Below are 55,552 nucleotides of genomic sequence, written 5' to 3'. Positions count from 1 at the left end.
TCGGTGTCCGGGGCGAGGTCGCCCGGTCGGCTGCGGGGTTCGGCGAAGGCCGGAGTGTCCCGGTCGGGGCCACCCCCGGTCCGCAGTTGCGGCACGGTGGCGTCATCGTCCACCGCCGAGGCCACCTCCGGGCTGTCCTCCAACGGCGGTTGGCGATCGCGATCGGTCATGGTGCTGCCTCCTGTGTCCGACACGCTGATCCCCTCGCGTACCCCCTTGTGCCGCGCTCATGCCGCCCGGCCCGGCGGTCAGCTGCCGGGCTGCTGCTCGTTCGGGGCCGGCGGCTCCGCCGGGCGCAGCCACTGCCAGAGCAGCATGAGCAGGCCGAAGGCGAGCATCACCAGCCCGGCCCACAGGTTGATCCGGACACCCTCGGCCTTGTCGATCTCGGCCCGACTGTCGAAGACCCCGATCAGCGTCACGATGACCCCGTACGCGACGAAGAGGCCACCGATCACCCGGCGGATGTCGAACAGTCGGGCGGCGGCGGAGCGCCGCTGTTCCGCCTGGGTCTCGTCGATCAGCGGGTCCTTCGCCGGCTGGCCGTCGTTGCTCATCTGCCCAACCCCTTTCTAGAAGACCGGGATGTAGAAGAGGGCGGCCAGCGCGACGGCGATCACGCCGAGCAGCACCGGGGAGCGGTACCAGGCGGCGTCCCCGGCGAGGACGTCACCCTTCAGGTCGACGCCGCCCAAGCCGTACACCAGCCCGCGCAGCTCCTCGTCGCGCTTGGGGGCGGTGAGCGGGGTGAGGACCACGGCGACGACCGCCACCGTGACGAACGCGAGGCCGGCGCCCCAGAAGCTCTCCTCCAGGTCGGAGTTGAAGTGGATCACGCCGCCCTTGTAGAGCAGGTAGAGGCTGAGCGACGCCAGGGTGCCCAGCAGCAGCGACCAGAAGCCGGCCAGCGCGCTCATCCGCTTCCAGAACATGCCGATGATGAACGTGGCGAACAACGGGGCGTTGAACAGCGAGAAGAGAGCCTGGATGTAGTTCATGATGTTGCTGAACCCGGCCGCGATGAAGGCGGTGCCGATGCCGATCACCACGGCGGCGACCGTCGCCCATCGGCCGACCCGCAGGTAGTACTCGTCCGAACGGTCCCGACGGATGTACGCCTGCCAGATGTCGTAGGTGAAGACGGTGTTGAAGCCGCTCACGTTGGCCGCCATCCCCGCCATGAACGAGGCGAGCAGGCCGGTGACCGCGACCCCGAGCACGCCGTTGGGGAGCAGGTCGCGCATCAGCAGCGGGATGGCGTTGTTGTACTGCAGATCGCCGCTCTCGGCACCCAGACCCTTCACCGTCACCAGGGCCACCAGGCCGGGGATCACCGTGACCAGGGGGATGAACAGCTTCGGGTACGCGGCGATGATCGGCGTACGCCGGGCGGCGCTCATGTTCTTCGCCGAGAGGGCGCGCTGCACCTCGGCGAAGTTCGTCGTCCAGTAGCCGAACGACAGCACGAAGCCGAGGCCGAAGACGATGCCGATCCAGTGGGCGCCCAGGGGGTTCGCCGTGCTGCCGGTGTCCTGCCACGCGTGCAGCCCCGCCTCGCCGAGCTTGGAGTCGCCCACCGCGTCCATCAGGCCGTTCCAACCGCCGACCTTGACCAGGCCGATCACGGTGACCGGGATGAGACCGGCGAGGATGACGAAGAACTGGAGCACCTCGTTGTAGATCGCCCCGGACAGACCGCCGATCGTGATGTACGCCAGCACGATCGCCGCGCCGACCACGATCGCCGTCCAGAGCGGCCAGCCGAGCAGCGCCTGCATGACCAGGGCCAACGCGTAGAGGTTCACCCCGGCGATCAACACCTGGGCGACGGCGAAGCTGAGCGCGTTCAGCAGGTGGGTGGGGCGGTTGAACCGCAGCCGCAGGTACTCCGGGACGCTGCGGACCTTCGAGCCGTAGTAGAAGGGCATCATCACGATGCCCAGGAAGACCATCGCCGGCACGGCGCCGATCCAGTAGTAGTGGACCGTCATCACGCCGTACTGGGCGCCGTTCGCGGCCATCCCGATGATCTCCAGCGCGCCCAGGTTGGCCGAGACGAAGGCGAGACCGGTCACCCAGGCCGGGAGGGACCGACCGGAGAGGAAGAAGTCGACGCTGGTCCGGATCGCCCGGCGGGCGGCGAAGCCGACGCCGAGGACGGTCACGAAATAGAGGGCGAGAATCAGGTAGTCCAGCCCGTTCATGTTCAGTCGAAGACCGCCGCCGTCCATGCCGTCACCCCTCGTCCCGACCTCCACGCGATTGACCGCGCGCGCCCTATTACCCGGCGAGGGTGGTTTCATTCCCGTTGGAGGAATCCGGTGCTTTCCGCCCGGGTCGGGGCACTTCGACAACGCAGGGGCGCCTCGGCCGGTCGGCCGAGGCGCCCCTGTCAGTCGTGTGACTCAGCGGCCCAGTACGCGGTCCAGGAAGTCCCGGTAGTTGCGTACCGCCATCCGCAGTTGCTCGGTGTCGGCCGAGCCGGCGTCCTGCCACCCACCGAGCGTGGTCTTCTGCGCCGCCAACGCTGAGGAGAGGGCCTGGATGGCCTCCTCCACCAGCGACTGCGCCTCGCCGGCCGCCGCGTGCGGATCGTCGACGAAACGCAACTGCACGTCGCGCCAGCGGTCCCGGAAGCCCTGGGCGGTGTCGGTGTCCAGGAGTGTGGCCGCCGCGGTCGCGACCGTCGAGCCGGCGGGCCGCGACGTCCCGGCGGACTCCAGCGAGGTGCCGTTGTCCTCGGTGTGGGCCGGGTCGCCGTCCGCGTCGGGGTCGACCATCTCCGGCGTCGCGCTGCCGTAGCCGGCGCCGTCGGGCCGCTCGTCGTCGACGTCGGTGTGGCGGCGGTGCAGCTCGGCGGTGGGGTCGGCGCGCAGACCCTCCCGCTCGCCGTCCTCGGCACCGTCGCCGGGCCGGGCCGTCCGTTCCGCCCGGGGGTCCGGCTGGTCCTCGGGGCGCGGGCTGGCCAGCGCGGACGCGGCCACCGCGTCGGCCACCGTGGTGGCGCCGAACGTCGTCGGCAACGGCCCCGGCTCGTGGAAACCGCCCTCGTCGGTGGACCGGTCGTCGCGCCGGTGGCGCTGGTCCCGCTCGTCGCCGGCCAGGTCGTCCCCGGCGTCCCGTTCGCTGCCGGTCGTCCGCTCCGAGTCGGTCGTCGGATCGCGGTCGGTGCTCTGGTCGTCGAAGGTGCCCCGCTCGTCGAGGGCGTCCTCCGGGACGTCGGAGCGGCCGGCCCGATCACCGGCCGGGGGTACCGGCACGGGCGCGGAGCGGACCGCCTCCGGATGGTCGTTGCTCACCTGCTGCTCTTCCTGGCGCATCGGTGGCCTCCTCAGCGGCTCGTGGCGTCGTGGTCCGGGTGGTGGCGCTGTTCGGGCGTGCGGTGGCCGAGCGGTTCCTCGCCGAGCAGGTCGGCGAAGAGCGCCCGGTAGTGCACGACTGCCTGCCGAAGCTCCTCGGTGCTCGCCTCGCCCCGAGTGTTGCGCAGGTGGATGTCGTGCGCGTCCCGGTAGTTGGTCAGCGTGCGGGCGTGTTCGACGGAGAGGTGCGCGATCTGGTCGGAGAAGTCCCCGGTCGGGTAGCCCTGCTCCTCGATGAGCCGGGTGACCAGTTCGTCGGCGTCGCCCACCGTCTCGCCGGGCGAGTCGATGAAGCGGACCTGGAGTTCCTCCCAGGCGGCGCTGTAGCGGGCCCGGGATTCCGGGGTGAGCGGGGTGAGCGAAAGCTCGGCGTGCCGGCGTTCCCGGTCGCGCAGCTCGCGCTCCGCGGCGGACCGGCTGTCCTGCTCGGCCACCACCCGGTCGTACTCCGGTCCGAACCGGGAGCGCAGCGCGCGACGGCGGCTGAGCGACCGGGCGGCCACGGCCAGCGCCGCGACGACCACCAGCACGACGAGCACGATGACGATTACCTGAGTGGGCGACATGGGCTCCTCCTTCGTCGTCTGGTATTCCCTCCGGACACTGATCGCCAATCCCGATCCGGGAGACTTTCCTGACGAGCGACGCGACTCGCTGCGCGGCCGAAAACTGGACCTGTTCCAGAAAAATGGACGTTCGTCGTCCCCGGTCGGCCGAATTCCGGAGCGTCGATGTCGGCGCGACGGGCGGTAGTGCAACGGCCCCCGATTACGTATCCTGCCCAAGGCGCCCGCGCCGGTGCCCGGCTTCGACGCCGGGCAGACACCCGGCCGGCGCGTTGCCCGGCGGTGCCGGCGCCCCTCCTGCCACCCCCTGCACGGGCGAGGTCTGATGAGAACCCGCGACTGGCCGATCCGCTCGAAGCTGACCGCACTGGTCGTCGCGCCGGTGACCGCGCTGCTGGCCCTGTGGATCTTCGCTACGACGCTGACCTTCGGCCCCGCGCTGAACCTGCTCTCCGCGCGCACACTGCTGTACGACCTGGGTCGTCCCGGCGAGGCCGTGGTCACCGAGCTGCAACGCGAACGCCGGCTCTCGGTGGTGCAGCTCGCCGGGACCACCGAACTGCCGGCACTGACCGAGCAGCGTCAGCGCACCGACCGGGCGATCGCCGAGCTACGCCGCCGGATCGACGGTGAGGCGCTGCGCGACGCCGCCGACGACCTGTTGGAGGACCGGGTCGACCGGCTGGTCACCGCCCTGTCGGCGCTGCCGACCGGTCGCGGCTTCATCGACGGCCGATTGATGGACCGCACCGGCGTGATCGGCCTCTACAGCGGGATGGTCTCGGCGGCCTTCCAGGCGTTCTCCGCGATGGCGAACCTGACCGACCCCGGCCTCAACCGGCAGGCTCTGGCGCTCACCGCGCTGGGCCGATCCCGAGAGCTGCTCGGCCAGACCGATGCCATGCTGGCCGGAGTGCTGACCACCGGTCGGTTCGCCGCTGGTGAGCACGCCCAACTCGTCCAGATGATCGGCAACCAGCGGTGGCTCACCGAGAGCGCGGTCGCCGACCTGCCCGAGGCGGGGCGTACCGCGTACCAGCGGCTGAGCGAGAGCCCTGACTTCACCAGCGTGCGCGCCATGCAGGACGCGCTGATCGGGGCCAACAGATCAGGTCGACCGCCGGTGGACGCGGCGACCTGGCAGGCCGGGCACGACGCCGTGCAGCAGCAACTCCGCGACTTCGAGCTGGACGAGGCCGACAACCTCACCGACCGCTCCGTGCCGATGGCCGTCGGGATCCTGGCCCGGCTGGCCGCGGCCGGGGTGCTCGGGCTCGTCGCCGTGGTGGTCTCGGTGCTGGTGGCGTTGCGGGTCGGCCGTACCCTGGTCCGGCGGCTCAGCGGCGTCCGCACCGCCGCACTCGACCTGGCCGAGCACCGTCTGCCGGACGTGGTGACCCGGCTGCGTCGCGGTGAGCAGGTGGACGTCGCCCGAGAGGCGCCGCCGCTGGAGTACGGCCACGACGAGATCGGGGAGGTCGGGCGCGCCTTCACCGAGGTGCAGCGCACCGCCGTCCAAGCCGCGGTGGACGAGGTCACCCTGCGTCGCGGGCTCAACGAGGTCTTCCTCAACATCGCCCGTCGCAGCCAGAGCCTCGTCCATCGCCAGCTGCACCTACTGGACCGGATGGAGCGCCGCGCGGAGGACCCGGACGAGCTGTCCCAGCTGTTCCAGGTCGACCACCTGGCCACCCGGCTCCGTCGGCACGCCGAGGACCTGGTCATCCTCGCCGGTTCCGCGCCCGGCCGCGGTTGGCGCAACCCCGTCGCGATGGTCGACCTGATCCGCGGGGCGATCTCCGAGGTCGAGGCGTACGACCGGGTGGACATCGCCGCCGTACAGCCGGCCGGAGTTCTGGGCCGGGCGGTCGGCGACATCATCCACCTGCTCGCCGAGCTGGTCGAGAACGCCACCGCCTTCTCCCCGCCGGACACCCGCGTCACAATCGTCGGGGAACAGGTGGCCAACGGGTACGCCCTGGAGATCACCGACCAGGGGCTGGGCATGTCCGTCGCGGCGCTGGAGACCGCCAACACCAGGCTGGCCAGCTCGCCCGAGTTCGACCCCGCCCAGAGCGCACGACTCGGCTTGTTCGTGGTGGCCCGGCTCGCGGCCCGGCACAACGTACGGGTGCGGCTGCGGCCCTCCGGCGACGGCGGGGTGACCGCTGTGGTGCTGGTCCCCACCGACCTCGTCACCGCCGAACCCCCGGCCGGTCCCGACCCTGCCACGCTGGGTGCCGACCCGGCCGACTCCGGCCGTCGACTGGTCCGCCCGACGCGCCGGGACACCGTGCCCCGCGCCCGCACCCGCCCGCCGACGGCCCCGTCCACCGCGTCGGGCCCTACGGCTGTCGTGACCGCGCCGGGTTCGGCCACCGCACCTGCGGCGCCGGGTTCGGCCACTGTCGGCGCACCCGCGTCCGGAGTGTCGACCTCGGACACGTCGCCGCCGAACGGGCATGGCGACGCCGGGTCGGCCGAGACGGTCGACGACGAGCTCGACGGCCTGCCCCGCCGGGTGCGACGCCGTACGCCCACCGCGCGACCGCGGTCAACCGTCGCCGACACCCCGTCGCCCCGGTCCCCGGAGGAGGTCCGCCGGGTGATGGCCGCCCTCCAGGCCGGAACCGCGCGCGGACGCGCCACCGTGATCACCCCACCGGCACCTACCTCCGCACCGGCATCGCAGGCGGCACCGGCACCTACCTCGGCACCGGCACCGGCATCGCAGCCGGCACCGGCGGCACCGAGCCCGGCACCGGCACCGAACCCGGGACCGGCGCCGAACCCGGCAGCGGCGACGCCGCCGGCAGGAACGGCACCGACGGTGCCGGGCGGTCCGGCGATCCCGGCTGCTCCCGCGGGCCCGAAGACCACCCCCGACCCGACCGCTACTGAGAGGGACGCCTAGTGCGGCATTCGACGAAGCAGAGCGCCGGCCTCGACTGGCTGCTCGACGAACTGGTGCAACGGGTTCCGGCTGCCCGGCAGGCGGTGGTGCTCTCCGCCGACGGCCTGCTCCTCGGCTGTTCGGCCGACCTGGAGCGGGCCGACGCGGAGCACCTCTGCGCGCTCGCCGCCGGCTTCTCCAGCCTGGCGCGGGGCGCGAGCCGACACGTGGACGGCGGTCCGGTCCGACAGACCGTGGTGGAGATGGAGTCGGCGTACCTCTTCGTCACCGCCGCCGGTCAGGGCGCCTGCCTGGCGGTGGTGAGCGACGCCGACGCGGACATCGGGCTGGTCGCCTACGAGATGGCGATGCTCGTCATCCGGGTGGGGGAGAGCCTCTCCGCGCCGGCCCGGTCGTCGGCGGGAGCCGGTGATGCGGACTGAGCCGCCCGGGCCGCAGCACGAGTGGCTGGACGGTGACGCCGGTCCGGTAGTGCGCCCGTACACCCTCACCGGGGGACGGGTACGCTCCGCCGTCGACGGCTTCAACCTGGTCGCGTTCGTGCTGGCCGGATCGGACGTCGACGCGGCGAGTCACCCGCACCTGCTCCCGGAGCATCGACGGCTGGTCGCGCTGTCCCGCCGGCCGGTGTCGGTGGCCGAGCTGGCAGCCGAGCTGGACCTCGCGGTCGGTGTGGTCCGGGTCCTGCTCGGTGATCTCCTGGCCGAGGGCCTGGTAGCGGTGCACGAGCCGCCGGCCGCCGGCATCCTTCCCAACGACGACATTCTCAAGGCGGTGGTCAGTGGACTCCGTGCGCTATGACCATGTGGGCACCAGCACCACCATCCCGCTGGCACTGAAGATCCTCATCGCGGGAGGCTTCGGGGCCGGTAAGACGACGTTGGTGAGCGCCCTGAGCGAGGTCCGTCCGTTGCAGACCGAGGAGGTGCTGACCGGCGCCGGGATCGGCACCGACGACATCTCCGGGGTGGAGGGCAAGTCGACCACCACGGTGGCGATGGACTTCGGCCGGATCACCATCAACGACGACCTGCAGGTCTACCTGTTCGGCACCCCGGGTCAGGACCGGTTCTGGTTCCTGTGGGACGAGTTGGCCTTCGGCGCCCTCGGCGCGGTGGTGCTCGCCGACACCCGTCGACTGGCCGACTGTTTCCCCTCCATCGACTACTTCGAGCAGCGGGGTATCCCGTTCGTGGTGGGCGTGAACTGCTTCGACGACTCCCGGCGGTTCAACCTGGAGACCGTACGCCGAGCGCTCGACCTGGACCCGGACGTGCCGATGGTGCTCTGCGACGCCCGGGACCGGCAGTCCGGGAAGATGGTGTTGATCTCACTGGTGGAGCACGTGGCCCGGCAGAGGGGGGAGCCGGTGCCGGCGGCCTGAGAACCGGGCGGGAAAGCCGGTTAACGGCCGGGCTCTGCGGGCAGCCTCTGGTTGGATCAGCGGAGGATGCCAGCGGAGGAGTCGGACGTGAGTGGTCAGGTTGAGGTCGTCCACATCGGGGGTTACACCGCCCAGAGTGGCGGGCGGGGCAGCGGCATCGTCGCCGCTCGCCGTGACCCGGCGACCGGGGAGCTGACCCCGCTGGGCACGGTGGCGGTCACCGCGTCCCCCTCGTTCCTGGCGCGGCATCCCAGCCGACCGGTGCTCTACGCGGTCAACGAGTTGTCCGACGGCGAGATCAGCGCCTGGCGGGTCGGGTCGGAGGGCGGGCTGACTCCGCTCGGCAGTCGATCCACCGGTGGCGCCGAGCCGTGCCACCTGGCGGTGCTGCCCGACGGCGGCCATCTGCTGGCGGCGAACTACGGCGGCGGCAGCGTCGCGGTCTTCCCGCTGGACGCGGAGGGTGTGCCCGGCGAGCGCACCGACCTGGTGGTGCACGAGGGGCACGGCCCCGACCCGGACCGGCAGGACCACGCCCACGCTCACATGGTCTCCCCGGGTTCCGGCCGGGGGCCGATCTTCGCTGTCGACCTCGGCACGGACTCGGTCTACCGCTACGACCTGGACGACGCGAGCGGACGACTGGTGCCCCGCGCGCCGAGGATCCGTACGACGCCCGGCAGCGGGCCCCGGCACCTGGCCCGGCACCCGGACGGACGGCGTTGTTACCTCGTCGGTGAGCTGGACGCCTCGGTGACCGCGTACGAGCTGACCGAGGACGGCGCGTTGCACCAGCACGGTCGGGTCGAGGCGAGTGGACGGTCGGGTCATGTCCAGCCGTCCGAGGTCACGGTCTCCCCGGACGGTCGGTTCCTCTACGTCGGCAACCGTGGCGTGGGGACGGTTGCGGTCTTCGCCCTGGCCGGGGAGCTGCCCGAGTTGGTGGCCGAGGTGGATACCGGTGGTGAGTGGCCCCGGCACTTCGCGCTGATCGGGGAGCACCTCTACGTCGCCGACGAGCGGGCGGACATGGTGCGGGTCTTCCGGCGTGACGCCGACACCGGTGTCCCGGAGGCGGTCGGAGAGCCGGTGCCGGTGCCGAGCCCGACGTGTGTGCTGGCGTGAGCGACCGAGCCGGGACATGAGCGCGGCACGGGTTCGGCAACGCCACGAGGCTGTCGCATCACTCTCTGTTGCTAAAAAGTGGTCAACTGTTTCTCCTCCGTAACTTTAGTCCGAACGGATGTGGCAGAGACGGCACCTTGTACGCAAGATGGTCACCGTGTCAGCAGGCCGCCATCGCATGCGTTCGAAACTCCACTTAGCAGCCGCCGCCGCGACGGCGGGTGTGCTCGTCGTGACCACGGGCGCGTGGTTCGGCTATCAGGAGTTGATCAAACCGAGCTGCTCCGGGGAGATCCGACTCGCTGTGGCGGTCGCCTCCGAGCTCGCGCCCGCGGTGGACGCCGCCGCCTCCCAGTGGGTCAAGGACGGCGCGGCGGTGGGCCCGACCTGCATCCGGGTCGACGTCTCGGCGTCCGACCCGGTCGACGTGGCTGCCGTGGTGGCGGCGAAGCACGGTGCGGTCCTGGCCGGTGTGGGGCAGGCCAGCGGCACCGCCGTCAGCCCCGATGTGTGGGTCCCCGACTCCTCGACCTGGTTGCTGCGGTTGAAGAAGGACGCGACGGCGTTCGCTCCGACCAACGGCGCGTCCATCGCGCGCAGCCCCATCGTCGTCGCCATGCCCGAGCCGATCGCGACGCGACTGGGCTGGCCGGACAAGAAGTTCAACTGGACCGACCTGCTCAAGCAGGTCAACAACTCCAGCGCCCCGCTGCGGACCGGGATCGTCGAACCGACCCGTGACGCGGCCGGTCTGTCCGGGCTGCTCTCGCTGACCGCGGCGGCCAACGGCGCCGGCGGGGACGCCCAGCGCAACACGGTCGGCGCGCTCCGGGCACTGGCCACCGGGCGCTCGTCGTTGCGCAACGACCTGCTGGCCCGTTTCCCCACCGCCAACGACTCGACGTCCATCGCCAGCGGCCTCGGCGCGGCGGCCCTGTCCGAAGAGGACGTGATCGCCTACAACAGCAAGAAGCCGCCGGTGCCGCTCGCCGCGCTCTACATGGAGCCGGCGCCGATGCCGCTGGACTACCCGTACGCGGTGCTGCCCGGCATCGAGCCGAGCAAGGCATCGGCCGCCCGGGTGCTGTTCGAACTGCTCACCAGCCCCACCTTCCGCAACCGGTTGGCCGCGCAGTCGCTGCGCGCCCCGGACGGCAACTGGGGTGAGGGCTTCAAGGCGCCGCAGGGTGCCCCGAGCCCGTCCGGCGGCGCGCCGACCGCACCGGCGAACGGCGGCACCGCAGCCGGTGGGCTGGACCCGGCGGCCATCCAACGGGTCGTCTCCAGCTGGTCCATCGCCACCCAGTCCGGTCGGATGCTGGCCGTCATCGACGTCTCCGGCTCGATGAAGGACGAGGTCCCGAGCGCCAACAACCGCAGCCGGGAAGAGGTCACCGTCGACGCGGCCCGCCGCGGCCTCGGCCTCTTCGACGACTCCTGGTCGATCGGCCTGTGGACCTTCTCCACCAAGCTGGTCGGCAACCGGGACTACCGCGAGTTGGTCCCCATCGGCCCGCTCTCCGCGCAGCGGGCCCAGTTGGAGGGTGCGCTCGCCACCGTCAAGCCGTCCAGTGGTGACACCGGCCTCTACGACACGATGCTGGCCGCGTACCAGGCCGTGCAGGAGAACTGGCAGCCCGGCCGGGTCAACTCGATCGTGCTGTTCACCGACGGCAAGAACGAGGACGACAACGGCATCAACCAGCAGCAGTTGCTCGCCAAGCTCAAGCAGCTCGCCGACCCGGAGCGACCGGTGCAGGTCATCATGATCGGTATCGGCGAGGGCGTCAGCAAGGCCGAGCTGGAGTCGATCACGAAGGTGACCGGCGGCGACGTCTTCGTCACCAAGGACCCGAGCGAGATCGGCAGCATCTTCCTCAGCGCCATCGCACGTCGCCCACCAGCGCCGCGCTGATCCGACGCTCAGACGCCGGAGGGCCTGCCGTACCGTCGATCGGTGTGGCAGGCCCTTTTGGCCGCTGGGTTGAGGAAAAGTGACGGCAATACGTCGGAAGCAATCGGCCGTCATAGTTGTCAAGGCAGGATGTCGACTGTTCCGGCAGGGTCGGTCCGCCTCCGGTCCGAGCTGTCAGCCGGGGCCATCCTGAACAGAGTGGGAGGGCCGGTGAGCACGGCGACACTGTTGACCCCCGCCACGTCGGCGGAGCCGGACGGCCGTCCTGCCGGGCTGGTGGCCCGCGCCGACGAACGGTCCTACGTTCGGGTTCTGGTGGTCCTGGACACCACCATCCTCATCATCGCGTTGCTCATCGGATACGCCGCCCGCTTCGGTGACGACGAGCCGACCGGCTCGGAGATCCCGTACGTGTTGGTCGCGCCCGGGCTGGTGCTGGCCTGGCTGATCTCGCTCAAGGCGCTCGGCTGCTACGACGACCGGGTCATCGGCTACGGGGCGGACGAGTACCGGCGGGTCAGCTCCGCCAGTCTGCGGCTGGCCGGTGCGATCGCGATCATCGGCTACATCGCCGACGTCGGCGTCTCCCGGGGCTTCCTCGGAATCACCTTCGCGGTGGGCACCGTCGGGTTGGAGGTGGCCCGGTTCGCCGCCCGCAAGCGCCTGCACCGGGCCCGGTCGCTGGGTGCCGGCTGGTCCCGCAAGGTCCTGGTGGTCGGCGACACCGCCCACGTGCTGGAGTTGGTGCACACGCTGCGCCGTGAGCCGTACGCCGGCTATCAGGTGGTCGGCGCGTGCATCCCGGACGCGCTGCTGGCACCGGTGGCGCAGCGGCTGGGTGACGTGCCGGTGGTGGGATCCTTCCGGGGCATTCCGGAGGCCGCCACCGCGATCGGCGCGGACACGGTCGCGGTCACCGCGTCCGGCGAGCTGACCGCGACCCGGCTGCGTCGCCTCGGCTGGCAGTTGGAGGGGACCGGCGTCGACCTGGTCGTGGCACCCGCGCTGACCGACGTCGCCGGTCCGCGCATCCACACCCGCCCGGTTGCCGGGCTGCCGCTGATCCACGTCGAGGCCCCCGAGTTCCGTGGCGCGCGCAAGCTGGTGAAGGGCTTCGTGGACCGGTCGGTCTCGTCGCTGGCTCTGGCGCTGCTGCTCCCGCTGATCTCGTTCGTCGCCCTGGCCATCAAACTGGACAGCCGTGGTCCGGTGCTGTTCCGACAGGTCCGTGTCGGTCAGGGCGGGCGGGAGTTCGACGTGTTCAAGTTCCGCACCATGGTGGTGAACGCCGACGCCATGCTCGCCGAGCTGACCGCCCGTAACGAGACCGACGGGCTGATGTTCAAGATGCGTCAGGACCCTCGGGTCACCCGCGTCGGGCGGGTGCTGCGCAAGTGGTCGCTGGACGAGCTGCCCCAACTGGTCAACGTCCTGCTGGGTCAGATGAGCCTGGTCGGGCCCCGCCCGCCGCTGCCGTCCGAGGTGGCCCGCTACGACGGCGACGTGGCCCGACGGCTGTTGGTCAAGCCCGGCATGACCGGCCTCTGGCAGGTCAGCGGCCGGTCCGACCTGAGTTGGGAGGACGGCATCCGCCTCGACCTGTACTACGTGGAGAACTGGTCGCTCGCCGCCGACCTCACCATCCTGTGGAAGACCTTCGGTGCGGTCCTGAACGGTCGCGGCGCGTACTGACCTCGCCGGTCACGGTTGCGGGCCGAGCCAGTCCAGGCAGACGACCACCGCGTCGTCGACCAGGTCACCGGCCACGAACGCGCGCAGGTCACCGATCAGCGACCGTACGGCGTCCAGCGGCTCCATCGGGCCCGTCCGGCGCAGGAACCGGTCCAGTGCCGTCTCGCCGTAGCGCGTGTGCTGCCCGGTGGCCTCCAGCACCCCGTCGCCGACGACGAAGATCCGGTCGCCGACCTCCAGTGGGAACTTCTGTTCCTGGTAGTCGGTCGCCTCGAACATGCCGAGCGGGAACTGCGCCTCCAAGGGCTGTTCGATGACGTCCCCGCCGCGCAGGATGACCAGCCGTGGTGAGCCGGCGTCGACGACCGTCATCACCCCCGAGCGCAGGTCCAACTGCATCAGCAAGGCGGAGAGGTGCTGCTCGCCCCGGTACAGGTCGTAGAGGGCCTGGTCGGCGAGGGCGGCCTGGTCGGCAAGGTTCAGCCCGGCGCGGCGCGCGTTGCGCAGCGCGTGGGTGGCCAACGAGGTGAGCAGGGACGCGGCGACGCCCTCACCGCTGCCGTTGACCGTGGACAACCAGAGTTGCTGCCCGTCGTCGGACCAGTCGAAGCTGTCACCGCGTACCGCGTACGCCGGTTCCAACTGACCGGCCAGGCTGAACGACGGTCGGATCCGGCTGCGCCCGGGGAGCAGGTCCCACTGCATCTCGGCGGCCAGGGTGAGGCGCTGAGCGCGCCGCGCCGCCCGGTAGACGTCGGTGCCGGGGGAGACCGCCGCCAGCTCGTGGGCGAGCGCGGTGGCGATGTCGGTCAACGCGGCGACGACCTCCGCCTCGTCGGCGACGGGCGACAGGTAGAGGACGCCCCGGCGCTCCCCCCGCATGGTGACGGGGATCCAGGCGCTGCCGTCGGAGACGATCGGTGACTGGTGGTCGAAGGCCCGCCAGGCCGGGTGCCCCGGGCTGGTGATCGGGTCACCCTCGGTGAGCGGGAGAAGCTCGGCGAGCCGGTAGTCGACCTGGTACAGCTCGACGTCGGTGATGCCGTACGACCGGGCCAGCACCTCCCCGACACCACCCACGACACGGTCGGCCGGTGTCTCGTTCAGGGCACGTCGTGCCTCGTTGACCGGTTCGTTCATGCTGGCTCCCTCGCTAAAGCTCGACCACCTGTGGGTTCGGAGTAGTCTCGGGCCACCATGGCCGAACTGAACGGTCCGACGGACCCCGAGACGAGTATGGCTTCCGCGCTGGACGCGGCGGCCGCTTCCCTGCTGGGCATCTGGGAATCCGCCCGGGAGGGGACCGCCCACCGCGTCTCCGGTGCGCAGCTTCGGGCGGTGATGGTGGTGGAGCAGGTCGACGGGATCAACCTTCGTCGGCTCGCCACCCGGCTCGACATGCTGCTCAGCTCCGCCAGCCGCCTCTGTGACCGGTTGGTCGCCGCGGGCATGCTGGAGCGTGAGCCGGGCCGCTTCGACCGGCGGGAGATCTCGCTGCACCTCACCCCGGAGGCCCGCCGGCTCCTCGCCGAGCTGCGGGCCGACCGTCAGGCGCAGCTCGCCGCCGTGCTGGCCGGGATGGGCGCGGAGGGCCGCGACGCGCTGCTGCGCGGGATGCGGGAGTTCGACGAGGTCGCCCGTCGGCAGCAGGTGGACAGCACGCCGGCGGGCGAGTCGGTGCCGCAGGAGGACTGGCCGCGCGACCCGGACGGGCCCGGTGGGCCGGCGGATCGGAGCCGGCAGCCCCACACGCCGTGGACCGGCTCGTCAGGTGCCCCGGAACGGTCGGTCGGCGCCCCCCGCGAGTGGCCGACCGGCGGGCCCGTGGCGCGGACCGCCTGATCGAGCGGTGCCGACTCGTCGTCGCCGTCCACGGTGCCGCCGCCGGGGCGTGGTCGCCGATCACGAGGGCACCGACGCGCGGACGGCCAGCATCGCGATGTCGTCGTGGGCCTGGCCGTCGAGCCAGTCGTCGACCGCCTCCAGCACCAGGTCGATCAGCGCCGCGGGCGGCTGCCCGGCCGCCGACGCGAGCGCCGCACGCAGCCGGGCCTCGCCGAACATCTCCGCGTCGCGCGGGCCGCGCGCTTCGGTGACCCCATCGGTGTACGCGAGCAGCAGGTCCCCGGGATCGAGGTGCACCCGTGTCTCGGCGAACCGGGCGGCCGTCAGCGCCCCGACCGCCGTGCCACCCACCGGGACCGAGGTGACAGTGCCGTCCGTGGTGACCAGCAGGGGCGCGGGGTGGCCCCCGCCGGCGATCCGCACGTCCACCCCGGTGGGGCCCCGGTCCAGGGAGCCGAGCAACAGGGTGGTGAACTGGCTGCGCCGTGCCGCGTCCGGCGCGTCGAACAACGCCCGGTTGAGCAGGTGGATCAGCTCCAGGGGGCGTTGTTCGACGAGCCGCAGCGTCTGCAGGGACTGGCGGACCCGGCCGGTCAGCACGGCCGCGCTCACGCCCCGCCCGCACACGTCGCCGAGCGCGAACAGAGCGCCACGCGGGTGCGGGAACACCTCGTAGAAGTCGCCGCCGATGCGCAACGTGTCCCCGGCGGCGCGGTAGCCGCCGGCCACTGTCACGCCGGGCACGGCGGGTAGCTCGGGCGGGAGCAGGCTGGCCTGTAGCACCCGGGCCAGGTGGGCCTGCTCGCCGTGGAGATCCGCGGTTGCCAGCGCGGCACCCGCCCGGGCGGCGAACTCCCGGGCGAGCTCGATCTCGCGTTCGTCGAAGCCGGCCCGCCCGGTGCGCCGGACGAGCAGCAGGGCGCCGGCCGACCCGTCGGCGCCGGGCATCGGGCAGACCAGCACCGGGCCCGGGGCGCCGAAATCGGGCGGCAGCATCGTGGCCAGGTCGGTGAACGCGCCGCCCGGCCACGGCACCGGTTCGGTGAGGTCGCCGGCCAGCGCCTCGGCCAGCACGGGCACGGTGCTGGTCAGCGTCGTCGGCGCCGGCCCGCTGGTCGGGGTGGGCTCGCCGTCGGCGTGCCGGGTCCAGCGGCCGTGCGGCTCGGCCGAGGTGGCCGGTCGGGGCAGGACCACGGCGACATCGGCCAGGTACGGCACGGCGAGTGTGGTGGTGGCCCGGAGCACCTCGTCCCGGTGCAGGGACGTACCGAGTCGGTTCCCCGCCTCGGCGAGGAACGCGGTGCGGGCGCGTTCGGCTCGTAGCGCGTCGGAGCGGTCGTGCTCCTCGGTGACGTCCCGGACGTACCACACGAACCGGTGGCCGACGAGCCGCCGCCGGGCGCCGCGCAGACGTCGGCCGTGATGGTCGGCGTCGAAGCGGTCGGCGTCGGTGGTGACCGCGTGGGCCAGTGCGGCCACCGGGCATCGGGACAGCTCGGTGCCGACGGCGACCTCCGGGAGCAGCCGCACGGCCATCGCGTTGAGCAGGGTGACCCGGCCGGTCTCGTCCGTCGTCAGGACCGCCTCGGCGAGCCCGTCGAGCAGCTCACGGGCGAGTGGTGCGTCGGCGGGCAGCGGAGTGTGGCGGGGTTGCCGGGTCGTGGTCACCGCCGGACGCCGGCTCGCGACTGACGACTCCTGCGCATGCTGCTTCTCGACTCCTCACCCGGCATCGTTGCTGTGGGGCAAGGATAGCGATCCCCTCCGACAGGCACCCATGCCGCAGCGGCGGTCAACCGGAGCGGGCCAGCCAGCCGGCGGGCTGGGCGACGATCCGCCGGACGACCGAGCCGGCGGCGCCCACCGCGGCGGCCTCCGCGCCGAGCGTGGACGGCCGCACCGTGACCGGTGACCAGGCGGCGGTCAGCACCCGGTCGGCGATCTCGGCGAGCACCGGAGGGCACAACCAGGGCGCCAGGGCCGCGTAACCGCCACCCAGCACCACGGTGTCCAGGTCGAGCAGGTTGACGACGCCCGCCACCGCCACACCCAGCGCCGTGCCGGCCTCGTGCAGGGCCCGCAGAGCGTCGGCGTCGCCGGCCTCGGCCAGCTCGGCGAGCCGTGCCGTCGCGGTGTCCGCCGGGAGTTCCGCCCGGGCCAGCCCGGCAGCGGTCACGATCGCCTCCTGGCCCGCGTACTGCTCCAGGCAGCCCTGCCCGCCGCAGCGGCACGGGCGACCCTCGGGGTGGACCGGGAGGTGCCCGATCTCACCACTCCAACCGCGTACACCGCGGAACAGCGCCCCGTCCAGGACGATGCCCGCGCCGATGCCCACCTCTCCGGAGATGTGCAGGAAGCTGGACGGGCCGGGCGGCCGGGAGTGCAGCTCGCCGAGCGCGGCGAGATTGGCCTCGTTGTCCACCACCAGGACGGGTACGCCGGGAACCTGCTCGACCAGCGGGGGGTGCTCGGCGAGCAGCGCGGGCACCGGCACGTCGTGCCATCCGAGGTTCGGCGCGAGCCGGACCAGGCCGGCGTCGTCCACCAGGCCGGGCACCGCGAGCGCGGCTCCGACCAGTGTGAGGCCCTGGTCGGCGGCGTCGTCGCGGGCGGCCCCGGCCATCTCGACCAGCTCTGCCAGCGCGTCGGCGGGGGCCACCGGACGCAGGTCGGCCCGGTGCACGGTGCGGTGCCGGACCTCACCCGCGAGGTCCACCACGCAGACCGCCAGGTAGTCGACGTTGACCTCCAGGCCGAGCCCGGCCGGCCCCTGGTCGGCGAGGACCAGCCCGCGTGCCGGGCGACCGGCGCCGGAGCGGGGAGCCGGGTCGGATTCGCTGACCAGACGGCCGGCGAGCAGGTCCTCGACCACCGCGGACACGGTGGCTCTGGTGAGGCCGGTGGCGGTCGCCAGATCGGCGCGGGACGGGGGGCGTTCGGCCGCGGCGATGCGGCCGAGCACCAGAGCGAGGTTGAGCTCGCGCAGACTGCCCTGACGGACTGCGCCGGCCGGGGCGTGGGTGAGGCTCACCCCTTGACAGTGCCATAGGGCGGGCAAATAATTCAATGGCTGAACAAATAGCCGACAACACCACCCCGGAGGTTGCTCATGGCACCCCGTCCCACTCCCGCCGACAAGTTCTCCTTCGGGCTCTGGACCGTCGGGTGGCAGGCCCGCGACCCGTTCGGTGACGCCACGCGCCCCGAGCTCGACGCGGTCGAGGCAGTGCACCGGCTCGCCGAGCTGGGCGCGTACGGCATCACCTTCCACGACGACGACCTGATCCCGTTCGGGGCCGACGCCGGCACCCGGGACCAGCACATCGCCCGGTTCCGTAAGGCCCTCGACGAAACCGGCCTGGTGGTGCCGATGGTGACCACCAACCTCTTCACCCACCCCATCTTCAAGGACGGCGGCTTCACCAGCAACGACCGCGACGTCCGCCGCTACGCGCTGCGCAAGGTGCTGCGTCAGGTCGACCTGGCCGCCGAGCTGGGTGCGAGCACCTTCGTGATGTGGGGTGGCCGCGAGGGCTCCGAGTACGACCTCGCCAAGGACGTCCGCGCCGCCCTGGACCGCTACCGCGAGGCCGTCAACCTGCTCACCCAGTACTCCGTCGACAAGGGCTACAACCTGCGCTTCGCCCTGGAGCCCAAGCCCAACGAGCCGCGGGGCGACATCCTGCTGCCCACCATCGGGCACGCGCTCGGGTTCATCTCCCAGTTGGAGCACCCGGAGCTGGTCGGCCTCAACCCGGAGGTCGGGCACGAGCAGATGGCCGGGCTCAACTACGCGCACGGCATCGCCCAGGCGCTCTGGCAGGGCAAGCTGTTCCACCTCGACCTCAACGGCCAGCGTGGCATCAAGTACGACCAGGACCTGGTCTTCGGCCACGGCGACCTGATGAACGCGTTCGCCCTGGTGGACCTCCTGGAGAACGGCGGGCCCAACGGCGGGCCGGCCTACGACGGGCCCCGGCACTTCGACTACAAGCCCTCCCGCACCGAGGACATGGACGGTGTCTGGGCCTCCGCGGCGGCCAACATGAGCACCTACCTGCTGCTCAAGGAGCGCGCCGCGGCGTTCCGCGCCGACCCCGAGGTGGTCGAGGCGCTCGCCGCCAGCAAGGTCGGCGACCTGAACACGCCGACGCTCAACGACGGCGAGGGTTACGAGGAGTTCCTGGCGGACCGGTCCGCGTTCGAGGACGTCGACGTCGACGCGGTGGCCGCCCGGGGCTTCGCCTTCGTCCGGCTCAACCAGCTCGCCGTCGAGCACCTGCTCGGCGCCCGCTGAGGCCCCGCCATGCCGTTGGTCGCGGGCGTCGACTCGTCCACCCAGTCCTGCAAGGTGGTCATCCGGGACGCGGAGACCGGTGCCCTGCTCCGGCAGGGCCGCGCCGCACACCCGGATGGCACCGAGGTCGACCCGGAAGCCTGGTGGCAGGCGCTGCGTAGCGCCGCCGACCAGGCCGGCGGGTTGGCCGACGTGGCCGCGATCTCCGTCGCCGGCCAGCAACACGGCATGGTGTGCCTCGACGAGGACGGCCGGGTGGTGCGCCCGGCACTGCTGTGGAACGACACCCGGTCCGCCGACGCCGCCGCCGACCTCGTCGAAGAGGCCGGCGGCGGTGCGGCCGGGCGTCGGTTCTGGGCGGAGGCCACCGGCAGTGTGCCGGTGGCCAGCTTCACCCTCACGAAGCTGCGCTGGCTGGCCCGGCACGAGCCGGAGCAGGCCGCCCGGGTGGCCGCCGTGTGCCTGCCACACGACTGGCTGACCTGGCGGTTGGCCGGCGCGCCGGGATTGGGCGCGCTGCGCACCGACCGGGGGGATGCCAGCGGCACCAGCTACTGGTCGCCGGCCACCGGCGAATACCGGCTGGACCTCTTGGAGCAGGGCTTCGGGCGGCGACTGATCGTTCCGGAGGTGCTCGGCCCGGCGGAGTCGGCGGGGAAGCTCGCCGACGATCTGGGTGGGCCGGGCGGCGCGTTGCTCGGCGCGGGCACCGGTGACAACGCCGCCGCCGCGCTCGGCGTCGGCGCGGGCCCGGGTGACGTGATCGTCTCCATCGGCACCTCCGGCACGGTGTTCAGCGTCGCCGACGTGCCGGCCGGCGACGAGAGCGGCGCGGTGGCGGGCTTCGCCGACGCGTCCGGTCGTTTCCTTCCGCTGGTCGCCACGCTCAACGCGGCCCGGGTGCTGGACGCGGCCGCCGCGATGCTCGGCGTCAGCCTGGACGAGCTGGCCGACCTGGCGCTCTCCGCACCGGCCGGGGCGGGCGGGCTGGTCATGGTGCCCTATCTGGAAGGGGAGCGGACCCCCAACCGTCCGCTCGCCACCGGAGCGGTGCACGGCCTGACCCTGCGCACGTCGACCCCAGCGCACCTGGCCCGGGCCGCCGTGGAGGGGATGCTCTGCGCGCTCGCCGACGGTCTGGACGCGCTGACCGCACAGGGCGCCACCGCCCGCCGGGTCATCCTGGTCGGCGGCGGGGCCCGGTCCGCCGCGGTGCGTCGGATCGCGCCGCAGGTCTTCGGCTGCCCGGTCGTCGTCCCGCCGACGGGGGAGTACGTCGCCGACGGGGCCGCCCGCCAGGCCGCCTGGGTCGCCCTGGGTGGTCCCACGCCACCGGTCTGGGCGGTCGAGGGCACCGAGGAGTACGCGGCCGAGCCCGTCCCCGCCGTGCGTGAGCAGTACGCGGCGGCTCGCGGACTGGTTCTCGACCGGCGCTGACCGTCGGATCGACGCGGGTGGGTGCCGGGGACAGCTGACCGGCACCCACCCGCGTGACGACGTCCTCAGCCGCGTCTGGTTGGCTGCCGTTCATGACGGTGACCAGTGGCGGGTCCGGCCGACGCCCGCACGGCCGGGGCGGTGGCCCGGCGCACCGGTTGTACAGCGTCGTGGTGTTCGTGCTGCTGGCCTCACTGGACAACGTGGCGATCGGGCTGGTCCCGCCGCTGTACGGCCCGATCTCCGACGCGTTCGACGTGTCCGGGCGACTGCTCGGTCTGGTCACCGCCGTCAGCTTCCTGGTCAGCGCGGTGGCTGCGGTCGGCTGGGCGTACGTCGGCGACCGGACCAACCGCAAGCCCCTGCTCATGGTGGGCACGCTGCTGTGGGCGGCGGGCACCGGCGGCAGTGCCCTCGCCGGCGGCTACCTGACGTTCTTCACAGGGCAGTTGGTCGCCGCGGTCGGCCTCGGTGCGGTCGGCTCGGTCGGCTTCTCGGTGGTCACCGACCTGATCTCACCGACCCGGCGCGGTTTGGTGATGAGCTTCTGGGGGCTCTCCCAGGGGGTCGGAACCCTGGCGGGCACCCTCGTCGGAGGGCTGCTCGGTGCCACCGACTGGCGGCGGCCGTTCCTGATCCTGACCGGTGTCGGCCTGGTCGCCACCGTGGCGTACCTGTTCACGTACGACATCCGGCGCGGCCAGAGCGAGCCGGAGTTGGCCGACCGGCTGGACGCCGGCGCCGAGTACGACTACCGGATCAGTCGCGCCGACCTGCCGCGCATCCTGGCCCGACGTACCAACCGGTGGTTGATCCTGCAGGGCCTCACCGCGCAGGCCGCCTTCGGGTCCCTGGTGTGGTTGCCGGTGCTCTTCGCCGAACGGGCCGAGGCGCAGGGTTACTCGACGTCCACGGCGGTGGTGGTGGGCAGCGTCTTCGCCACGCTGTTCCAACTCGGCGGGGTGCTCTCCATCGTCGGTGGGCTGGTCGGTGACGCGCTGCAGCGGCGTACACCGAGAGGCCGGGCCCTGGTCGCCGCGATCGGCATCCTCGCCGCGTTGCCGTTCTACCTGGTGTTGTTCTTCGTCCCGGTGACGATCGACGTGCCGGACGGCGCGGGCGGCGGCGCGGTCGTCGGCGCGGTGCTGGCCAGCGTGTTCTCCGAGCCGTCGGTGGGGCTGAGCCTGCTCACCGCGATCGTGGCGCTCGCGCTGACCTCGGCCAACTCGCCGAACTGGTTCGCGCTGATCGCCGACGTCAACCCACCGGAGCACCGGGGCACGGTCTACAGCCTGGGCAACCTCATCAACGGGGTCGGTCGCGCGGCTGGCAACGGGCTGGTCGGGGTGGCGTTCCAGGCCCTGCGGACGGCCTTCCCGCCGCCGTTGAACTTCGCCGTCGGGCTGGCCGCGTTCCAGCTCTTCTTCATTCCCACCGGTGTCATGTACTGGCTCGCGTCGCGAACCTCGCCAACCGACATCGAGAACGTGCACGACCTCCTACACACCCGAGCCGACCGCCTCTGACCCCCGCGTCCGTGCCCCGCCTTGTGACTCGTTTACGACATCAGCTCCACAGCGCAACCGACCGACCCCGCCCCGGGCGAGCGACGCTCCCAGGGCGGGTCGGTCGGTGGCGGGGTCAGGCGGAGCGCAGCCAGACCGTGACGTCGGTGGGGACCGCGCCGTCGTCGTCGAGCGGGGCGCTGGTGGCCAGCACCTCGGCACCGGCCGGGACCGGCACCGCGGCCTCGCCGAAGTTGGTCAACACGGTCAGCTCACCGTTGCGGAAGGTCAGCACCTCGTCGCCGGAGGACAACCATTCGAGGGTGCCGCGACCCAGCCCATGAGCGCGGCGCAGCCGTAGCGCCGTGCGGTACAGCTCGTACGTCGAGCCGGGCACGTCGCGCTGGCGGTCCAGCGCGTACTCCGCCCAGAGCGACGGTTGCGGCAGCCAGCTCGCGTCGGTGGGCCCGAAGCCGTACGACGGGGCGTCCGCCTCCCACGGGATCGGCACCCGGCAGCCGTCCCGGCCGCGCTGGGTGTGCCCGGTACGTGCCCAGGTCGGGTCCTGGCGGGCCTCGTCCGGCAGGGTGGTGTGCTCGGGTAGCCCCAGCTCCTCGCCCTGGTAGAGGTACGCCGAGCCGGGCAGGGCGAGCATGAGCAGGGTGGCCGCCCGGGCCCGGCGCAGGCCGAGCGCGGCGTCCGGCTGCGGGTCGCCGATGCCGATGCCGTTGGGCCGGCCACCACTGATCGGCAGGCCGAGGCGGGACGCGTGCCGCACCACGTCGTGGTTGGACAGCACCCAGGTGGTCGGTGCGCCGACCGAGTCGGTCGCCTCCAACGAGCGGGTGATCACCGCGTACTGGGCGGGTGCGGTCCACGCGGCGAGCAGGTACTCGAAGTTGAACGCCTGGTGCATCTCGTCCGGCCGGACGTAGCGGGCCAGCCGCTCGGCCGGCTCCACCCACGCCTCGGCGACCAGCACGCGCTCGCCGGGGTAGCTGTCCAGGACCTGCCGCCACTGCCGGTAGATCTCGTGCACGCCCTCCTGGTCCCACATCGGTGGGCGCGGCTTGTCGATCTCGTTGCCGGAGAGGATCTCCTGCGGTTCCTGCCAGTCGGCCAGGTCGGCCTGCTTGACCAGCCCGTGCGCCACGTCGACCCGGAAGCCGTCCACCCCGCGGTCCAACCAGAACCGGAGCACGTCCAGGAACTCCGCGTGCACCTCCGGGTTGTCCCAGTTGAGGTCCGGCTGGCCGGTGTCGAACAGGTGCAGGTACCACTGACCGGGCCGCCCGTCCGGGTCGACGGTGCGGGTCCAGGCGGGGCCGCCGAAGACGCTCTGCCAGTCGTTCGGCGGCTGCTCACCAGCCGGGCCGACGCCGTCGCGGAAGATGTACCGGGACCGTTCCGGGCTGCCGGGCGGGGTGGGCAGGGCCTCCTGGAACCAGCGGTGTGCCGAGGAGGTGTGGTTCGGCACCAGGTCCACGATCACCCGCAGGCCGCGGGACCGGGCCTCGGCGATCAGCTTGTCCGCGTCGGCGAGGCTTCCGAACAGCGGGTCGACGTCGCGGTAGTCGGCCACGTCGTAGCCGGCGTCGGCCTGCGGCGACGGATAGAACGGGGAGAGCCACACCGCGTCCACGCCCAGCTCGACCAGGTGGTCGAGGCGGGCGGTGATGCCGGGAAGGTCACCGATGCCGTCGCCGTCCGAGTCGGCGAACGAGCGGGGGTAGATCTGGTAGATGGTCGCCTCGGTCCACCAGCCGGTGGCCGGGTGGCCGGAGGGGCTCTGCTGCGTCGGATCGGTGTTCAGGGTCTTCTCCCGTGTCGCGCTGTGGTCAGGTTTTCAGTGTGCCCGGGGTGGTGCGGTCGACTCCCGAACCACCAGGCGAGTGGGCAGGATCACCGATGTGTCGCAGTCGGCGCTCTGCTGGCCCGGGATGGGGCCCGGGGGTCGGGTTTCGAGGGGGTCGAGCAGCATCCGGGCGGCCAGTCGGCCCTGCTCGGCGGCGGGCTGGGCGATGGTGCTGAGCCCGAGCATGCCGGCCAGGTCATGGTCGTCGATGCCGATGACACTGACGTCGTGTGGCACCCGCAACCCGGCGTCGCGCAGCGCGGTCATCGCGCCCATCGCCATCTCGTCGCAGGCGGCGACGATCGCGGTGGGTGGGTCGCCGCGGGCCAGCAACTCGACGGTGGCCCGGGTGCCGCCGTCGATGGTGAAGGTGGACTCGACGTCGAGGCGCGGATCGGGCCGCAGACCCGCGGCCCGCAACTCCGCCTGGTAGCCCCGGCGGCGGTCGAGGTGGGTGGTGAACGCCAACTCGTCGTCCGGGTCGCCGGAGATGTGCGCGATCCGGTGGTGGCCGAGGTCGATCAGGTGTCGGGTGGCGGCCCGGGCCGCGGCGACGTCGTCGATGCGTACGCAGGGCCAGTTGGGCACCCTGCTGCCCGAGCTGATCGTCACCCCGGGCAGTTCCAGCGCGGCCAGCGCGGTCAGGTCGGCCGGCCGCAACGGGGTGGCGACCAGCATGATGGCGTCCACCCGTTTGTGCAGGTTGGCGGTGCGCAGGACCCGCTGGCGGACCTGCTCCCGACCACCCAGGTTGTAGAGCAGCAGGTCGTAGCCGGACTGGTGGAGGTATTCCTCGACGGCCTCCACGATGGTGCTGAAGAACCAGCGGGTGATTCGGGGGACCACCACCGCCACGGTGCCGGTCCGGCCACCCGCGAGCCGGGACGCGCTCGGCGAGACCTCGTAGTCGAGCTGCTCGGCGGCGGCGAGCACCCGCCGTCGGGTGGCGGCCGAGACCGTCGGCAACCCCCGCAGGGCCCGCGAGACGGTGGCCGTGGACACGCCGGCCAACCGGGCCACATCATCAATCCTCGTCACGGTTTCCCCCGCTCGTGCCCGTTTGCCCGCCGCCGCCCGAGGGGCCAGGCGGCGGCGGGCAAACGGGTCAGCCCTTGACGCTGCCGGCGAGCAGACCTCGCACGAAGAAGCGCTGTAGGGACAGGAAGACGATGAGGGGTACGACGATGGAGACGAACGCGCCGGCGGTGAGCCGCTGCCACTCGTTGCCCCGGGTGCCGGCCATCTCGGCGAGGCGGACGGTGAGCGGGGCGGTCTCGTTGCCGCCACCGGCGAAGATCAGCGCCACCAGCAGGTCGTTCCAGACCCAGAGGAACTGGAAGATGCCGAACGCCGCCAGCGCCGGGGTGATCAGCGGCAGCACGATGGTCCGGAAGATCTTCGGGTGGGTGGCGCCGTCGACGCGGGCCGCCTCCATCAGGTCTCCGGGCAGTTGCGAGACGAAGTTGTGCAGCAGGAATACGGCGAACGGGAGCGCGAAGCAGGTGTGCGCGAACCACACCTGGGCGAACTTCTGTTCGTCGACCAGGTCCCAGGCCGGCATCACGGTGATTCCGCCGACGGTGACGCCGGTGGAGAAGAACTTCAGCAGCGGCACCAGGGCCATCTGCAACGGGACGATCTGCAACGCGAAGATCGCGATGTAGAGCCAGTCCCGGCCGCGGAAGTTGATCCACGCCAGCGCGTACGCGGCCAGGGCCGCGAAGGCGAGCGGGAAGAGCACCGACGGGATGGTGATGGCCAGCGAGTTGATGAAGTAGCTGGCGAGCTGCCCCGAGGACGACGACCGTCCGAACAGGACCTGCTCGTAGTTCTCCAACGTGAACTGCGGGTTGGTGAACGCGGTCCACCAGCCGGTGGTCTTGATCTCGTCCTCGGGTCGGATGGACGAGATGAACAGACCGAAGGTCGGGACGGTCCAGACCACCGCGATGACGATCGAGACGAGCGTCGCGGTGCGACTGTTCAGCCGCTTGCGGACTCGGCCGGCCGTGGTGGGCGGGGTCCCGGCGGTCTTCTGTGAGCCGGCGGCGACGGTGGGCGTTGCGGTGGTCATCTCAGCCCTCCCGCTGCTGACGGAGGTTGCGGATCTGGTAGATCACGACCGGGATGACCAGGATGAACAGGAAGACCGCGAGTGCGGAACCCTGCCCGTTCTGGCCGTACCGGAACGCCTGGTTGTACATCTCGCTGGCGATCACGCTGGTGTCGTAGTTGCCGTTGGTCGAGGTCCGGACGATGTCGAAGACCTTGAGCGTGGCGATCGTGAGGGTCACCACCACGACGATCAGCGCCGGCCGGATGCTCGGCATGGTGATCTGCCAGAACATCTGCCACGGGCTGACCCCGTCGAGGCGGGCGGCCTCCACGATGTCGCCGGGGATCGCCTTGATCGCGGCGGAGAGCACCACCATGGCGAAGCCGGCCTGGATCCAGACCATGATGACGATCAGCAGCAGCGTGTTCAGCGGTGATTCCAGCAGCCACTGCTTCGGCTCACCACCGAGGCTGACCACGATCTGGTTGAGCAGACCGATCTGGTCGCCCTCGCCCCGGTAGGCGTAGACGAATTTCCAGATGATGCTGGCGCCGACGAAGGAGATGGCCATCGGCAGGAAGATCAGTGACTTGGCCACCGCCTCGAACCGGGCCTTGTCCACCATCACGGCGTAGAGCAGGCCGAACCCGGTCGCGACCAGCGGGACCAGGAGCACCCAGACCAGGGTGTTGATCAAGACTCGGACGATCGAGTCGTCGGAGAACATCCAGCCGTAGTTGCGCAGCCCCACCCAGTTGGTGCTGCTCCCGTCCATCAGGGAGAGCAGCATCGTGCGGATGGCCGGCACGACCAGGCCGATGAGGAGCAACAACAGCGTCGGCAGCAGGAAGAACAGGGCGAAGAGGCCCTCCCGCGGCTTGGTCCGGCGGGGGAGCGGAGCCCCACTCGCCGAGGCGGCGACGAGCTGCGCCTCCCGTCTCCGGGCGAACCAGGCCGGCACCACGTCGAGCAGCAGGAGCAGACCGCCCACCACCACCACGAAGGCGACCAGCCCGTACATCAGCATGAGGAGCTTCGGCTGCTCATCGGCGAAGTCGAACCCCATCAACCCTCCCTCTCGGGTCAACCTCGGCCGGTGGCCCGGCCCGCGAACGCGGGCCGGGCCACCGCCGGGATCACTTAGGCCAGCTGCTCTCGATGCCCTGGAGCACCGGACCGGTCTGCTTGCCGTTCAGCCAGTCGACCATGCCCTTCCAGAACGTTCCCGCGCCGACGGCGGCCGGCATGAGGTCCGATCCGTCGAAGCGGAAGGTGCCGGTCTTGTCCTGCAGGATCTGGACGGAGAGCTTGTCGATCGGGCTGGCCACGTTGGCGATGTCCAGCTTGTTGTTCGCCGTGACCCAGTTGCCGAGCTTCGCCCGGCTGTTCACGTACTCCGCGGAGGCGAGGTAGGTCTGCACCGCCTGGACCTCGGGACGGTCGGCGTACGCGACGACGAACTCGCCCGCGCCCAGCACCGGCTTGCCCTTGGCCGGGTCGATGGCCGGGAAGTAGAAGGCGAACGCGTCGCCGTCCGCGGCCACCTTGGTGCCCTCGGGGAACTGGTTGGCGTAGAACGACGCCTGCCGGTGCATCGCGCACTTGCCGTTGGTCACCGGCACGCCGGCCTCCTGGAAGGAGGTGGTGGTGATGCTCTTGACGCCGCCGAAGCCGCCGTTGACGTACTTCTCGTTCTTGAGGATGCTGCCGGCGCGGTCGACCGCGTCGACGATCTTCGGGTCGTTGAACGGGATGCCGTGCGTGGTCCACTGGTCGTAGACCTCGGGGCCCTGCGTCCGCAGGATGACGTCCTCGATCCAGTCGGTGGCCGGCCAGCCGGTGGCGTCACCGGACTCGACGCCCACGCACCACGGCTTCATGCCGCTGGCGGCGATCGTGTCGCTCAGGGCGATGAGCTGGTCCCAGGTGGTCGGAACCTCCCAGCCCTTCTCCTTGAACGTCTTCGGCGAGTACCAGACGAAGGACTTCACGTTGGCGCCGAGCGGCACGCCGTAGAGCGTCCCGTTCACGGTGCCGTACTTCAGCCAGTCGGCCGGCATGTTCTGCTCGGCGAGGGCCTTGGTGTCGGCGCTCAGGGACTTCAGCTTGCCGGCGTCCGCGAACCGCTTCACGAGGCCGGGCTGCGGCACGAAGGCGATGTCGGGGGCGTTGCCACCGTCGACCCGGACGGGGAGCTGCGCTTCGAACTCGCCGCTGCCCTCGTACGCGATCTCGATGCCGGTGCAGTCGGTGAACTGCGACCAGGAACGCTCCAGCAGGTCGGCCTCGGCGTCACGGATGGACGCGTAGATCGAGACCTTCTTGCCGTCGTGACCCTCGTACTTCTCGTATGCCGCGCACTCCGCGGAGCCCGCGTTGCTGCTCTTCTTGTCGTCGCCGGTGCCGCAGGCGGTGGCGCTGAACGCCAGCCCGAGTACGCCGGCGATCACGAAGGCCTGGCGTGGTCTGGTAAAGACCGCCATGCCGTCCTCCTTCCTAGCCGGCGCGGTCGTGCTGGTGACCCGTCGCCGGTCCGATTGGGCGTGCACACATGTAAGCGCTTGCATCCGGCGCGGTCCACCCCCTGTCAGACACGAGCGAGTAACAATCCGGAAACCTGCGGGCTGCCTGGTGGGCGCAGTTGCGGCCGGAATCCCGACCTCTTTCGAAGATTGACGATATCTGTCAGGCTAGGGCCACCTCATCGAAGGTTTTCGACATAGGAGGAGCTGTATGCGAAAGCGGTGGATCGGCCTGCTGGTGACGGGTCTGCTCGTCGGGGGCGTGTTGACGCCGGCGAGCCCGGCGCTGGCCGCACCGACCTTCAAGGTGCCCTTCCCGTGCGGTCAGTCCTGGTCCGGTCAGACCCGGACGGGCCACAGCCCGGCGAACGCCATCGACTTCAACCGCACCGACGACCTCGGCGACCCGGTCGTGGCCAGCGCCCCCGGCACCGTCGACCGGGTGACCGACCTGGGCGGCACCAGCTACGGCAAATATGTCCGAATCAACCACGGGGGCGGTTACAGCACGTACTACGCCCACCTGAACGGCTTCAACGTCTCGGTCGGCCAGACCGTCGGGTACGGCAAGGTGCTCGGCTGGGTCGGGAGCACCGGTGGCTCGACCGGCCCGCACCTGCACTACGAGCAGCGCCTCAACGGCGGCGACATCCAGGCGCGCTTCAACGGCACCCTCGCCCTCTACTGGGGCACCAAGACCTACACCAGCGACAACGGGTGCTCCTCGGGCAGCGGCAACGGCACCGTCGACACCAGCGGCACCGCGCTGACCGTCCGCTCCGGCCCCGGCACCGGGTACGCCTCGGTGGGCACCGTCGCCGACGGCACCCGGGTGACGATCGCCTGCCAGACCAGTGGCACCACGGTCACCGGCACGTACGGCACCAGCTCGATCTGGGACCGGATCGGCTCCGGCAGGTACATCGCCGACGCCTACGTGTACACCGGGTACGACGGCTACATCCCGGGGGTACCCCGCTGCTGACCGCGACCGGACGACGGTCTCCGGCGGGCGGACCGCCCGTCGGAGACCCCCGGATCAGGAGTTGAGTCGCCAGATCGACAGGTTCAGCGCGGCGGCGAAGGTGACCCAGGCCCAGTACGGCAGCAGCAGCGCGGCCGCGACCCGGGACACCCGGGCGAACAGCACCACGGTGAGGCCGATCGCCGACCACATCACCACGATCTCGGCGAACGCCAGCCCGTACTGCCCCACACCGAAGAACAGCGGGGTCCAGGCGGCGTTGAGCACCAGTTGGGCGGTCCACGCCCAGAGCGCCGGGGAGAAGCCGACCCGCCGCCACACCAGCCAACCGGCCACCGCGATCAGGGCGTACAGCAGCGACCAGACCGGGCCGAACAGCCACGAGGGCGGCGCCCAGCCGGGCTGCCGCAGGCTCGCGTACTCGTCGGTGGTGCCCTGCACGCCCAGCCCGCCGAGGGCGGCCGCGACGAAGACGGCCGCCGCGAAGCCGACGAGGGCCCACCACTGTCGCCGACCGGAGGTCGTCGGAGCGTCCTGAGATGTCTCCATAATCAAGATGTTTCCGTGTGGCGCCAGCTCAAACCGCCCGGAAAAGAAGGCGCCGGGATCGCCGCAATCGGTGCTCCTGTCGGGAGGACGGAGCTCCGGTCGCGGCGACCCCGGCGGGTCCCGGTGTTATGACGTGCGCGCGTCAATTGAAGATGCTGACACCACCCGGGCCGACCAACAGCCCGACAACGATGAGGACGATGCCCCACAGGATCTGCCGGCGGAACAGCGCGAGGATGCCGGCGACCACGAGTACGACTGCGAGAATCCAGAGAATCAGCTCCATGACCTCTGACTACCCGACTGGCCGATCGGGGAAACCTGGTCCGTGTCGAGTTGATCGCCGACGTGGAAGACGCTGTACGCCTGCTTGATCACCGGGTGCGCGACGTTGCGCACGCGTACCCCACCGGGGGTCGTGCCGCGCTCGGTCCCGGCGTGCGCGTGCCCGTGCAGCGCCAGGGCCGTGGGGGCCGAGTCGATCGCCTGCCCCAACTGGTACGACCCCAGGAACGGGTAGATCTCCAGCGGCTCGCCGGCCAACGTGTCCGGTACCGGTGAGTAGTGCGTGAGGGCGACGAGCATGTCGCACTCCAGCGAACGGAGCGCCGCACCGAGGCTCTCGGCGCTCTCGTTGGTGGTCCGGACGAACGCCTTCATCTCCGGCTCGCCGAAGTCGCTCGCGCACCGCCCGGCGAACCCGCCACCGAAGCCCTTCACACCGGCGATGCCGAGCCGGCCGCCCGCGCAGTCCAGCACGACGCCGTTGCCCTCCAGGACGGTGATGCCCGCGTCCTCCAGCACCTTGACCACCTGTGGCACCTGGTCACACTGGTGGTCGTGGTTGCCGAGCACGGTCACGACCGGCACGGCCAGGCCACCGAACTCCTCCGCCACGCAGCGCGCCTCGGCCTCGGTGCCGTGCCGGGTCAGGTCACCGGCCAGCAGCAACACGTCGGCGCAGTCCGGTAGCTCCTCCAGCGCGGGGCGGAACCGACCGACCACGTCCTCGTCCAGATGTACGTCGCCCACGGCGGCGATCCGGATCACCATGGAACCTCCCTCAGGGCAGTTGCTCGATCTCCGTGGGCGCCTGGGCGCGGATCACTCCGATGTCGCTGGTGACCGGCACGTCCGGGAAGCGCTCGGACACCCGGCGCAGGATCTCCTCCCGCCGGTGCGGGCTCTCCACCTCGCCGTAGAGCACGATGGCGCGTTCCCGCCGGACGACGGTGATCCCCTGCTCGGCGACGGAGGGGTCCTCGGCGAGGAGCCGTTGGATCTCCGCTTCGACGTACTCGTCGGGCGGCCCGGCGTCGATGTCGCGTTGGTGGGTCACGATGTCCCCTCTCCGGTCGGGCTGCCGGTGGCCGGCACCACCTCCAGCCGATCCAGCAGCACCAGGAACGCCTCCGCGTACGGCGAGTGCTGCGTCTCCTTGCGTACCCGTTCCCAGTCGATCTGTTCCCGCAGCGATCGGGCCAACGGCAGGCCGCGGGCGAAGTCGCAGTAGTGCTGGGAGAAGCTGAGCAGCTTGTGCACCATCAGCTGGGTGGCGGACAGCACCGGCATGTGGATCGCGTCCACCGGCCGGACGACCGTCTCGGCGAACGTCTCCTCCGTCACCGGCGTCTCGATCGGGCGGTGGATCAGGTCCACCATCCGGTCGTCGTCGAAGACCTTCACCAGCCAGTCCTCCGGCGGGCGCTCGGCCACGAACCCGGCGGTGACCAACGCCTCCAGGGCCTGCTCCACGTCGGCCTCCCGGATCAGGAAGTCGACGTCGTGGTCGCTGGAGTGGCCTCCGTGGGCGTAGACGGCGAAGCTGCCGCCCAGGGCGAACGGGATCTCGGACTGCTTGAGCACGGCGGCGACCTTCTTCAGGGTGTGCACCAGACTCTCGTCCCCGCGCTCAGCCATCTGGTTCTCCCGTCTTCGTATCGGTGGACCGGCGGTTGGATTTCGAACTCCGGTACCCGGCATTCCGGTCGGCCACACCTGCTGCCGTCGCGGTCGGGCGTCAACAGGGATGAACCTCCACAAACCACGCGGAGCAGGTGCGTGGGTCGGATAACCTGTGGAAGGTGGCCAGATCAACGGGGATGCGTCGACGCAAGGCCCGGTTGCGCACCGTCGCCCTGATCGGCATCGACGGCTCCGGCAAGACCACCCAGGCGCACCGGCTGGCCGACGCTTTGACCGCGGCCGGCCGCCCGGCGAAGTACCGCCGCAACGCCAGCGGCCGGCGTTGGCTCGCCCGTCTCGCCCACCGGCTCGGACGCCCCGACGCCCAGCGGCTCGTCGGGCGGGACGGCGTCCTGGCGGTGGAGTCCGTGCTGCGCTGGCTCGCCATCGCCGTAGCTCTGATCAGTTGCCTGCTCACCGGTCGGACAGCGGTGATGGACCGCTACTCGGCCTGTCAGTACGCGAGCATCCGCGCGAACGGCGGGCAACGCTGGGAGCGGCTGGCGCGGGCCGGTTACCGGCTCTTCCCGACGCCGCAGGTGACCTTCCTGCTCTCCGTGGACCCGGCGGAGGCGTACCGGCGGATCGAGGAACGCGGCACCGACCACGAGACGATGGGCTGGCTCACCGCCGCCGACACCGCCTACCGGACGCTCCCCGAATACCCCACCTTCGTGTTGGTGGACGCGGGCCGCCCGGCCGAGGAGGTGAGCGAGCAGATCCAGGCGCACCTGGAGACCTGGCTGCCGTCGTCCTCCACCGAGCCCCGGGACGCGGGCCCGTTGGCGGCTCAGGCCCGCCCGTAGACCGGCACGGTGGCGCCGCTCGTCGGAGCGGAGTCCGCCGAGGCGAGGAAGCGGATCACCGGGGCGATCTCCGCCGGGGTCACCCAGCGCGAGTGGTCGGCATCCGGCTGGGCGGCCCGGTTGGCCGGGGTGTCGATGACGCTGGGCAGCACGGTGTTGCAGCGCACCCCACGGTGCCGGTACTCCACCGCCACCGTGTTGGCGAAGGCCAGCACCGCCGCCTTGGCCGTCGCGTAGCCGGCCGCGCCGGCGAACGGGGCGACCGCCGCCCGCGCCGACACGCAGACCACCGCGCCGTCACCGGCCGACATCAGGTGGGGTAGGGCGGCCTGGGTGACCAGGTAGGTCGGCCGCAGGTTGACGGCGAGCATCCGCTCGAAGTCCTCGACCGGCGTCTCGTGCACCAGGCCACCGCTGGCGTACCCGCCGACCAGGTTGACCACGGCCCGCAGTGGCGCCGCCGGTTCGCCGGCGGCGACCTCGACCGCTTGCGCGACGTCCGCCGGATCGCTCAGGTCCGCGACGAGTCGGACCACGTCCGCCGCCGGCTCCGATCCGGGCCGGGCTTTCCGCTGGGGTACGACCACCCGCCAGCCCGCCTCGACGAACGCGGAGACGACCGCCCCTCCGAGCCCGCCGCTCCCGCCGGTAATCAGAACACTCCGCCCCACCATGCCCCCCACGCTAAACCCCCCTCCCCGCCCCCCGCCCCCCTCCCCGCCCGCGCCCCGCCTCCCGCCCCGTTGATCATGACGTTGTCGCCATGACACGCCGACCTGAGTGGTGACAACGTCATGATCGCGGTCTGCCGTGAGCAGAGTGGTTGGGATCTTGGGCGGTCGGGGGCGCAGGATCGGCGGATGCGGATTCTGATTCTCGGTGGGACGCGGTTCCTCGGTCGGGCGGTGGCGCAGCTCGCCGTCGCGCAGGGGCACGACGTGACGTGCGCCGCTCGTGGTGTCTCCGGCGCCGTCCCGGACGGGGTCCGGTTCGTACCGGTCGACCGGGACGACCCCGACGCGCTGGTGCCGCTCGCCGGCGACGGCTTCGACGCCGTGGTCGACGTGACCCGACAGGTCAGCCATGCCCGGCACGCGCTCGCCGCGCTCGCCGATAAGGTCAGCCACTGGTCGTTCGTCTCGACGATCTCGGTGTACGCCGACAACACCACACCTGGTCAGACCGCTGTCGACGCACCGGTGCTGGCGGCGGCCCCGCCGGACGTGGACGGGCCGGAGGGCCCGGACCACACCTGGTACGGCGAGTGCAAGGTGAGCATCGAGCAGGCGGTTCGGGAGCGGGTCGGCGTGGACCGGTCGTTCATCTGCCGGGCGGGGCTGATCGTCGGTGTCGAGGACCCGAGCGACCGCTTCCCGTACTGGGTGCGGCGGCTGGCGGCCGGTGGCGAGGTCCTCGCGCCCGGGCGTCCCACCGACCGGGTGCAGTTCGTGGACGTCGCCGACCTGGCGGGCTGGTTGCTGCACGCCGCCGGCACCCGCCTCGGTGGCACGTACGACGGCGTCGGGTCAGCGATGACCCGGGCCGACTTCCTGGCCGGGGTGGCCGCCGGGCTGGACGTGGCCGACCCCGCCCTGACCTGGGTGGATCAGGACTTCCTGGCCGCCCACGACGTGCGCGAGTGGTCCGGGGAGCGGGCACTGCCGCTCTGGGTGCGACTGCCGGAGTCCGGTGGCCTGATGGCCCGCGACGCCCGACCGGCTCTGGCCGCCGGGTTGGCGGTCCGTCCGTTGTCCGACACCGTTCGGGCGACCGCGTCCTGGATGGCAGCACACCCGGCCGCCGTACGGCAGGGTGGTCTCGACCCGGCGGAGGAGGCGGCGGTCCTGCGGGAGTGGCAGGCTGTGCGGGACCGGTGATCCCGGCAGTCGAACACTTTCCCCCACCCGGACAGTCGTAGTTGACGCTCACGCCTGGTGAAAGTAAGTTTCATCCGTGGCGAAGAGTCCGAAGATTTCTGCGAGTCAGGAGCCCGGTGGGCTGATCGTCCACATCAGCGGGCTGTTGCCGTCGTTGTCGCCCGCCGAGCAGCGGGTCGCCCGGCTGGTCGTGTCCGACCCGGCCGCCGCCGCCCGGCGGACCATCACCGACCTCGCCACCGCCGCGGAGACATCCGAGGCGACAGTAATCCGGTTCTGCCGTTCGGTGGGCATGGACGGTTACCCCCAACTGCGCATCCGCCTCGCCGCCGAGGCGGCCCGCCGGATCGAGCCGCCGGACGCCCGGGTGGTCGGCGGTGACATCCCGCCCGGCGCCGACCTCGCCCAGATCATCGCCACCATCGCGTTCAACGACGCCCGTGCCGTGGAGGAGACCGCCGAGCAACTCGATCCCGCCGTCTGCGAGCAGGTGGTCGAGGCGATCAGCGGCGCCGGTCGGATCGACATCTACGGTGCCGGCGCCAGTGGATTCGTCGCCTCGGACTTCCAGCAGAAACTGCACCGGATCGGCCGGATCGCCTTCTACTTCCCGGACGTGCACACCGCGCTGACCTCGGCGGCCCTGCTCGGCCGGGGAGACGTGGCCATCGGCATCTCGCACACCGGCACCACCTCCGACGTGATCGAGGTGCTGGAGCAGGCCCGTACCCGGGGTGCCGTCACGGTGGGGCTGACCAACTTCCCCCGTTCGCCGATCACCGAGGTGGCGGACTTCGTGTTGACCACGGCGGCCCGCGAGACCACCTACCGCTCCGGCGCGACAGCCAGCCGGCTGGCCCAGCTCACCGTGGTCGACTGTCTCTTCGTCGGGGTGGCGGCCCGCAACCGCGCCCGGGCCCGGAAGGCACTCGAGGCGACCGCCGAGGCGGTCCAGTCGCACCGGGTGGGTGCCAACCGGAGGCGGGCATGACGGCCGGCGCGGTGGAGCCGGACAAGGACATGCCAGCGCCACCCGCCCGCCCGACGATCCGGGTGGGTGCCCCCACCGAGCGGCGCAACCCGCTCAGCGTCGACCTCGACCTGATGTCGACCCGGGACGTCCTCACCGTGATCAACGACGCGGACCGGCGGGTGCCGGCGGCGGTCGCCGCGGTGCTCGACGAGATCGCCGCCGCCGTCGACCTGGCGGTCGCGGCACTGCGCGGCGGCCACCGGGTGCACTACTTCGGCGCCGGCACCTCCGGCCGCCTCGGTGTGCTCGACGCGGCCGAACTCGCCCCCACCTTCAACTCGCCCCGGCACTGGTTCTGCGCCCACCTCGCCGGCGGCCCGGACGCCATGTGGCGGGCCGTGGAGGACGCCGAGGACGACGAGCGGGGCGGTGCGGTCGAGGCGGCCAGTTGTGTACGCGCCGGTGACCTGGCGGTCGGTCTGGCGGCCAGCGGACGCACCCCGTACGTCCTCGGGGCGCTCGCCGCGGCCCGCGCCAAGGGTGCTTCGACGGTGCTGCTGTGCGCCAATCCGGAGGCCGAGGCCGCCCGGTCGGTCGACGTGTTCATCGGGGTGGACACCGGACCCGAGGTGGTCACCGGTTCGACCCGGATGAAGGCGGGCACGGCGCAGAAGTTGGTGCTCAACGCGTTCTCCACAGCCGTCATGGTGCGACTGGGGCGGGTCTACTCGAACCTCATGATCGATATGGTCGCCACCAACGCGAAGCTCCGTGGGCGAATGATCTCGATTCTGGTCGAGGCGACCGGCTGCTCCGAGCAGGTGTCCCAGCAGGCCCTCGTCGACGCCGACGGTGATCTGAAGACGGCGCTCGTCTCCCTGGTCTCCGGGGCCGAGGTCGACGCCGCCCGGGCCGCGCTGGCCCGATCCGCCCACCAGGTACGCGGCGCCCTCGCCCTGCTCGCCCGCTGACGCCGCCCTCAGGGGGCGGGAAGCGAAAGCGCCGGCGGATTGTTCATCTGGCCGGGGGGTAATAACACTCCCGATGGATGAACCGACCGGTCCGCCGCTGCGTATCTGCCAGTGACCAGGATCGCAGCGTGGTGGTGACCCGGGTCGCTGTGCCCCCGCGACTGGCGGTGTTGCCATGGTGCGGTAACCAGTCCTGTGGTGCCCGGCGGAGAGCCGCCCGGTGGGGTCCTGACAGCAAACATGGACCGTGCTCTCAGCTACTACTCAGGCATTCGTGACACTTTCGACTCACGAGACGGAATCCCCGACACGTCTCATCTGTTGTGTAGGTGTCAGCACCGCTGGGCACAGCAGAAGTTACCAGGGGTTGACGGACGTGGGGAATGGCAAGGAACCGGGCAACCGGCGCGAGCGAGGGGACCGTGGGCAACGTGGACAAGAACATCGGCATGCGAACCGACGAGGTTGCCGAGGAGCGCGACCTGGTCGGCGTCTACCTGCACGAGATCTCCCGGACGCCACTGCTGGACGCCGCCAAGGAGGTCGATCTCTCCAAGGCGATCGAGGCCGGCCTCTACGCCGAGCACCTGCTCGGTGAGGATGCCGTCCCCGCCGGTGTCGACCGGGCCGACCTGGAGTGGCTGGTCGTCGAGGGGGAGCGCGCGAAGGACCTCTTCATCCGCGCCAACCTCCGACTGGTCGTCTCGATCGCCCGCCGTTACGTGCGTTCGGGCATGCCCATGCTGGACCTGATCCAGGAGGGCAACACCGGCCTGGTCCGGGCGGTCGAGAAGTTCGACTACGAGCGTGGCTACAAGTTCTCCACCTACGCGACGTGGTGGATCCGCCAGGCGATCAGCCGGGCGATCGCCCAGCAGGAACGCACCGTCCGTCTGCCGGTGCACCTGGTGGAGGACGTCAACCGGATGCGCAACGTGGCCCGGCAGCTGACCCGTGAGTTGGGCAGTGACCCGGAGCCGGAGCAGATCGCGGCAGCGCTCGGCGTCACCGTCGAGCGGGTCAACGAGTTGCGCCGCTGGTCGCAGGACACCGTCTCGCTGGACACCCCGGTGGGCGACGACGGCGACACCAACCTCGGTGACCTGGTCGCCGACAGTGACGCGCCGTCGCCGGAGGACATCGTCCTCAGCGGTCTGGAGCGGCAGCGCATCGAGGGGTTGCTCAACCACCTCGACGACCGGTCCGCCGGCATCATGCGGGCCCGCTACGGGCTGGAGGACGGTCGGGAGCACTCGCTCACCGAGGTCGCCTCCCGGTTCTCGCTGTCCCGTGAGCGGATTCGACAGCTGGAGATCCAGGCGCTCGGCCGGCTGCGTGAGCTGGCCCGGGCGGAAGGGCTGCAGGCAGCCTGACCTGGTAGTAATTGACGGCGAACGGCCGGCGTCCGATAGGGGGACGCCGGCCGTTCACCGTCTTCGACCGTCTAGCGGACCCGGCCGTACCCCTGGATGGGCATCATGTTCATGCCCCGCTTGAGCACGTTGCGGCCGGCGCTCGGGGCGTCGATCACCTGACCGTCGCCCACGTACAGGGCGACGTGCCCGAGACCGCTGTAGAACACCAGGTCACCCGGGCGTAGGTCACCTCGGCCGATGTGGGCGACCGCACTCCACTGCATCCGCGTGTTGTGCGGTAGCGACCGCCCGGCCGCCCGCCAGGCCGCCGAGGTGAGCCCGGAACAGTCGTAGCCGTTCGGCCCGTCGCCCGCCCACACGTACGGCTTGCCCAACGCGCCGAACGCGTAGCGCACCGCAGCGCCGGCGTCACCGGCCACCGCCGGCACATTCTTGGCCTCGGTTGCCGCGGCCTTGGGCTCGGGTCGTTCGGTGGCCGCCCCGTACGCCTGCCGGCGCAGCTCGTACAGCCTGCTCAGATCCTGCTCGATCTGCTTCTTGGCCGCGGTGAGCTGACGGGCCTGCGCAGCCTGCCTGGTCAGCGTGGCGTCCAGCCGGGCCTTCTCGTCCAGCAGCCGTCGCTGGTCGGCCGTGTAACCGGAGATGCGCTCCTGCCGCTGACGGGTCAGCTGGTCGAGCGTGCCGAGGCGGTCCAGCAGCGCCGTGGCGCCCTCGGAACCCAGCAGGGCGTCGGCGGTCCGCAGGCCGCCGCTCTTGTACGCGGTGCTGGCCAGCTCGGCTACGTCGGCCTGGCTCTGCTTGGCCTGCTGTTCCAGCGGGCCGATGCGGGCCTGTAATCGGGCCACCGCGGCTTCGTTGGTCTTGATCTCCTCACGCAACTTGTTGTACGACTCGACGACCCGCTCCAGCTCGGTCGAGGACGTCTCGATCCGGCGGGTCAGGTCGGCGGGGGACGGCTCGGCGCGGGCCACCGCCGTCGGGGCGATCAGCGCGGCCGACATGCCGGCCAGCGCGATGGTACGCAGCAGGTTTCTCAGGGATGACAAGAGCGAAAGGCCCCTCTCCCACGGCCGCCGGGGCTGCTGACGCCCTCGGCGACACCGGCCGGGGCCATCCGGGCGGACGGCACTGGGCCGGACCGGCTCGCCCAACCTAACCCGGGACGGCTGTCGCTCGCAGTTGAAGCAGGGGCGAATGTTGGCGATGTGGCCGGTCGTATCCCTGCGTCGGGTGGCGTCATCGTGACTGATGACGCGTGGAAAGAGAGGCGAACCGTCCTTTCGGCGAAGTATTGACGGATACACGACTTTCGTCGTTCCGGGCGTATGCCGCCGGATATCTGCTCGCCATAACCGATAAAACCTGAAATGGATGCTGTTTCTCGGCGATGTCGCCGCTTGGGGGAGCGGGTCGAGAGTCGACAAATACACAGGTCAGCTGGCGGTGCCGCAACACAATGAACGGAGCCGGGAATCCCGTCGACAGGTAGCGATGCCTGCCCGGATCCACCCCGGCCAACCGTCCCCCGCGGGAGGAACCGTGGAACGTGAAGGCGCAGGAACGCGGCCGCCGCGAACGGCGCCGGGCACCCGGTCGACCCTGCTGTACGCGCGGCCCGGCATCATCGTGACCGTCGACCGGTTCACCGCCGGCCGAACCAGCTACCAGGTGGCCGACCTGACCCACCTGCGTACCACCCGAGGCCCGCACGACCGGATCGCCGTCCGGGCCGTCGTCGTCACCGCCGGCATGCTCGGCGGTGTCGGGCTGCTGCTCGGCTTCACCGGTGGTCTGCACCGCCTGACCGCCGGGGCGTACCTCATCCTCGGCGCGGTGTTCCTGCTTCCGGCGGCCCTGGCGATGGTCGGGGATCGCTGGCGGCCACCGCCCTACGAGCTGTGGGGGTGGTACCGGGGAACCGAGGTGCTGTTGTTCAGCGCTGACGACGAGCGGCAGTTCGGCCAGGTCACGCGGGCGCTGCTGCGGGCTCGGGAGGTCAACCGGTACGGCGGGTGGGTCGACCCGCTCGCCTCGGCCGAACCGTGGCGGCCGAACCGTTGACCCCGACGGCGGTGGGCCGGCGCGGAACCGGTGTCGGCCCACCGGCGGCTCAGCGGGCGACCGGCTCCGGCGTCCGCTGCTCCTGCGGCGCAGCCACCCAGGCGCTGACCCGGCGCTCGGCGTAGAACGAGACGAACGGCACGGTGCCCGCCAACATCACCAGCAGCATCCGCTTCAGCGGCCAGTCGGCTCGACGGCTCAGGTCGAACGCGGCGACCAGGTAGATCATGTAGAGGAAGCCGTGCGCCGGCCCCACCGTCTCCACCACCACCGGGTTGTCGAACACGTACTTCAGTGGCATGCCGATCACGACCAGCAGGATCAGCACCACGCCCACGATCCAGGCGATCACGCGGTACCGGGTAAGGGCAGCGCCCACCTTCGTCCGTCCTTCCGAACCCGGCTCAGCCGGGATAGTCACCGGGCCGGGCGCCCGGATTGGCGTTCAACCATGACAGGTAGTGGTTGTAGGCGGCCAGATCGGTGTCCTCGACGGCGTCGCCGCCGACGGGCGTCCGGGCGACCCGCACCGGCCGGCGCACCGTCGGTCGGGAACCGGCGACCTCCGGTGCGATCTCGGAGTCCGTGTCCGCGTTCACCGGCGGCGCGTCGGCGTCCACCGCCCGACGGCGGGCCAGCTTCACCTCGCGCCACCAGACGTAGACCACGAAACCGGCGAAGATCGGCCACTCGACCGCGTACCCCCAGCTCAGGCTGTTGCCGGCGGCGGCCCGGCTGACCTGCCACCAGCCCAGCCCGAGGAAGCCCACGGTCAGCACGACCATGGCCACGTGGCGCGCGATCCACGCCGGGGTCCAGAGCCGCCTCATGGCATCGAGGGTACCGGGGGCGGCGTCGGTCTCCGACACCGTGTCGTAGTTGCCGCGTCGCCGCCGTGGTTTGGCCGCACCACGCTTGGGCAATCGTCTAGACGCCAGCCCAAACGAGATCAAGGGGGGCGATCATGACCGGATCGGTACGCGAGGACGGCTACGCGTCCGGCGGCAACACCGAGATGAGCCCGGAGCAGCGGGTGCCCGAGTGGGGCGGCGACGACCTCGCCGACCCGGCCGGCGCCACGAGTCCGGACGGCGATCTACCCGGCGTCGACCCGACGGAGTTGACCGACGAGGATCTGATCCGCGAGATGCACAGCCTGCACCGCACCCGCCTCGACACCCTGCGCCACGCGGCGGACTCGGCGCTCGCCAACCACCTGCGTCGGACCGCGGAACTCGAGACCGAATACCTGGCCCGCCACCCAGGCCGGGAGGTCGACCCCGGCCGCCTGCGGGACGCCTGATGCCGGCCCGCGCCGTACGCGGCGTGTCCGCACCGCCCGAGGTGGTCTTCAACACAGCCACCGACCCGGATCGCGCCTCGGCGTGGCTGCCGGAGGCGCTGCGCGGCGACGGAAGCCCCGCCGCCGAGATCGACGGCGAGGAGCTGCGCGCCCGCTGGGGCGGCGGCGACGACTGGTCCGCCGAGCTCCGGGTGGAACCGGCCGACGCCGGTGGCGCCCGGATCCAGCTCGACCTGGCCGACGGGTCGGGGGAGCCCGGCCCGGACCAGTTGGCCGACGAGGCACTCACCAACCTGGCCCGCGAGGTCGCCGACAACCTCCAGGCCGGCTGAGCGGGCCCACGCGGGACGCCGGTCCCGCACGACCATGACAGGGGAGGAGAACGGGTGAGCGACACTGGCCTGCGAGAGAAGGCGACGCGGCTGCGGCGGGCGTACGCGCCGCACGAACACCGGCCGCTCGGCGGCTACCTGGCGGCGATGGGCGTCTACGCCGGGGTGACCGGGGCGCTCGCCGGTCTGGTCAAGGTGACCGGTCGGCCGGTGCCGGATCGTCCCGCCCCGTCCGACGTGGTGCTGCTCTCCATCGCCACCCACAAACTGAGCCGGCTGCTGTCCAAGGACGCGGTGACGAGCCCTCTGCGGGCGCCGTTCACCCGGTACGACCGTCCGATCGGCAGCGGTGAGGTGATGGAACAGGTCCGCGACTCGGGCAGCCCCACCCGGCACGCCATCGGCGAGTTGCTGAGCTGCCCGTTCTGCCTGGCGGTCTGGGTGGCCACCGGGCTGACCGGTGGCCTGGTGCTCGCGCCCCGGCTGACCCGGCTGGTGGCCACAGCGCTGACCGCGGTCGCCGCCTCCGATTTCCTCCAGATGGCGTACGCGACGGCGCAGCAGGCCGCCGAAGGCGGGCATGACGACGACTGACGAGCAGTGACGGAAGGGGCCGGCACCGCCGGCCCCTTCCGTCTGTCGTACGTCTCAGCGCTGCATACCGGACCAGCCGTGCGGCGACTCCGGCTCCCGCTCGTCCTCGTCCGCGCCGGTGATGATGTCCCGGTCCACCGCCGTCCTGTCGTGCTCGTTGGCGAAGTCCGGCTCGGGGGTGGTGTCCCTGCCCTTCGGCGGCTGACCCAGCGCCGGCACCTTCTCGTCGTGGTCCTCGTTGTCGGTCATGTCGGTGTCCCTTCTACGGAGCTGGCGAAGTCGCTCACGCAACGGACCGGGTGCGGTCGCTCACCCTACGGAGCCGCCCAGTAGGTCGCTGGCCTCGTCCACCGAGTACTCGCCCTCGGGCAGCGCGTCGACTCGGGCGAGCAGGTCCGCCGGAAGCCCGGCGGCCACCGCGTGGCGGTAGATCTCGCCCTGGTCGACCCGCTCCTGCGCTCGGAAGACGTCGTCGAGCAGGTTGTCGAGGGCCCGGGTGTCCGGCTCGCCGGCCACTGATGCGTCGTCGGTCACCTCGATCAGCTACCCGGGCCGGAATCGGTCAAACGTCGCGCCAACGAGGGCCGCCTGCGCCGGCACCAAGGACCTCATGCGCCTCCTTTGCTCTGCACCCACCCATGCACCGGTGACGGACCGTGACTGTCGCATCGACGGGTGCAAAGCAAAGGAGGTGGCTGATACTGCGCCGCCGCCGCCGCCGCCGCCGCCGCCGCCGCCGCCGTCGCCGTCGCGCCGCCGCCGCCGTCGCGTCCCGCCGCCACGTCGCGCCGCCGTCGGGGTCGTGCGAGGGACGTCTGGGGTGTGGCGGGCCGTCGGAGCCGCCTCGGAGCCGGGGCTCGGGGTACAGACAGCGCCGCCCCCGGCCTTGTGGGCCGGGGGCGGCGCTGGTGTCGGTGTGCAGGTCGCCTCTCGGCGAGTGGCACTGCGCGGCTCCAGCCGGACGGTATTCCGCGAAGGCTGTTTAGGTGAGGCCCGGGGACACTGGACACACCGACACCCCAGTCAACCAGCCGACCCCGGCTCGTGTTCCGGACCCTGCGGTGTCGGCCGTCACACCGTCAGACCGTCGTCGGCAGGGTGGCCCGTCGTGCCCGCACGGCGGAGGCCAGGTGTTCGAGCACCTCGGCGGTGTCGTCCCAGCCGAGGCAGGCGTCGGTGACCGAACGGCCGTACTCCAACTCCCGGGTCGGGTCGAGCTCCTGTCGGCCGGGCAGCAGGAACGACTCCAGCATCACGCCGGTGATCCCGCGCTGCCCGGCGGCCATCTGGGCGGCCACGTCCGCGGCGACCTTCGGCTGGTTGCGGTGATCCTTGCCGCTGTTGGCGTGACTCGCGTCGATCACCAGGCGCTCCGGCAGCCCGGCCGCGCGGAGCAGGTCGATCGCGCCGGCGACGGACTCCGCGTCGTAGTTGGGTCGGCCGCCCCCGCCGCGCAGCACCAGGTGCCCGTCCGTGTTCCCTCGGGTGTGCATGATCGCCGGAGTGCCGGAGAAGTCGATACCGGGGAAGACGTGCGGCACCCCGGCGGCGCGGATCGCGTCCACGGCCGTGCCGATGCTGCCGTCGGGGCGGTTCTTCATGCCGATCGGCATGGACAGGCCGGAGGCGAGCTGCCTGTGCACCTGGCTCTCCACGGTGCGGGCGCCGATCGCGCCCCAGGCCACCGTGTCCGCGATGTACTGCGGCGTGATCGGGTCGAGGAACTCGCAACCCACCGGCAGGCCGAGGCGCAGCACGTCGAGCAGCAGCGACCGGGCCAGCCGCAGGCCGGTGTTGACGTCCCCGCTGCCGTCCAGACCGGGGTCGTTGATGAGGCCCTTCCAGCCGACCGTGGAACGGGGCTTCTCGAAGTAGACCCGCATCACGATCAGCAGGTCGTCGGAGAGCCGGTCGGCGGTGCCGCGCAGCCGCTCGGCGTATTCCAGGGCGGCGGCCGGATCGTGCACCGAGCAGGGGCCGACCACCACGAGCAGGCGGTCGTCGGCACGGTCCAGCACCCGGCCCACCGCCCGACGGCCGTCCAACACGGCCGAGGCGAGCGGTGCGTCCAGGGGTAACTCGTGGTGCAGCAGGGCGGGCGTGGTCAACGGCACGACGCGGTCGATCCGTTGATCGCTGACCCGATCGGTCTCCGGGGTCGTCACGGTGGGAATCCTTCCGCCGACCGCGCCCGGGGCCGGTGCCCGGGGAAGCCGGCTGCTCGTACGCAAAAGGGCAGGAACGAAAGCTCCTGCCCAGCCGGCTCGGTCCGTGGTGACGTCAGATCATGGTGAAGTCACCGGCGTGCGAGCCGGCTGCCTAAACCATCGATACGAACGCGTCACGTCGCCCAGCGTACCCGACCGGATGCGGAAGCCCGCTTCCTCGTCCCAAGATGCGGAGTGAACATCGCGTGTCACGGTCGACGGCGGGGTAACAGGGGTGCCATGACTGACGAGCAGAGCGATCACGACCGCGTGGAGTCCCGCGCCCACCACCTCCTGCCCGAGGAGGAGGCCGTGGGCAGCGACGACCCGGAGGCGCAGGCGGAGGCCATCCTCGCCGAGTCGGACATCCGCGAGGAGGACCAGAACGCGGCACCGGACACGGTGCTGGAACGTCGTACCTCGGATCAGACGGTGGTCGCGGCCGAACCTCCGGACTGAGCGTTCGCCCCGCGGGCCCGGCGTGACCCCCGGTAGGTGTGCTCGCGCAGCCAGGCCAACGGGCCGGCCACCCGAAGGTCGGGTGGCAGGTTGCGCACCGGGTCGAACGCGAGGGCGGCGTCCTCCTCGGCGTCGAGTTCCGCGCCGAAGCTGATCTGCCCCACCGGCCGCCACGGCCCCACGGCGGACGCGACAGCGAGCACCAGGCGCGGCGTGTCCGCCCGGGTCGCGGCGGCCACCGTGCCCAGGCTGCGTCCGAGGCCGACCGAGTCGGGGTCGGCCAGCGCGGCCAGCCAGATCCGCCGTCGGCCCACGCGATAACCCATGATCGAGGTGTACGTCCCGGTGAAGTCACGCCGGGGCAGCGGCAGGTTACGCAGCACCGGGGCCGCGCCGCTGGAACTGACCAGCAGGTCGAAGGGGTGGTCGCCGTCGCGGTGCAGGCGCATCGCGAGGCCCAGCACGTCCGGCCAACTGCCGGGCGTCGGCGTGCCCTTGGACAGCCGGACGGTGGCCCGGTAGCGGCCGGGATCGTCCAGCAGGCGGGCCCCGGTCGGTGGTCCGGGCGTACCCCAGATCATCATCTCGCCGGTGAAGGAGCGACCGGCCGGATGCAGCAACCGGCCGCGGCGCCGGCCCAGCGCGGCGCTGGCGCGTTCGACGGTGGTGGCGAGTCGGGACGGCGGGGTGACGGTCATCGTCCTCCGGTACCCCGAGCGGCGGTCCTGATGCGGGCGGTCGGCTCGCCGACGGACCGCACGTCACCTTTCCGCCCCCGAGATCGGATAGCGTCGGGGCATGCCCGACAGCGGTTACCCCTGGCCCATCGAGACGTCCCGACTGGACAACGGCCTGCGCGTGGTGGTGAGTGAGGACCGCACCGCGCCGGCCGTGGCGGTCAACCTCTGGTACGACGTCGGCTCCCGCCACGAGCCGGCCGGGCAGACCGGCTTCGCGCACCTCTTCGAGCACCTGATGTTCGAGGGCTCGGCCAACGTGGCGAAGACCGAACACATGAAGTTGATCCAGGGCTCCGGCGGCTCGCTCAACGCCACCACCAACCCGGACCGGACCAACTACTTCGAGACGGTCCCGGCCGAGCACCTGGAGTTGGCGCTCTGGCTGGAGGCCGACCGGATGGGCGGCCTCGTCCCGGCGCTCACCCAGGAGACGCTGGACAACCAGCGCGAAGTGGTCAAGAACGAGCGCCGGCAGCGCTACGAGAACGTTCCGTACGGGGATGCCTGGCTGCGGTTGCTGCCGCTGCTCTACCCGCCGGGGCACCCGTACCATCACGCGACGATCGGCTCGATGGCCGACCTGAACGCCGCCGACCTCGCGACCTTCCAGGCGTTCCACCAGACCTACTACGCGCCCAACAACGCGGTGCTCACCGTGGTCGGTGACGCCACCGCCTCCGACGTGTTCGCTCTGGCCGACAAGTACTTCGGCGCGCTGCCCCCGCGCGACGACATCCCGCCCGCCCCGGACGGCCGCAGTGTCCCGGCCACCGGGCAGACCGCCGTCGAGTCGGTCAGCGCCGACGTGCCGGCACCTCGGGTGTACATCGCCCACCGCACCTACGCGTACGGCAGCCCGGAGTACAACGTGATCACCGTGCTCGCCACCGTCCTCGGTAGCGGTCGGGGCAGCCGGCTCTACCAGCGGCTCGCCGACGGTGAACGGATCGCCCAGCCGGACTCGGTCGGTGCGTACGGGGTGGACCTCGCGCACGCCCCGGCGCCGCTGATCGCCACCGCCACCGCCCGCCCCGGGGTGAGCGCCGAGCGGCTGGCCGAAGGGCTGGCCGAGGTCGTCGACGAACTGGCCACCGTGCCGGTCACCGCCGCCGAACTCGACCGGGCCAAGGCGTTGCTCAGCACCGGGTGGTGGCGTCAGATGTCCACCGTGGACGGTCGTGCCGACCTGCTCGGCCGGTGCGCCACCCAGTTCGGTGACCCGGCCCGCATCGCCGACCAGTTGCCGGGCCTGCTCGCGGTGACCGCCGAACAGATCGCCGAGGCCGCCGCCGAGGTGCTCGCCACCGACCGGGTGACCCTGACCTACCTGCCCGAGGAGACCTCATGACGCTGATCGCCGACCGTCCCGGCCCGGGTGCCGCGCGCCCGTACCGGTTCCCGCAGGTGGTCCGCCGTTCCGTGGCCGGTGGTCAGGTCGTCGCCGCGCACCTGCCGGGGCAGAACCTCGCCGTGGCCCTGCTGCTGCTCGACGTGGGCGCGGGCCAGGAGCCGGTCGGCAAGGAGGGCCTGTCCGCTGTGCTGGCCAAGGCACTGGAGGAGGGGACCGCGCAGCGGGACGCCGCCGCGTACGCGCTCGCCGTCGAAGGGCTCGGCACCGCGTTGACGACCGGGCTGGACTGGGACTCGTTCCAGGCCAGTGTGGTGATCCCGGTGGACCGGCTCGGCGCGGCCGTGGAGCTGCTCGCCGAGGCGGTCCGTACGCCCCGACTGGATCCCGCCGACGTGCGCCGGGTCCGCGACGACGAGGCGACCGCGCTGCGGATGGACTGGGCCAACCCGGGCCCGCGCGCCGACGCCGCCCTGCGCGCTGACCTGTTCGGCGCGGAGAACCGTTGGGGGCGTCCCATGCACGGCGACCCGGACTCGGTCGCCGGCTTGGACGTGGAGGACGTCACGGTCTTCCACTCCGAGTGGTTCCTGCGCCCCGGCACCCTGGTCGTCGCCGGGGACCTGGACCGGATCGACCTGGACGCGTTGGCCGCGTCGGCGTTCGCGGGCACGGGCGGCGGTCCGGCCGAGCGGGGCGGCCCGATCGACGTACCCCTGCACACCGGCCGGCGGATCATCCTGGTGGACCGCCCCGGTTCGGTGCAGTCGACGCTGCGGCTGGGCCACCCGTCGCCGTACCGGGCGCACCCCGACCACGTGCCGATGACGCTCGCCGGCACGGTGCTCGGCGGGGCGTTCACCTCCCGGCTCAACCACCTGCTCCGCGAGGTGCACGGCTACACGTACGGCATCCGGGGTGACTTCGCGTCGTCCCGGCGGTTCGGGCGGTTCGCCGTCAGCTCCGGCGTGCAGACGGCGGTCACCACACCGGCTCTGGTGGAGGCGGTGGGTGAGATCACCCGTACCCAGGCCACCGGGGTCACCGAGGACGAGCTGGAGGTGGCCCGGTCCTGGCGGGCCGGGCAGCTCTCGGTCGAGTTGCAGAGCCCCCGGGCGATCGCCTCCGCGCTGACCACGCTCGTGGTGCACGACCTGCCCGACGACTACCACGCCCGGCTGCGGGAGTCGCTGCTGGCGGCGGACGTCGACCAGGTCTCCGCGGCGGCGGCCACCCACCTGCACCCGGACGCGCTGACGCTGGTCATCGAGGGCGACGCCGCAGTCATCCGCGACGACCTGACCGCGGCAAACCTGGGCGACCTGATCACCTGACCCCCGCCGCCCTTCCGCCCTCCCGCGCGCCCTCCTCCCCACCCGCGCGCCCTCCCGCGCTGATCATGAAGTTGTTGTCACCCGCACGGCGTGTCGTAGCGATAACTTCATGATCAACGGCTGAAGGCGGGGCGGAAGGCGTGGGAGGGGCGGGGTGGGAGGGAGGGCGGGGGTGTGATGCGGGACCCGGGGGGTGGGAAAGGACTCCCGGGTTCGGGGGCCGGCTGGGTAGCCTCCGGGGCATGAGGATCGGCATTGTGGGGTCCACCGGCCAGGTCGGTGGCGTGATGCGGCAGGTGCTGGCGGAGCGGGAGTTCCCGGCGGAGCAGGTGCGGTTGTTCGCCTCGGCGCGGTCCGCCGGGCGTACGCTGCCATGGCGCGACGGTGAGGTGACCGTGGAGGACGCCGCGACAGCGGACTACTCCGGGCTGGACATCGTGCTCTTCTCCGCCGGTAAGGGCACCGCGCGGGAGTTGGCCCCCCGGGTCGCCGAGGCCGGCGCCGTGGTGATCGACAACTCGTCGGCGTTCCGGATGGACCCACAGGTGCCGCTCGTGGTCGCCGAGGTCAACCCGCACGCCGCCCTGGACCGCCCGAAGGGCATCATCGCCAACCCGAACTGCACCACGATGGCCGCGATGCCGGTGCTGCGCCCGCTGCACGCCGAGGCGGGGCTCGTCGGCCTCGTCGTGTCCACGTACCAGGCGGTTTCCGGTGCCGGGCTGGCCGGCGTCGCCGAGCTGGACGAGCAGGTCCGCAAGGTCGCCGAGCACGCCGCCGGGCTGGCCTTCGACGGGTCGGCCGTGGAGTTCCCCGCGCCGCGGTCGTTCGCCGAGCCGATCGCCTTCAACGTCCTCCCGCTGGCCGGTTCGATAGTCGACGACGGTTCGTTCGAGACCGACGAGGAGCAGAAGCTCCGCAACGAGAGCCGCAAGATCCTGGAGATCCCCGACCTGAAGGTGTCCGGGACGTGCGTCCGGGTCCCGGTCTTCACCGGTCACTCGCTTCAGATCAACGCCCGGTTCGCCCGGCCGCTCACCCCGCAACGCGCGCACGAGCTGCTTGCCGACGCGCCCGGCGTGGCACTGACCGACGTCCCGACACCGTTGCAGGCCGCCGGGCAGGACCCGACCTACGTGGGGCGGATCCGCGCCGACGAGACGGTGGAGTACGGGCTGGCGCTGTTCTGCTCGAACGACAACCTCCGCAAGGGTGCCGCGCTGAACGCGGTGCAGCTCGCCGAGCTGGTCGCCGCCGAACGCCGCTGACCGTCGCGTCGCCCCGAGCCCTCGCCGGTCGACGGCGAGGGCTCGGTCGCGTTCCGGGCGGCGGTCGGCCGGGCATGCTTGGATGGACGGAGCCGACGTCCACCTGGAGGAGACCGTGCCGGACGACCGCACCCAGCAGGCGTTGACCGACCTGATCGCCAGTCGCTCGATGGGCGTGCTCGCCACCATCAAGCGGGACGGGCGGCCACAGATGTCCACAGTGGTCTACTCCTTCGACCGGGACGCGGGCGTGATCCGGATCTCGGTCACCGACGGTCGCGCCAAGACCGCCAACCTGCGCCGGGACCCCCGGGCCAGCTTCCACGTCGGCAGCGAGGACGGCTGGGCGTACGCGGTGGTGGAGGGTCGCGCCGAACTGACCCCGCCCTCCACCGAACCCGGCGATGCCACGGTCGAGGAACTGGTGGGCCTGTACCGGGCACTGCGCGGCGAACACCCCGACTGGGCCGAATACCGGCAGGCCATGGTCGACGAGGGGCGGCTGGTGCTGCGCGTACACGTGGAGCGCGTCTACGGAATGCCGCCCCAGGGCTGACCCGCCGACGTCGGCGATTCCTGTTCAGCCCGCTGCTCGCGGCCGTGCTCTTCCTGCTGCTGCCCGTCTTCTGTGCCCTGACCAGCAGCGGATTCTACGAGCTGCGGCGACTGCGCCGATAGCCCGGCGAGCAGTGGGCGTTACCCCCTCCCGGGCGGCGGGTAGACGGGCCGTGCCGACACCGAGAGGGGAGCACCATGACAACGGTCGGAGAGTTCATGACGACCCGGTTGGTGACGATGGACGGCAACGACACGCTCATCGCGGCCGCGCAGGAGATGCGGGACAGCGCGATCGGTGACGTGGTGGTGACCGACGGAGACAGTGTGGTCGGCATCGTCACGGACCGGGACATCACAGTCCGGGGTGTCGCGGAGAACATGGATGCGGGCTCGACGCGGCTGAACCAGATCACCACCCGCGACGTGATCACGGTCAGCCAGTACGACGACGCGGTGGCCGCCGCGGACCTGATGCGTACCTATGCCGTACGCCGGCTCCCGGTCATCGACGACGGGCGTCTGGTCGGCCTGGTCTCGATGGGTGACCTCGCGGTCGAACGCGAACCGCAGTCGGTGCTCGCGGACATCAGCGCCGACGACCCGAACAACTGACCGTCCGCCGCGGGCACGCCGGCCCTTCCCCGCAGGGGGAAGGGCCGGCGCTGCGCAAACCCATCCGCGCCCGCCCGCCCCATCCCGCCCCGCGCCCATCCCGCGCCCGCCCCAAGCCGGTGATCAAGAGGTTTGCGTCAGCGTCTCCGGCGTGTCGTGACGCAAACCTCTTGATCACCGGGGGGCGCGGAGGCCGGGGGGCGGGGGGGGCGGGGGGCGCGGGGGCCGGGGTCGGGGGGTGGGGCAGGGGGCGTGGGGTGGGGGGAGTTGGGGGTCACCCTATTCGGGCGAGGTTGGGTGGGGGGCGTGCGGGGACCCGTGCGGGGACGTTCGACGCCGGCCGTCCGCGCGAGGCGAGCGCGGTGGGTGGGATCCCGGGCCCGGCAACTGGGAGGAGTGGACCCGATGGTGGACGCGACCACGAGGTTCTTCGAGGACCTGGACCGGCGGGGGTACGAGCCCCTGCTGGCGAAGACCTCCGGGACACTGCGTATCGACCTGCACGAGGGGGCGCAGACCCGGCACTGGCTGCTGAGGATCGACCACGGCCGGCTCAACGTGAGTCAGGAGGACCGGGAGGCCGACACGGTCATCGGTGCCGATCCGGTCCTGTTCGACGACATCGCCGCCGGGCGTGAGCACGGCCTGGCCGCGCTGTTGCGGGGGGACATGACGGTGTCGGGTGACGCTCGTCTGATCGTGCAGGTCGAGCGGATCTTCCCGGGTTCCCCGGACGCCCGTGGGCCCCGTCGCCGCTTCGTCGGGGAGGTGCACTGATGGGGCAGAGCAACACGATCCGGATCCTGGACGGCAACACGTTCGTCGTCTGCGAGGACACCGGCGACATCGAGGCGACGCCGAGCGAGCCGACCGGGCTCTTCTCCATCGACACCCGTTTCCTGTCGACGTGGGTGCTGACCGTCAACGGTGAGCGGCTCAACTCGCTCTCCTTCGACGACCTGCAGTACTTCGAGTCGCGGTTCTTCCTGGTTCCGGGCATGGCCACGCATTACGTGGACGCGAAGCTGTCGATCATCCGGGAGCGCGTGGTGGGCAGCAGTTTCCGGGAGCAGGTCACCATCCTCAACCACGACGAGAAGCCGGTCGACCTGGAAGTGCGGATGGACGCGGCGTCGGACTTCGCGGACCTGTTCCAGGTCAAGGACGAGATCCTGAACAAGAAGGGCGAGATCTACACCGAGGTCGAGTCGGATCGGCTGCGGCTCGGGTACCGGCGGGGCAACTTCCGGCGCGAGACGGTCATCTCCTCGTCCATGTCGCCCCGGTTCGACAACAAGGGGTTCGCGTACACCGTGCACCTGGAGCCCAACGAGCAGTGGAACGCCTCGATCCACGTCGAGACGCACGCGGTCGGGCCCGGTGGTCGGGACCTGCGTCTGGGTCTGCGCATGCGCGACACCGAGCGGCTCGCCCTGCAACACGACCTGGAGCAGTGGATCGCCGACGCCCCGAAGGTCAACAGTGAGCACGGTCGGGTGTCCAGCACGTACCGGCGCAGCCTGATCGACCTGGCCGCGCTGCGCTTCTCGCCGCTGTCGCTGGGTGGTGCCACCCTGCCGGCCGCCGGTCTGCCCTGGTTCATGACCATGTTCGGCCGGGACAGCATCCTGACCTGCCTGCAGACGCTGCCGTTCACGCCGCAGTTGTCGAAGACGACGCTGCGCATCCTGGCCTCGTTGCAGGGCAGTCGATTCGACGACTTCCGGGACGAGGACCCGGGTCGCATCCTGCACGAGATGCGCTACGGCGAGACCGCGGCCTTCGAGGAGCAACCGCACTCGCCGTACTACGGCTCCGTGGACGCGACGCCGCTGTTCGTCGTCCTGCTCGACGAGTACGAGCGGTGGAGCGGTGACGTCGCGCTGGTCAAGGAGTTGGAGCAGGAGTCCCGGGCGGCGCTGAAGTGGATCGACAACTACGCCGACCTGGTGGGCAACGGCTACATCTGGTACGAGCGGCGCAACACCGACACCGGCCTGGAGAACCAGTGCTGGAAGGACTCCTGGGACTCGATCTCCTACTCCGACGGCACCCTGCCGCCGTTTCCCCGGGCCACCTGCGAGGTGCAGGGGTACGCGTACGACGCGAAGATCCGCGGGGCCCGGTTGGCTCGGGAGTTCTGGGGTGACCCGGAGTTCGCCGACCAGTTGGAGCGGGAGGCGGCGGAGCTGAAACAGCGGTTCAACCGGGACTGGTGGGTGGACGACGGCGGGTACTTCGCCCTGGCCCTGGACCCGGACGGCCGCCAGTGCGACATCCTCAGCTCCAACATCGGCCACCTGCTGTGGAGCGGGATCGTGGACCCCGAGCGGGCGGAGAAGCTGGCCGAGCACCTGGTGGGGCCGCGGCTGTTCTCCGGTTGGGGCGTACGCACCCTGGCCGAGGGGGAGACCAGGTACAACCCGATCGGCTACCACAACGGCACGATCTGGCCGTTCGACAACTCCTTCATCGCCTGGGGTCTGCGCCGGTACGGCTTCGCCGAGGAGGCCGCCACCATCGCCAACGGCATCCTGGACGCGGCCACGTACTTCGGCGGGCGGTTGCCGGAGGCGTTCGGCGGTTACCCGAGGGAGCTGACGAAGTTCCCGGTGGAGTATCCGACGGCGTGCAGCCCGCAGGCCTGGTCCACCGGTACGCCGCTGCTGTTGTTGCGGACCATGCTCGGCCTGGAGCCGCACGAGGGGCACCTGGCGGTCGAGCCACGGCTGCCGGTGGGCATGGGACGGATCGAGGTGCTGGACATCCCGGGTCGGTGGGGTCGGGTGGATGCGTTCGCCCGGGGCCGACTGGACCTGAACGAACTCGACGACTGAGGAACCGACCGACGAACCGGCGGCGGCACGCCTGTCGTGTCGCCGCCGGTTCGCCACTCGGCCGAACCCCAGCCCGGCGGGGTAGATTCTGCGGATGCCGGAGCTCGTGTACCCGCCCGTTATCGCCACCGCCAAGACGATGTTCCGTCTCCTCGACCTGAAGATCACCATCGAGGGCGCCCACCACGTACCCCGCACCGGCGGGGCGGTGTTGGCCAGCAACCACGTCAGCTACCTCGACTTCATCTTCGCCGGTCTGGGTGCCAACGCGTCCGGTCGGCTGGTCCGGTTCATGGCCAAGGACTCGGTCTTCACGCACCGGATCTCCGGCCCGCTGATGCGCGGCATGCGGCACATCCCGGTGGACCGGCAGGCCGGCGCGGCCTCGTTCCGCGCCGCGGTGAGTGCGCTGAAGCAGGGGGAGGTCGTCGGCGTCTTCCCCGAGGCGACGATCAGCCGGTCGTTCACCGTCAAGGAACTCAAGAGCGGCACGGTCCGGATGGCCCGCTCGGCGAAGGTGCCGGTGTTGCCGGTCGCGCTGTGGGGCACCCAGCGGCTCTGGACCAAGGGTCGGCCCCGCACGCTGACCCGCCGGCACACCCCGATCACCATCCTGATCGGCGAGCCGATCGAGCCGGCGGACTTCCCGGACCCGAACGTGCTGGCCGCCGAGCTGACCACCCGGCTCAGCGCTCTCGTCGACCGGGCCCAGCGGGAGTACCCGGAGAAGCCGACCGGCCCGGAGGACACCTGGTGGCTGCCGGCGCACCTGGGCGGCACCGCGCCCACGCCGGAGGAGGCCGCCGCCCTGGACGAGGCAGCCGAGCACAGCACCCCCAGCGCCTGACGCCGCCGTGGCCGGATCGTTCCGCACCCGGGCATGATGGTGTCTCCCGGTGTGGTCCTCATCCGGTCAGGATCTTCAGGCATGAGCAGAGCAGCACTCGTCGTGATCGACGTCCAGGAGTCCTTCCGTCAACGCCCGATCTGGGCGTACGGCTCGAACCCCGACCTGGTCCGCCAGGTCGACCGGCTGGTCGCCGCGGCCCGCGAGCGCGGCGACCTGGTGGTCTGGGTCCTGCACTCGGAGCCCGGCACGGGCGGGTTGTTCGACCCCGACCTCGGGCACGTGCGGCTGATCGACGGGCTCGCCCCGGCCGACGGTGAGCCGACGCTGGTGAAGACCGCGCACAACGCGTTCACCACCACGAACCTCGCGCAGGTGCTCACCCTGGCCGGCGTTCAGGACATCACCGTCTGCGGCATCCGCACCGAGCAGTGCGTGGAGACCACCACCCGGGTCGGCGCCGATCTCGGCTACCGGATGACGTTCGTCACCGACGCCACGTTGACCTTCCCCATCCCACACCGGGACCTGCCGGAGACCGCCACGGTCGAGGAGATCCTCGCCGACCCGCGCACCCTCACGAACGAGGAGATCGTCACCCGCACCGAGTACGCGCTGGCCGGCCGCTTCGCGACTATCCGCACCGTGGACGAGGTCACCGGCGCGACACTCGCCGGCACCCGGGGCTGACCGATGACCACTGTCGTCTTCCTGCTGGTCCCGCAGTTGCACCTGCTGGACCTCGCCGGGCCGGCCCAGGTCTTCTCCACCGCCGCCGACCTGGGGTTCGACTATCGGCTGCACTACGTGGCCGAGCGGGAGCAGGTGCCCACAGTGCAGGGCGTACCCCTGGTCGCCGAGACGCGGTGGCCCGAGCTGACCCCGGACGACCTGGTGATCGTGCCGGGTTGGCGGCCGGCGGCGCACGGGCCGCAGGGGCCGGTGTCGCCCGGTGACCTGCGGCGGTTGGCCGAGCACCACGCTACCGGGGGCACTGTCGCCAGCGTCTGCGCCGGGGCGTACGCCCTCGGACGCGCCGGGCTGCTCGACGGCCGACGGTGCACCACCCACCACGAGG

57 protein-coding genes and 1 pseudogene (2 of these 58 running past the window's edge) are annotated in these 55,552 nt (G+C 71.5%); 32 read left to right on the top strand and 26 right to left on the bottom strand.

Annotated elements, in window-relative coordinates:
• From O7616_RS30520 to O7616_RS30500, 5 genes are all read right to left on the bottom strand, one after another.
• Positions 1 to 170: the 5' end (the start) of a hypothetical protein gene (locus O7616_RS30520; protein ID WP_282305055.1), read on the bottom strand. 217 nt of this gene lie to the left of the window's left edge; only the first 170 of its 387 coding nucleotides appear in the window; its start codon is at positions 168 to 170; its stop codon lies beyond the left edge, outside the window.
• A 78-nt stretch (positions 171 to 248) separates the two neighbouring features.
• Positions 249 to 557, bottom strand: coding sequence for a hypothetical protein (locus tag O7616_RS30515; RefSeq protein ID WP_282256960.1), 309 nt, complete (start codon positions 555 to 557; stop codon positions 249 to 251).
• 15 nt (positions 558 to 572) lie between these two features.
• Complete coding sequence (locus tag O7616_RS30510) at positions 573 to 2,231, bottom strand: sodium:solute symporter family protein (RefSeq protein WP_282305054.1); 1,659 nt, start codon at positions 2,229 to 2,231, stop codon at positions 573 to 575.
• 174 nt (positions 2,232 to 2,405) lie between these two features.
• Positions 2,406 to 3,320: a hypothetical protein gene (locus O7616_RS30505; protein WP_282305053.1), complete on the bottom strand. Its 915-nt coding sequence runs from the start codon at positions 3,318 to 3,320 to the stop codon at positions 2,406 to 2,408.
• 11 nt (positions 3,321 to 3,331) lie between these two features.
• Positions 3,332 to 3,925 (bottom strand): hypothetical protein, encoded by a 594-nt coding sequence (locus tag O7616_RS30500; RefSeq protein WP_282305052.1) that lies wholly within the window; start codon positions 3,923 to 3,925, stop codon positions 3,332 to 3,334.
• Positions 3,926 to 4,250: 325 nt separating this feature from the next.
• On the opposite strand from O7616_RS30500, the pseudogene O7616_RS30495 reads away from it, so the two are divergent.
• The 7 genes and pseudogenes from O7616_RS30495 to O7616_RS30465 all read left to right on the top strand — a co-directional run.
• Positions 4,251 to 6,569, top strand: a pseudogene (locus tag O7616_RS30495) (nitrate- and nitrite sensing domain-containing protein); the annotation flags it as partial.
• Between the two features lie 269 nt (positions 6,570 to 6,838).
• Positions 6,839 to 7,261, top strand: a complete 423-nt coding sequence (locus O7616_RS30490; protein ID WP_282256964.1) for a roadblock/LC7 domain-containing protein — start codon at positions 6,839 to 6,841, stop codon at positions 7,259 to 7,261.
• Positions 7,251 to 7,640 (top strand): DUF742 domain-containing protein, encoded by a 390-nt coding sequence (locus O7616_RS30485; RefSeq protein ID WP_278147699.1) that lies wholly within the window; start codon positions 7,251 to 7,253, stop codon positions 7,638 to 7,640. The genes O7616_RS30490 and O7616_RS30485 overlap by 11 nt, the downstream gene beginning before the upstream one ends.
• Entirely contained in the window at positions 7,621 to 8,223 is a 603-nt protein-coding gene (locus tag O7616_RS30480; protein WP_282256965.1) for an ATP/GTP-binding protein, read from the top strand. The genes O7616_RS30485 and O7616_RS30480 overlap by 20 nt, the downstream gene beginning before the upstream one ends.
• 87 nt (positions 8,224 to 8,310) lie before the next feature.
• Positions 8,311 to 9,348 (top strand): lactonase family protein, encoded by a 1,038-nt coding sequence (locus O7616_RS30475; protein WP_282305050.1) that lies wholly within the window; start codon positions 8,311 to 8,313, stop codon positions 9,346 to 9,348.
• 157 nt (positions 9,349 to 9,505) lie between these two features.
• The gene (locus O7616_RS30470) at positions 9,506 to 11,263 is read left to right on the top strand and encodes a substrate-binding domain-containing protein (RefSeq protein ID WP_282256967.1); all 1,758 of its coding nucleotides are present in this window, start codon (positions 9,506 to 9,508) and stop codon (positions 11,261 to 11,263) included.
• 210 nt (positions 11,264 to 11,473) lie between these two features.
• On the top strand, positions 11,474 to 12,955 hold the full coding sequence (locus O7616_RS30465; protein ID WP_282305049.1) for a sugar transferase: 1,482 nt from the start codon (positions 11,474 to 11,476) through the stop codon (positions 12,953 to 12,955).
• Positions 12,956 to 12,964: 9 nt separating this feature from the next.
• On the opposite strand, the gene O7616_RS30460 is transcribed toward O7616_RS30465, so the two are convergent.
• Positions 12,965 to 14,095, bottom strand: coding sequence for a PP2C family protein-serine/threonine phosphatase (locus O7616_RS30460; RefSeq protein ID WP_282305048.1), 1,131 nt, complete (start codon positions 14,093 to 14,095; stop codon positions 12,965 to 12,967).
• A gap of 57 nt (positions 14,096 to 14,152) precedes the next feature.
• Here O7616_RS30460 and O7616_RS30455 point away from each other — a divergent pair, with 57 nt between their 5' ends.
• A complete protein-coding gene (locus O7616_RS30455; protein WP_282305047.1) occupies positions 14,153 to 14,797 on the top strand; it encodes a MarR family winged helix-turn-helix transcriptional regulator in 645 nt (214 codons plus the stop codon).
• Between the two features lie 60 nt (positions 14,798 to 14,857).
• Here O7616_RS30455 and O7616_RS30450 read toward each other — a convergent pair whose 3' ends face one another.
• Positions 14,858 to 16,468: a PP2C family protein-serine/threonine phosphatase gene (locus tag O7616_RS30450; RefSeq protein ID WP_282305046.1), complete on the bottom strand. Its 1,611-nt coding sequence runs from the start codon at positions 16,466 to 16,468 to the stop codon at positions 14,858 to 14,860.
• Between the two features lie 124 nt (positions 16,469 to 16,592).
• A complete protein-coding gene (locus tag O7616_RS30445) occupies positions 16,593 to 17,831 on the bottom strand; it encodes an ROK family transcriptional regulator (RefSeq protein WP_282305044.1) in 1,239 nt (412 codons plus the stop codon).
• 78 nt (positions 17,832 to 17,909) lie between these two features.
• Between O7616_RS30445 and xylA the strand changes: the two genes are divergently transcribed.
• The 3 genes from xylA to O7616_RS30430 all read left to right on the top strand — a co-directional run bounded on the left by xylA (position 17,910) and on the right by O7616_RS30430 (position 22,060).
• On the top strand, positions 17,910 to 19,097 hold the full coding sequence (gene xylA / locus O7616_RS30440; protein ID WP_282256973.1) for a xylose isomerase: 1,188 nt from the start codon (positions 17,910 to 17,912) through the stop codon (positions 19,095 to 19,097).
• Positions 19,098 to 19,106: 9 nt separating this feature from the next.
• The gene (gene xylB / locus O7616_RS30435; RefSeq protein ID WP_282305043.1) at positions 19,107 to 20,534 is read left to right on the top strand and encodes a xylulokinase; all 1,428 of its coding nucleotides are present in this window, start codon (positions 19,107 to 19,109) and stop codon (positions 20,532 to 20,534) included.
• A gap of 92 nt (positions 20,535 to 20,626) precedes the next feature.
• Positions 20,627 to 22,060, top strand: coding sequence for an MFS transporter (locus O7616_RS30430; protein ID WP_282305042.1), 1,434 nt, complete (start codon positions 20,627 to 20,629; stop codon positions 22,058 to 22,060).
• 115 nt (positions 22,061 to 22,175) lie between these two features.
• Here O7616_RS30430 and O7616_RS30425 read toward each other — a convergent pair whose 3' ends face one another.
• The 5 genes from O7616_RS30425 to O7616_RS30405 form a co-directional block, all read right to left on the bottom strand.
• Complete coding sequence (locus O7616_RS30425; protein WP_282307784.1) at positions 22,176 to 23,852, bottom strand: glycoside hydrolase family 13 protein; 1,677 nt, start codon at positions 23,850 to 23,852, stop codon at positions 22,176 to 22,178.
• Between the two features lie 33 nt (positions 23,853 to 23,885).
• Positions 23,886 to 24,932, bottom strand: a complete 1,047-nt coding sequence (locus O7616_RS30420; protein ID WP_282256976.1) for a LacI family DNA-binding transcriptional regulator — start codon at positions 24,930 to 24,932, stop codon at positions 23,886 to 23,888.
• A gap of 67 nt (positions 24,933 to 24,999) precedes the next feature.
• Complete coding sequence (locus tag O7616_RS30415; protein WP_282305041.1) at positions 25,000 to 25,968, bottom strand: carbohydrate ABC transporter permease; 969 nt, start codon at positions 25,966 to 25,968, stop codon at positions 25,000 to 25,002.
• A 1-nt stretch (position 25,969) separates the two neighbouring features.
• On the bottom strand, positions 25,970 to 27,016 hold the full coding sequence (locus O7616_RS30410; protein ID WP_278147686.1) for a sugar ABC transporter permease: 1,047 nt from the start codon (positions 27,014 to 27,016) through the stop codon (positions 25,970 to 25,972).
• Between the two features lie 70 nt (positions 27,017 to 27,086).
• Positions 27,087 to 28,433, bottom strand: a complete 1,347-nt coding sequence (locus tag O7616_RS30405; protein ID WP_282256978.1) for an ABC transporter substrate-binding protein — start codon at positions 28,431 to 28,433, stop codon at positions 27,087 to 27,089.
• Positions 28,434 to 28,683: 250 nt separating this feature from the next.
• On the opposite strand from O7616_RS30405, the gene O7616_RS30400 reads away from it, so the two are divergent.
• On the top strand, positions 28,684 to 29,457 hold the full coding sequence (locus O7616_RS30400; protein ID WP_282305040.1) for a peptidoglycan DD-metalloendopeptidase family protein: 774 nt from the start codon (positions 28,684 to 28,686) through the stop codon (positions 29,455 to 29,457).
• A 54-nt stretch (positions 29,458 to 29,511) separates the two neighbouring features.
• Here the strand turns inward: O7616_RS30400 and O7616_RS30395 are convergent, their stop codons facing one another.
• From O7616_RS30395 to O7616_RS30375, 5 genes are all read right to left on the bottom strand, one after another.
• Positions 29,512 to 30,006 carry a TspO/MBR family protein gene (locus O7616_RS30395; RefSeq protein WP_282305039.1) on the bottom strand — a complete coding sequence of 165 codons (495 nt, stop codon included), beginning with the start codon at positions 30,004 to 30,006 and terminating at the stop codon, positions 29,512 to 29,514.
• A 142-nt stretch (positions 30,007 to 30,148) separates the two neighbouring features.
• Positions 30,149 to 30,292, bottom strand: a complete 144-nt coding sequence (locus tag O7616_RS30390) for a GPGG-motif small membrane protein (RefSeq protein WP_007464364.1) — start codon at positions 30,290 to 30,292, stop codon at positions 30,149 to 30,151.
• Positions 30,283 to 31,059 carry a metallophosphoesterase gene (locus tag O7616_RS30385; RefSeq protein WP_282256982.1) on the bottom strand — a complete coding sequence of 259 codons (777 nt, stop codon included), beginning with the start codon at positions 31,057 to 31,059 and terminating at the stop codon, positions 30,283 to 30,285. Before O7616_RS30385 ends, O7616_RS30390 begins: the two co-directional genes overlap by 10 nt.
• A gap of 10 nt (positions 31,060 to 31,069) precedes the next feature.
• Complete coding sequence (locus tag O7616_RS30380) at positions 31,070 to 31,345, bottom strand: hypothetical protein (RefSeq protein ID WP_282305038.1); 276 nt, start codon at positions 31,343 to 31,345, stop codon at positions 31,070 to 31,072.
• Positions 31,342 to 31,926, bottom strand: a complete 585-nt coding sequence (locus O7616_RS30375) for a nucleotidyltransferase (protein ID WP_282305037.1) — start codon at positions 31,924 to 31,926, stop codon at positions 31,342 to 31,344. Before O7616_RS30375 ends, O7616_RS30380 begins: the two co-directional genes overlap by 4 nt.
• 164 nt (positions 31,927 to 32,090) lie before the next feature.
• Between O7616_RS30375 and O7616_RS30370 the strand changes: the two genes are divergently transcribed.
• A complete protein-coding gene (locus O7616_RS30370) occupies positions 32,091 to 32,777 on the top strand; it encodes a thymidylate kinase (protein WP_282256985.1) in 687 nt (228 codons plus the stop codon).
• Here O7616_RS30370 and O7616_RS30365 read toward each other — a convergent pair.
• On the bottom strand, positions 32,762 to 33,451 hold the full coding sequence (locus O7616_RS30365) for an SDR family NAD(P)-dependent oxidoreductase (RefSeq protein WP_282305036.1): 690 nt from the start codon (positions 33,449 to 33,451) through the stop codon (positions 32,762 to 32,764). The genes O7616_RS30370 and O7616_RS30365 overlap by 16 nt on opposite strands.
• 186 nt (positions 33,452 to 33,637) lie before the next feature.
• Between O7616_RS30365 and O7616_RS30360 the strand changes: the two genes are divergently transcribed.
• The 4 genes from O7616_RS30360 (at position 33,638) to O7616_RS30345 (ending at position 37,971) form a co-directional block, all read left to right on the top strand.
• Positions 33,638 to 34,654, top strand: coding sequence for an NAD-dependent epimerase/dehydratase family protein (locus O7616_RS30360; protein WP_282305035.1), 1,017 nt, complete (start codon positions 33,638 to 33,640; stop codon positions 34,652 to 34,654).
• A gap of 76 nt (positions 34,655 to 34,730) precedes the next feature.
• Positions 34,731 to 35,645, top strand: a complete 915-nt coding sequence (locus O7616_RS30355) for a MurR/RpiR family transcriptional regulator (RefSeq protein ID WP_282256988.1) — start codon at positions 34,731 to 34,733, stop codon at positions 35,643 to 35,645.
• On the top strand, positions 35,642 to 36,598 hold the full coding sequence (murQ, locus tag O7616_RS30350) for an N-acetylmuramic acid 6-phosphate etherase (protein ID WP_282305034.1): 957 nt from the start codon (positions 35,642 to 35,644) through the stop codon (positions 36,596 to 36,598). Before O7616_RS30355 ends, murQ begins: the two co-directional genes overlap by 4 nt.
• Positions 36,599 to 36,981: 383 nt before the next feature.
• Entirely contained in the window at positions 36,982 to 37,971 is a 990-nt protein-coding gene (locus O7616_RS30345) for a sigma-70 family RNA polymerase sigma factor (protein ID WP_088987946.1), read from the top strand.
• Between the two features lie 71 nt (positions 37,972 to 38,042).
• Here O7616_RS30345 and O7616_RS30340 read toward each other — a convergent pair whose 3' ends face one another.
• Positions 38,043 to 39,020, bottom strand: a complete 978-nt coding sequence (locus tag O7616_RS30340) for a C40 family peptidase (protein WP_282305033.1) — start codon at positions 39,018 to 39,020, stop codon at positions 38,043 to 38,045.
• Positions 39,021 to 39,513: 493 nt separating this feature from the next.
• Here O7616_RS30340 and O7616_RS30335 point away from each other — a divergent pair, with 493 nt between their 5' ends.
• The gene (locus O7616_RS30335; RefSeq protein WP_282256991.1) at positions 39,514 to 40,035 is read left to right on the top strand and encodes a DUF6232 family protein; all 522 of its coding nucleotides are present in this window, start codon (positions 39,514 to 39,516) and stop codon (positions 40,033 to 40,035) included.
• 49 nt (positions 40,036 to 40,084) lie between these two features.
• Here the strand turns inward: O7616_RS30335 and O7616_RS30330 are convergent, their stop codons facing one another.
• Positions 40,085 to 40,414: a DUF3817 domain-containing protein gene (locus tag O7616_RS30330; protein ID WP_282256992.1), complete on the bottom strand. Its 330-nt coding sequence runs from the start codon at positions 40,412 to 40,414 to the stop codon at positions 40,085 to 40,087.
• A gap of 25 nt (positions 40,415 to 40,439) precedes the next feature.
• Entirely contained in the window at positions 40,440 to 40,865 is a 426-nt protein-coding gene (locus tag O7616_RS30325; protein WP_282305032.1) for a hypothetical protein, read from the bottom strand.
• Positions 40,866 to 40,999: 134 nt separating this feature from the next.
• Between O7616_RS30325 and O7616_RS30320 the strand changes: the two genes are divergently transcribed.
• From O7616_RS30320 to O7616_RS30310, 3 genes are read left to right on the top strand one after another with little or no spacing between them, the layout of a single operon-like run.
• Positions 41,000 to 41,338 (top strand): DUF6158 family protein, encoded by a 339-nt coding sequence (locus tag O7616_RS30320; protein ID WP_282305031.1) that lies wholly within the window; start codon positions 41,000 to 41,002, stop codon positions 41,336 to 41,338.
• Positions 41,338 to 41,670, top strand: coding sequence for a hypothetical protein (locus O7616_RS30315; protein WP_282305030.1), 333 nt, complete (start codon positions 41,338 to 41,340; stop codon positions 41,668 to 41,670). Before O7616_RS30320 ends, O7616_RS30315 begins: the two co-directional genes overlap by 1 nt.
• A 54-nt stretch (positions 41,671 to 41,724) precedes the next feature.
• A complete protein-coding gene (locus O7616_RS30310; protein ID WP_282256996.1) occupies positions 41,725 to 42,264 on the top strand; it encodes a DUF1360 domain-containing protein in 540 nt (179 codons plus the stop codon).
• Positions 42,265 to 42,318: 54 nt separating this feature from the next.
• On the opposite strand, the gene O7616_RS30305 is transcribed toward O7616_RS30310, so the two are convergent.
• The 3 genes from O7616_RS30305 to O7616_RS30295 form a co-directional block, all read right to left on the bottom strand.
• On the bottom strand, positions 42,319 to 42,513 hold the full coding sequence (locus tag O7616_RS30305) for a hypothetical protein (RefSeq protein WP_282256997.1): 195 nt from the start codon (positions 42,511 to 42,513) through the stop codon (positions 42,319 to 42,321).
• A 60-nt stretch (positions 42,514 to 42,573) separates the two neighbouring features.
• Positions 42,574 to 42,798 (bottom strand): hypothetical protein, encoded by a 225-nt coding sequence (locus tag O7616_RS30300; protein WP_282305029.1) that lies wholly within the window; start codon positions 42,796 to 42,798, stop codon positions 42,574 to 42,576.
• Between the two features lie 545 nt (positions 42,799 to 43,343).
• Entirely contained in the window at positions 43,344 to 44,438 is a 1,095-nt protein-coding gene (locus O7616_RS30295) for a 3-deoxy-7-phosphoheptulonate synthase (RefSeq protein ID WP_282307783.1), read from the bottom strand.
• Positions 44,439 to 44,711: 273 nt separating this feature from the next.
• On the opposite strand from O7616_RS30295, the gene O7616_RS30290 reads away from it, so the two are divergent.
• Positions 44,712 to 44,930: a hypothetical protein gene (locus O7616_RS30290; protein ID WP_282305028.1), complete on the top strand. Its 219-nt coding sequence runs from the start codon at positions 44,712 to 44,714 to the stop codon at positions 44,928 to 44,930.
• Here O7616_RS30290 and O7616_RS30285 read toward each other — a convergent pair.
• Positions 44,897 to 45,628, bottom strand: a complete 732-nt coding sequence (locus O7616_RS30285) for a phosphodiesterase (RefSeq protein WP_282305027.1) — start codon at positions 45,626 to 45,628, stop codon at positions 44,897 to 44,899. The genes O7616_RS30290 and O7616_RS30285 overlap by 34 nt on opposite strands.
• A gap of 100 nt (positions 45,629 to 45,728) precedes the next feature.
• Between O7616_RS30285 and O7616_RS30280 the strand changes: the two genes are divergently transcribed.
• From O7616_RS30280 to O7616_RS30235, 10 genes are all read left to right on the top strand, one after another.
• Positions 45,729 to 47,018 (top strand): pitrilysin family protein, encoded by a 1,290-nt coding sequence (locus tag O7616_RS30280; protein WP_282305026.1) that lies wholly within the window; start codon positions 45,729 to 45,731, stop codon positions 47,016 to 47,018.
• Positions 47,015 to 48,352, top strand: a complete 1,338-nt coding sequence (locus O7616_RS30275) for a pitrilysin family protein (protein WP_282305025.1) — start codon at positions 47,015 to 47,017, stop codon at positions 48,350 to 48,352. The genes O7616_RS30280 and O7616_RS30275 overlap by 4 nt, the downstream gene beginning before the upstream one ends.
• A 242-nt stretch (positions 48,353 to 48,594) precedes the next feature.
• Positions 48,595 to 49,620, top strand: a complete 1,026-nt coding sequence (locus tag O7616_RS30270; RefSeq protein WP_145779286.1) for an aspartate-semialdehyde dehydrogenase — start codon at positions 48,595 to 48,597, stop codon at positions 49,618 to 49,620.
• Positions 49,621 to 49,702: 82 nt separating this feature from the next.
• Complete coding sequence (locus O7616_RS30265) at positions 49,703 to 50,176, top strand: PPOX class F420-dependent oxidoreductase (protein WP_282305024.1); 474 nt, start codon at positions 49,703 to 49,705, stop codon at positions 50,174 to 50,176.
• A 197-nt stretch (positions 50,177 to 50,373) separates the two neighbouring features.
• Positions 50,374 to 50,790 (top strand): CBS domain-containing protein, encoded by a 417-nt coding sequence (locus O7616_RS30260; RefSeq protein WP_145779288.1) that lies wholly within the window; start codon positions 50,374 to 50,376, stop codon positions 50,788 to 50,790.
• Positions 50,791 to 51,195: 405 nt separating this feature from the next.
• Positions 51,196 to 51,567 (top strand): SCP2 sterol-binding domain-containing protein, encoded by a 372-nt coding sequence (locus O7616_RS30255; RefSeq protein ID WP_282257005.1) that lies wholly within the window; start codon positions 51,196 to 51,198, stop codon positions 51,565 to 51,567.
• A complete protein-coding gene (locus O7616_RS30250; protein WP_282305023.1) occupies positions 51,567 to 53,627 on the top strand; it encodes a glycogen debranching N-terminal domain-containing protein in 2,061 nt (686 codons plus the stop codon). Before O7616_RS30255 ends, O7616_RS30250 begins: the two co-directional genes overlap by 1 nt.
• Positions 53,628 to 53,721: 94 nt before the next feature.
• Positions 53,722 to 54,474, top strand: a complete 753-nt coding sequence (locus O7616_RS30245; RefSeq protein WP_282257007.1) for a lysophospholipid acyltransferase family protein — start codon at positions 53,722 to 53,724, stop codon at positions 54,472 to 54,474.
• An 81-nt stretch (positions 54,475 to 54,555) separates the two neighbouring features.
• On the top strand, positions 54,556 to 55,164 hold the full coding sequence (locus O7616_RS30240; protein ID WP_282305022.1) for an isochorismatase family protein: 609 nt from the start codon (positions 54,556 to 54,558) through the stop codon (positions 55,162 to 55,164).
• A gap of 3 nt (positions 55,165 to 55,167) precedes the next feature.
• On the top strand, positions 55,168 to 55,552 hold the 5' end (the start) of the coding sequence (locus tag O7616_RS30235; RefSeq protein WP_282305021.1) for an AraC family transcriptional regulator. 596 nt of this gene lie beyond the right edge of the window; only the first 385 of its 981 coding nucleotides appear in the window; the start codon lies at positions 55,168 to 55,170; its stop codon lies off the right edge, out of view.

Source organism: Micromonospora sp. WMMD964 (genome assembly GCF_029581455.1).
Lineage (GTDB): Bacteria > Actinomycetota > Actinomycetes > Mycobacteriales > Micromonosporaceae > Micromonospora.
This window is presented reverse-complemented; position numbering and strand designations above follow the sequence as displayed.

Coding starts and splice junctions, on each gene's coding strand:
- O7616_RS30515 (WP_282256960.1), bottom strand. CDS start 557: ATGAGCAACGACGGCCAGCCGGCGAAGGACCCGCTGATCGACGAGACC.
- O7616_RS30510 (WP_282305054.1), bottom strand. CDS start 2,231: ATGGACGGCGGCGGTCTTCGACTGAACATGAACGGGCTGGACTACCTG.
- O7616_RS30505 (WP_282305053.1), bottom strand. CDS start 3,320: ATGCGCCAGGAAGAGCAGCAGGTGAGCAACGACCATCCGGAGGCGGTC.
- O7616_RS30500 (WP_282305052.1), bottom strand. CDS start 3,925: ATGTCGCCCACTCAGGTAATCGTCATCGTGCTCGTCGTGCTGGTGGTC.
- O7616_RS30485 (WP_278147699.1), top strand. CDS start 7,251: ATGCGGACTGAGCCGCCCGGGCCGCAGCACGAGTGGCTGGACGGTGAC.
- O7616_RS30460 (WP_282305048.1), bottom strand. CDS start 14,095: ATGAACGAACCGGTCAACGAGGCACGACGTGCCCTGAACGAGACACCG.
- O7616_RS30455 (WP_282305047.1), top strand. CDS start 14,153: ATGGCCGAACTGAACGGTCCGACGGACCCCGAGACGAGTATGGCTTCC.
- xylA (WP_282256973.1), top strand. CDS start 17,910: ATGGCACCCCGTCCCACTCCCGCCGACAAGTTCTCCTTCGGGCTCTGG.
- xylB (WP_282305043.1), top strand. CDS start 19,107: ATGCCGTTGGTCGCGGGCGTCGACTCGTCCACCCAGTCCTGCAAGGTG.
- O7616_RS30430 (WP_282305042.1), top strand. CDS start 20,627: ATGACGGTGACCAGTGGCGGGTCCGGCCGACGCCCGCACGGCCGGGGC.
- O7616_RS30415 (WP_282305041.1), bottom strand. CDS start 25,968: ATGACCACCGCAACGCCCACCGTCGCCGCCGGCTCACAGAAGACCGCC.
- O7616_RS30410 (WP_278147686.1), bottom strand. CDS start 27,016: ATGGGGTTCGACTTCGCCGATGAGCAGCCGAAGCTCCTCATGCTGATG.
- O7616_RS30405 (WP_282256978.1), bottom strand. CDS start 28,433: ATGGCGGTCTTTACCAGACCACGCCAGGCCTTCGTGATCGCCGGCGTA.
- O7616_RS30400 (WP_282305040.1), top strand. CDS start 28,684: ATGCGAAAGCGGTGGATCGGCCTGCTGGTGACGGGTCTGCTCGTCGGG.
- O7616_RS30395 (WP_282305039.1), bottom strand. CDS start 30,006: ATGGAGACATCTCAGGACGCTCCGACGACCTCCGGTCGGCGACAGTGG.
- O7616_RS30390 (WP_007464364.1), bottom strand. CDS start 30,292: ATGGAGCTGATTCTCTGGATTCTCGCAGTCGTACTCGTGGTCGCCGGC.
- O7616_RS30385 (WP_282256982.1), bottom strand. CDS start 31,059: ATGGTGATCCGGATCGCCGCCGTGGGCGACGTACATCTGGACGAGGAC.
- O7616_RS30375 (WP_282305037.1), bottom strand. CDS start 31,926: ATGGCTGAGCGCGGGGACGAGAGTCTGGTGCACACCCTGAAGAAGGTC.
- O7616_RS30365 (WP_282305036.1), bottom strand. CDS start 33,451: ATGGTGGGGCGGAGTGTTCTGATTACCGGCGGGAGCGGCGGGCTCGGA.
- O7616_RS30360 (WP_282305035.1), top strand. CDS start 33,638: ATGCGGATTCTGATTCTCGGTGGGACGCGGTTCCTCGGTCGGGCGGTG.
- murQ (WP_282305034.1), top strand. CDS start 35,642: ATGACGGCCGGCGCGGTGGAGCCGGACAAGGACATGCCAGCGCCACCC.
- O7616_RS30345 (WP_088987946.1), top strand. CDS start 36,982: ATGGCAAGGAACCGGGCAACCGGCGCGAGCGAGGGGACCGTGGGCAAC.
- O7616_RS30325 (WP_282305032.1), bottom strand. CDS start 40,865: ATGAGGCGGCTCTGGACCCCGGCGTGGATCGCGCGCCACGTGGCCATG.
- O7616_RS30320 (WP_282305031.1), top strand. CDS start 41,000: ATGACCGGATCGGTACGCGAGGACGGCTACGCGTCCGGCGGCAACACC.
- O7616_RS30315 (WP_282305030.1), top strand. CDS start 41,338: ATGCCGGCCCGCGCCGTACGCGGCGTGTCCGCACCGCCCGAGGTGGTC.
- O7616_RS30305 (WP_282256997.1), bottom strand. CDS start 42,513: ATGACCGACAACGAGGACCACGACGAGAAGGTGCCGGCGCTGGGTCAG.
- O7616_RS30290 (WP_282305028.1), top strand. CDS start 44,712: ATGACTGACGAGCAGAGCGATCACGACCGCGTGGAGTCCCGCGCCCAC.
- O7616_RS30285 (WP_282305027.1), bottom strand. CDS start 45,628: ATGACCGTCACCCCGCCGTCCCGACTCGCCACCACCGTCGAACGCGCC.
- O7616_RS30280 (WP_282305026.1), top strand. CDS start 45,729: ATGCCCGACAGCGGTTACCCCTGGCCCATCGAGACGTCCCGACTGGAC.
- O7616_RS30275 (WP_282305025.1), top strand. CDS start 47,015: ATGACGCTGATCGCCGACCGTCCCGGCCCGGGTGCCGCGCGCCCGTAC.
- O7616_RS30270 (WP_145779286.1), top strand. CDS start 48,595: ATGAGGATCGGCATTGTGGGGTCCACCGGCCAGGTCGGTGGCGTGATG.
- O7616_RS30265 (WP_282305024.1), top strand. CDS start 49,703: ATGGACGGAGCCGACGTCCACCTGGAGGAGACCGTGCCGGACGACCGC.
- O7616_RS30260 (WP_145779288.1), top strand. CDS start 50,374: ATGACAACGGTCGGAGAGTTCATGACGACCCGGTTGGTGACGATGGAC.
- O7616_RS30255 (WP_282257005.1), top strand. CDS start 51,196: ATGGTGGACGCGACCACGAGGTTCTTCGAGGACCTGGACCGGCGGGGG.
- O7616_RS30250 (WP_282305023.1), top strand. CDS start 51,567: ATGGGGCAGAGCAACACGATCCGGATCCTGGACGGCAACACGTTCGTC.
- O7616_RS30245 (WP_282257007.1), top strand. CDS start 53,722: ATGCCGGAGCTCGTGTACCCGCCCGTTATCGCCACCGCCAAGACGATG.
- O7616_RS30240 (WP_282305022.1), top strand. CDS start 54,556: ATGAGCAGAGCAGCACTCGTCGTGATCGACGTCCAGGAGTCCTTCCGT.